56 protein-coding genes and 2 pseudogenes (1 of these 58 only partly in view) are annotated in these 56643 nt (G+C 43.4%); 33 read left to right on the forward strand and 25 right to left on the reverse strand.

Features of this window, described 5'->3' with window-relative positions; translation table 11 throughout:
• From TH606_RS11620 to TH606_RS01510, 3 genes and pseudogenes are all read left to right on the forward strand, one after another.
• Nucleotides 1-1046 (forward strand): annotated as a pseudogene (locus tag TH606_RS11620) (hypothetical protein); the annotation flags it as partial.
• Nucleotides 1047-1145: 99 nt separating this feature from the next.
• Nucleotides 1146-2510, forward strand: a complete 1365-nt coding sequence (locus tag TH606_RS01505; protein ID WP_068540930.1) for a phosphomannomutase/phosphoglucomutase — start codon at nucleotides 1146-1148, stop codon at nucleotides 2508-2510.
• Complete coding sequence (locus tag TH606_RS01510; protein WP_068540933.1) at nucleotides 2510-2989, forward strand: DUF721 domain-containing protein; 480 nt, start codon at nucleotides 2510-2512, stop codon at nucleotides 2987-2989. The genes TH606_RS01505 and TH606_RS01510 overlap by 1 nt, the downstream gene beginning before the upstream one ends.
• On the opposite strand, the gene TH606_RS01515 is transcribed toward TH606_RS01510, so the two are convergent.
• From TH606_RS01515 to ftsE, 11 genes are all read right to left on the reverse strand, one after another.
• Nucleotides 2953-3681, reverse strand: coding sequence for a tRNA1(Val) (adenine(37)-N6)-methyltransferase (locus TH606_RS01515; RefSeq protein ID WP_068540935.1), 729 nt, complete (start codon nucleotides 3679-3681; stop codon nucleotides 2953-2955). The two genes, TH606_RS01510 and TH606_RS01515, sit on opposite strands and share 37 nt — an antisense overlap.
• Nucleotides 3665-4429: an SAM hydrolase/SAM-dependent halogenase family protein gene (locus TH606_RS01520; RefSeq protein WP_068540937.1), complete on the reverse strand. Its 765-nt coding sequence runs from the start codon at nucleotides 4427-4429 to the stop codon at nucleotides 3665-3667. The genes TH606_RS01515 and TH606_RS01520 overlap by 17 nt, the downstream gene beginning before the upstream one ends.
• Before the next feature lie 206 nt (nucleotides 4430-4635).
• On the reverse strand, nucleotides 4636-5553 hold the full coding sequence (locus TH606_RS01525) for a lysylphosphatidylglycerol synthase transmembrane domain-containing protein (RefSeq protein ID WP_068540939.1): 918 nt from the start codon (nucleotides 5551-5553) through the stop codon (nucleotides 4636-4638).
• Nucleotides 5550-6506 (reverse strand): glycosyltransferase family 2 protein, encoded by a 957-nt coding sequence (locus tag TH606_RS01530; protein ID WP_068540940.1) that lies wholly within the window; start codon nucleotides 6504-6506, stop codon nucleotides 5550-5552. Before TH606_RS01530 ends, TH606_RS01525 begins: the two co-directional genes overlap by 4 nt.
• A complete protein-coding gene (cmk, locus tag TH606_RS01535; protein ID WP_068540941.1) occupies nucleotides 6493-7182 on the reverse strand; it encodes a (d)CMP kinase in 690 nt (229 codons plus the stop codon). The genes TH606_RS01530 and cmk overlap by 14 nt, the downstream gene beginning before the upstream one ends.
• Nucleotides 7172-8260, reverse strand: a complete 1089-nt coding sequence (gene hisC, locus TH606_RS01540) for a histidinol-phosphate transaminase (protein ID WP_068540942.1) — start codon at nucleotides 8258-8260, stop codon at nucleotides 7172-7174. The genes cmk and hisC overlap by 11 nt, the downstream gene beginning before the upstream one ends.
• Complete coding sequence (locus tag TH606_RS01545; RefSeq protein ID WP_068540943.1) at nucleotides 8232-9140, reverse strand: divergent polysaccharide deacetylase family protein; 909 nt, start codon at nucleotides 9138-9140, stop codon at nucleotides 8232-8234. The genes hisC and TH606_RS01545 overlap by 29 nt, the downstream gene beginning before the upstream one ends.
• Nucleotides 9141-10499: a S41 family peptidase gene (locus TH606_RS01550; protein WP_068540944.1), complete on the reverse strand. Its 1359-nt coding sequence runs from the start codon at nucleotides 10497-10499 to the stop codon at nucleotides 9141-9143. It abuts the gene before it with no gap.
• A gap of 7 nt (nucleotides 10500-10506) precedes the next feature.
• Nucleotides 10507-11709, reverse strand: a complete 1203-nt coding sequence (locus TH606_RS01555) for a murein hydrolase activator EnvC family protein (protein ID WP_157627831.1) — start codon at nucleotides 11707-11709, stop codon at nucleotides 10507-10509.
• Nucleotides 11661-12536 carry a cell division protein FtsX gene (locus TH606_RS01560; protein ID WP_068540946.1) on the reverse strand — a complete coding sequence of 292 codons (876 nt, stop codon included), beginning with the start codon at nucleotides 12534-12536 and terminating at the stop codon, nucleotides 11661-11663. The genes TH606_RS01555 and TH606_RS01560 overlap by 49 nt, the downstream gene beginning before the upstream one ends.
• Entirely contained in the window at nucleotides 12533-13198 is a 666-nt protein-coding gene (gene ftsE / locus TH606_RS01565; RefSeq protein ID WP_082863456.1) for a cell division ATP-binding protein FtsE, read from the reverse strand. Before ftsE ends, TH606_RS01560 begins: the two co-directional genes overlap by 4 nt.
• 94 nt (nucleotides 13199-13292) lie before the next feature.
• Between ftsE and TH606_RS01570 the strand changes: the two genes are divergently transcribed.
• The 10 genes from TH606_RS01570 to aroD all read left to right on the forward strand — a co-directional run bounded on the left by TH606_RS01570 (nucleotide 13293) and on the right by aroD (nucleotide 23799).
• Entirely contained in the window at nucleotides 13293-14384 is a 1092-nt protein-coding gene (locus TH606_RS01570; protein WP_068540947.1) for a type IV pilus twitching motility protein PilT, read from the forward strand.
• Complete coding sequence (locus tag TH606_RS01575) at nucleotides 14381-15556, forward strand: type IV pilus twitching motility protein PilT (protein ID WP_068540948.1); 1176 nt, start codon at nucleotides 14381-14383, stop codon at nucleotides 15554-15556. The genes TH606_RS01570 and TH606_RS01575 overlap by 4 nt, the downstream gene beginning before the upstream one ends.
• A complete protein-coding gene (locus tag TH606_RS01580; RefSeq protein WP_197460481.1) occupies nucleotides 15553-16158 on the forward strand; it encodes a hypothetical protein in 606 nt (201 codons plus the stop codon). The genes TH606_RS01575 and TH606_RS01580 overlap by 4 nt, the downstream gene beginning before the upstream one ends.
• A gap of 62 nt (nucleotides 16159-16220) precedes the next feature.
• A complete protein-coding gene (gene galU / locus TH606_RS01585; protein ID WP_068540950.1) occupies nucleotides 16221-17099 on the forward strand; it encodes a UTP--glucose-1-phosphate uridylyltransferase GalU in 879 nt (292 codons plus the stop codon).
• A 295-nt stretch (nucleotides 17100-17394) separates the two neighbouring features.
• Nucleotides 17395-19218, forward strand: a complete 1824-nt coding sequence (gene priA, locus TH606_RS01590; protein ID WP_068540951.1) for a replication restart helicase PriA — start codon at nucleotides 17395-17397, stop codon at nucleotides 19216-19218.
• 85 nt (nucleotides 19219-19303) lie between these two features.
• A complete protein-coding gene (locus tag TH606_RS01595) occupies nucleotides 19304-20959 on the forward strand; it encodes an AAA family ATPase (RefSeq protein ID WP_068540996.1) in 1656 nt (551 codons plus the stop codon).
• Complete coding sequence (locus TH606_RS01600; RefSeq protein ID WP_068540952.1) at nucleotides 20956-21339, forward strand: response regulator; 384 nt, start codon at nucleotides 20956-20958, stop codon at nucleotides 21337-21339. The genes TH606_RS01595 and TH606_RS01600 overlap by 4 nt, the downstream gene beginning before the upstream one ends.
• Nucleotides 21323-22507, forward strand: coding sequence for a 12,18-didecarboxysiroheme deacetylase (gene ahbC, locus TH606_RS01605; RefSeq protein ID WP_068540953.1), 1185 nt, complete (start codon nucleotides 21323-21325; stop codon nucleotides 22505-22507). Before TH606_RS01600 ends, ahbC begins: the two co-directional genes overlap by 17 nt.
• A 12-nt stretch (nucleotides 22508-22519) precedes the next feature.
• Nucleotides 22520-23125 (forward strand): IMP cyclohydrolase, encoded by a 606-nt coding sequence (locus tag TH606_RS01610; RefSeq protein WP_068540954.1) that lies wholly within the window; start codon nucleotides 22520-22522, stop codon nucleotides 23123-23125.
• Nucleotides 23125-23799 (forward strand): type I 3-dehydroquinate dehydratase, encoded by a 675-nt coding sequence (aroD, locus tag TH606_RS01615; protein ID WP_068540955.1) that lies wholly within the window; start codon nucleotides 23125-23127, stop codon nucleotides 23797-23799. Before TH606_RS01610 ends, aroD begins: the two co-directional genes overlap by 1 nt.
• On the opposite strand, the gene TH606_RS01620 is transcribed toward aroD, so the two are convergent.
• Nucleotides 23796-25976, reverse strand: a complete 2181-nt coding sequence (locus TH606_RS01620) for a vitamin B12-dependent ribonucleotide reductase (protein WP_068540956.1) — start codon at nucleotides 25974-25976, stop codon at nucleotides 23796-23798. The two genes, aroD and TH606_RS01620, sit on opposite strands and share 4 nt — an antisense overlap.
• A gap of 95 nt (nucleotides 25977-26071) precedes the next feature.
• Here TH606_RS01620 and TH606_RS01625 point away from each other — a divergent pair, with 95 nt between their 5' ends.
• The 5 genes from TH606_RS01625 to TH606_RS01645 all read left to right on the forward strand — a co-directional run bounded on the left by TH606_RS01625 (nucleotide 26072) and on the right by TH606_RS01645 (nucleotide 30388).
• Nucleotides 26072-26371 carry a hypothetical protein gene (locus tag TH606_RS01625; RefSeq protein ID WP_068540957.1) on the forward strand — a complete coding sequence of 100 codons (300 nt, stop codon included), beginning with the start codon at nucleotides 26072-26074 and terminating at the stop codon, nucleotides 26369-26371.
• A gap of 76 nt (nucleotides 26372-26447) precedes the next feature.
• Complete coding sequence (locus TH606_RS01630) at nucleotides 26448-26933, forward strand: Fur family transcriptional regulator (protein WP_082863457.1); 486 nt, start codon at nucleotides 26448-26450, stop codon at nucleotides 26931-26933.
• Nucleotides 26934-26941: 8 nt separating this feature from the next.
• Nucleotides 26942-27181 (forward strand): FeoA family protein, encoded by a 240-nt coding sequence (locus TH606_RS01635; RefSeq protein ID WP_068540958.1) that lies wholly within the window; start codon nucleotides 26942-26944, stop codon nucleotides 27179-27181.
• A 61-nt stretch (nucleotides 27182-27242) separates the two neighbouring features.
• Nucleotides 27243-29336: an acetate--CoA ligase alpha subunit gene (acs, locus tag TH606_RS01640; protein ID WP_068540959.1), complete on the forward strand. Its 2094-nt coding sequence runs from the start codon at nucleotides 27243-27245 to the stop codon at nucleotides 29334-29336.
• Nucleotides 29333-30388, forward strand: a complete 1056-nt coding sequence (locus TH606_RS01645) for a phosphotransacetylase family protein (RefSeq protein WP_068540960.1) — start codon at nucleotides 29333-29335, stop codon at nucleotides 30386-30388. The genes acs and TH606_RS01645 overlap by 4 nt, the downstream gene beginning before the upstream one ends.
• On the opposite strand, the gene acpS is transcribed toward TH606_RS01645, so the two are convergent.
• The 3 genes from acpS to TH606_RS01660 form a co-directional block, all read right to left on the reverse strand.
• Nucleotides 30385-30759 (reverse strand): holo-ACP synthase, encoded by a 375-nt coding sequence (acpS, locus tag TH606_RS01650; protein WP_068540961.1) that lies wholly within the window; start codon nucleotides 30757-30759, stop codon nucleotides 30385-30387. The genes TH606_RS01645 and acpS overlap by 4 nt on opposite strands.
• A gap of 434 nt (nucleotides 30760-31193) precedes the next feature.
• Complete coding sequence (locus TH606_RS01655) at nucleotides 31194-32759, reverse strand: sigma 54-interacting transcriptional regulator (RefSeq protein WP_068540998.1); 1566 nt, start codon at nucleotides 32757-32759, stop codon at nucleotides 31194-31196.
• Between the two features lie 25 nt (nucleotides 32760-32784).
• Nucleotides 32785-33960, reverse strand: a complete 1176-nt coding sequence (locus TH606_RS01660) for a LeuA family protein (RefSeq protein WP_082863458.1) — start codon at nucleotides 33958-33960, stop codon at nucleotides 32785-32787.
• A 231-nt stretch (nucleotides 33961-34191) separates the two neighbouring features.
• Between TH606_RS01660 and nifH the strand changes: the two genes are divergently transcribed.
• From nifH to TH606_RS01705, 9 genes and pseudogenes are all read left to right on the forward strand, one after another.
• Nucleotides 34192-35019, forward strand: coding sequence for a nitrogenase iron protein (gene nifH / locus TH606_RS01665; protein ID WP_068540963.1), 828 nt, complete (start codon nucleotides 34192-34194; stop codon nucleotides 35017-35019).
• Between the two features lie 26 nt (nucleotides 35020-35045).
• A complete protein-coding gene (locus TH606_RS01670) occupies nucleotides 35046-35363 on the forward strand; it encodes a P-II family nitrogen regulator (RefSeq protein WP_068540964.1) in 318 nt (105 codons plus the stop codon).
• Nucleotides 35364-35378: 15 nt separating this feature from the next.
• Nucleotides 35379-35759 carry a P-II family nitrogen regulator gene (locus TH606_RS01675; RefSeq protein WP_068540965.1) on the forward strand — a complete coding sequence of 127 codons (381 nt, stop codon included), beginning with the start codon at nucleotides 35379-35381 and terminating at the stop codon, nucleotides 35757-35759.
• Nucleotides 35760-35770: 11 nt separating this feature from the next.
• Nucleotides 35771-36598, forward strand: coding sequence for a radical SAM protein (locus tag TH606_RS01680; protein ID WP_068540966.1), 828 nt, complete (start codon nucleotides 35771-35773; stop codon nucleotides 36596-36598).
• Nucleotides 36599-36619: 21 nt separating this feature from the next.
• Complete coding sequence (locus TH606_RS01685; protein ID WP_157627832.1) at nucleotides 36620-38050, forward strand: nitrogenase component I subunit alpha; 1431 nt, start codon at nucleotides 36620-36622, stop codon at nucleotides 38048-38050.
• A 16-nt stretch (nucleotides 38051-38066) separates the two neighbouring features.
• A complete protein-coding gene (locus TH606_RS01690; RefSeq protein WP_082863461.1) occupies nucleotides 38067-39536 on the forward strand; it encodes a nitrogenase component 1 in 1470 nt (489 codons plus the stop codon).
• 158 nt (nucleotides 39537-39694) lie between these two features.
• Nucleotides 39695-39850: pseudogene (locus tag TH606_RS01695) on the forward strand (cyanase); the annotation flags it as partial.
• A 24-nt stretch (nucleotides 39851-39874) separates the two neighbouring features.
• Nucleotides 39875-41149, forward strand: a complete 1275-nt coding sequence (locus tag TH606_RS01700; RefSeq protein WP_068540967.1) for a nitrogenase component 1 — start codon at nucleotides 39875-39877, stop codon at nucleotides 41147-41149.
• A 183-nt stretch (nucleotides 41150-41332) separates the two neighbouring features.
• Entirely contained in the window at nucleotides 41333-41626 is a 294-nt protein-coding gene (locus TH606_RS01705; protein WP_068540968.1) for a DUF2250 domain-containing protein, read from the forward strand.
• Here TH606_RS01705 and TH606_RS11465 read toward each other — a convergent pair.
• The 4 genes from TH606_RS11465 to TH606_RS01720 form a co-directional block, all read right to left on the reverse strand.
• Nucleotides 41623-41760, reverse strand: coding sequence for a hypothetical protein (locus tag TH606_RS11465; RefSeq protein ID WP_157627833.1), 138 nt, complete (start codon nucleotides 41758-41760; stop codon nucleotides 41623-41625). The two genes, TH606_RS01705 and TH606_RS11465, sit on opposite strands and share 4 nt — an antisense overlap.
• Before the next feature lie 117 nt (nucleotides 41761-41877).
• The gene (locus tag TH606_RS01710) at nucleotides 41878-43014 is read right to left on the reverse strand and encodes an aminotransferase class I/II-fold pyridoxal phosphate-dependent enzyme (RefSeq protein WP_068540969.1); all 1137 of its coding nucleotides are present in this window, start codon (nucleotides 43012-43014) and stop codon (nucleotides 41878-41880) included.
• Complete coding sequence (gene bioA, locus TH606_RS01715) at nucleotides 43011-44390, reverse strand: adenosylmethionine--8-amino-7-oxononanoate transaminase (protein WP_068540970.1); 1380 nt, start codon at nucleotides 44388-44390, stop codon at nucleotides 43011-43013. The genes TH606_RS01710 and bioA overlap by 4 nt, the downstream gene beginning before the upstream one ends.
• Entirely contained in the window at nucleotides 44387-44995 is a 609-nt protein-coding gene (locus TH606_RS01720) for a hypothetical protein (protein ID WP_068540971.1), read from the reverse strand. The genes bioA and TH606_RS01720 overlap by 4 nt, the downstream gene beginning before the upstream one ends.
• Nucleotides 44996-45297: 302 nt before the next feature.
• Here TH606_RS01720 and TH606_RS01725 point away from each other — a divergent pair, with 302 nt between their 5' ends.
• Genes TH606_RS01725 through TH606_RS01735 form a run of 3 tightly spaced genes read left to right on the forward strand, consistent with a single transcriptional unit; the run spans nucleotide 45298 to nucleotide 47448 of the window.
• Nucleotides 45298-45630 carry a Rho termination factor N-terminal domain-containing protein gene (locus TH606_RS01725; protein ID WP_068540972.1) on the forward strand — a complete coding sequence of 111 codons (333 nt, stop codon included), beginning with the start codon at nucleotides 45298-45300 and terminating at the stop codon, nucleotides 45628-45630.
• Nucleotides 45630-46526, forward strand: coding sequence for a phosphoribosylaminoimidazolesuccinocarboxamide synthase (locus tag TH606_RS01730; RefSeq protein WP_068540973.1), 897 nt, complete (start codon nucleotides 45630-45632; stop codon nucleotides 46524-46526). Before TH606_RS01725 ends, TH606_RS01730 begins: the two co-directional genes overlap by 1 nt.
• Nucleotides 46477-47448, forward strand: coding sequence for a ParB/RepB/Spo0J family partition protein (locus TH606_RS01735; RefSeq protein WP_157627834.1), 972 nt, complete (start codon nucleotides 46477-46479; stop codon nucleotides 47446-47448). Before TH606_RS01730 ends, TH606_RS01735 begins: the two co-directional genes overlap by 50 nt.
• On the opposite strand, the gene holA is transcribed toward TH606_RS01735, so the two are convergent.
• Nucleotides 47420-48523 (reverse strand): DNA polymerase III subunit delta, encoded by a 1104-nt coding sequence (holA, locus tag TH606_RS01740; protein WP_068540975.1) that lies wholly within the window; start codon nucleotides 48521-48523, stop codon nucleotides 47420-47422. The genes TH606_RS01735 and holA overlap by 29 nt on opposite strands.
• A gap of 171 nt (nucleotides 48524-48694) precedes the next feature.
• Here holA and TH606_RS01745 point away from each other — a divergent pair, with 171 nt between their 5' ends.
• Both TH606_RS01745 and TH606_RS01750 read left to right on the forward strand, forming a co-directional pair.
• Entirely contained in the window at nucleotides 48695-49039 is a 345-nt protein-coding gene (locus tag TH606_RS01745; RefSeq protein ID WP_068540976.1) for a DsrE family protein, read from the forward strand.
• Nucleotides 49040-49102: 63 nt separating this feature from the next.
• Nucleotides 49103-50287, forward strand: a complete 1185-nt coding sequence (locus TH606_RS01750) for a P-loop NTPase (protein ID WP_068540977.1) — start codon at nucleotides 49103-49105, stop codon at nucleotides 50285-50287.
• A 28-nt stretch (nucleotides 50288-50315) separates the two neighbouring features.
• On the opposite strand, the gene TH606_RS01755 is transcribed toward TH606_RS01750, so the two are convergent.
• Nucleotides 50316-51587 (reverse strand): M16 family metallopeptidase, encoded by a 1272-nt coding sequence (locus TH606_RS01755; RefSeq protein WP_068540978.1) that lies wholly within the window; start codon nucleotides 51585-51587, stop codon nucleotides 50316-50318.
• A gap of 30 nt (nucleotides 51588-51617) precedes the next feature.
• Nucleotides 51618-52379 carry a sulfite exporter TauE/SafE family protein gene (locus TH606_RS01760; protein WP_068540979.1) on the reverse strand — a complete coding sequence of 254 codons (762 nt, stop codon included), beginning with the start codon at nucleotides 52377-52379 and terminating at the stop codon, nucleotides 51618-51620.
• 222 nt (nucleotides 52380-52601) lie between these two features.
• On the opposite strand from TH606_RS01760, the gene TH606_RS01765 reads away from it, so the two are divergent.
• On the forward strand, nucleotides 52602-53351 hold the full coding sequence (locus TH606_RS01765; protein ID WP_068540980.1) for a slipin family protein: 750 nt from the start codon (nucleotides 52602-52604) through the stop codon (nucleotides 53349-53351).
• Between the two features lie 192 nt (nucleotides 53352-53543).
• Here the strand turns inward: TH606_RS01765 and TH606_RS01770 are convergent, their stop codons facing one another.
• The 3 genes in view from TH606_RS01770 to TH606_RS01780 are tightly spaced (each overlapping or abutting the next) and all read right to left on the reverse strand, a layout consistent with a single transcriptional unit that may run on beyond the window.
• Nucleotides 53544-54131, reverse strand: a complete 588-nt coding sequence (locus TH606_RS01770; RefSeq protein WP_068540981.1) for a DUF4405 domain-containing protein — start codon at nucleotides 54129-54131, stop codon at nucleotides 53544-53546.
• The gene (locus TH606_RS01775; protein ID WP_068540982.1) at nucleotides 54131-55480 is read right to left on the reverse strand and encodes a sigma-54-dependent transcriptional regulator; all 1350 of its coding nucleotides are present in this window, start codon (nucleotides 55478-55480) and stop codon (nucleotides 54131-54133) included. The genes TH606_RS01770 and TH606_RS01775 overlap by 1 nt, the downstream gene beginning before the upstream one ends.
• Nucleotides 55461-56643 carry the 3' portion of a sensor histidine kinase gene (locus tag TH606_RS01780; RefSeq protein WP_068540983.1) on the reverse strand. 332 nt of this gene lie beyond the right edge of the window, so the window shows 1183 of its 1515 coding nt (coding positions 333-1515); its start codon lies off the right edge, out of view; it ends in the stop codon at nucleotides 55461-55463. Before TH606_RS01780 ends, TH606_RS01775 begins: the two co-directional genes overlap by 20 nt.

The raw sequence follows: 56643 nt of genomic DNA on the forward strand, positions 1-56643 counted from the left end.
TTTCGGACACAATTACTGAAATACTACCAGAAGAGCTTGCCAGACATGTTTATGACATAGACGTTTATCACACCGAAGAAGATAAACCTGCCTATAATAATGGCCTTTTCTGGCACACTTTCCATTACGTTGATGCTTATCGTTCCACTCATAGGTGTTATTCTCGCGATGCCGGAATAACCGGCGGAGGACCTTCCAATGAACATCTGTATTCCTCTGGACTTCTTCTTTATCACCTGCTAACAGGAGACCCACGAGCCAGAGAGGTGGTAATCAAATTTGGCGAGCATGTTATTGAGATGGATAAGCCTCTTAAAATTTTATCCTGGCTGGATAAGAGCCCAAGTGGGCTGGCCAGTCAGACCCGTGATCCCTGGTATCATGGACCTGGCCGTGGAGCAGGGAATTCTATAAATTGCTTGCTTGACGCCTATCTCTTGACTCAAGATAAGAAATTTTTGGCCAAAGCCGAAGAACTTATTCGCCGCTGTATTCACCCCAAAGACGACATTGAAGCACGAGAACTGCGAAAGCCAGAGGAAAGATGGTCATATACCGTATTTTTACAGGTTTTAGGCAAGTATCTATTTTTAAAGCAAGAATGGAATGAACTTGACCACATGTTTGCCTACAGTCGGGCCTCTTTATTGCACTATGCCCGCTGGATGGCTGAAAACGAATACATTTACCTGGATAAGCCTGAGCTTTTAGAATACCCCACTGAAACCTGGGCAGCCCAGGAAATTCGTAAGGCAGAAGTGTTTAACCTGGCCGCCTATTTCTCTTCTGACCCTGATGAAAGAGAACTTTTTCTAAAAAAAGCCCGGTTTTTTTACCAGGAAAGCCTTGCGAGATTACTTTCTTTTTCTACCTGGAGTTTCACCAGGCCTATGGCCATTATTCTACAAAGTGGGCACAGTTTTTACTGGTTTAAAGCGCAGTGTTTTCCAGACTGGCCTGAAATAGATTACGACTTCGGCGAACCAGAAAAATTTGTTCCCCAAAAACTTCGCGTCAAGAAAAAGCTGTTCTGGTGGAAAAGCTGATATAGCTTCATTAGGGAAGGCGGAGTAATAATAAATTTTTTCCTCAAAGATCTATTTTTGTGATAAAACAAAAGTATAACTAAAAGTCAGGAGGGTGGTATGCAGGTAAATCCGCTTATGTTCAGGGAATATGATATCCGCGGTCGGGTTGATAAAGATTTGACCCCAGAAGTGGCTGAAGCTATAGGCAAGGCTTACGGTACTCTGGTTAAGAGAGCCGGGGGGAATAAAGTTGTCTCTGGTAGAGATGGCCGTCTCTCTGGCCCAAAGCTCCAGGAAGCCCTTATTAGTGGCATTCTCTCAACGGGAGTAGATGTCATTAATATCGGTGTTACCCCTACACCGGTTATGTATTTTTCCCTTTTTAACCTTGAAAATGTTGACGGTGGTATTCAGGTAACGGGTTCTCATAACCCACCTGAGTTTAACGGCTTTAAGATATGTCTCGGCAGAGAAACCCTTTACGGCCCCAAAATCCAGGAAATTAGAGAATTGGTAGAAAAAGAAGACTTTGTTAATGGAAGTGGAAACCTTGAAGAATACGATATTTTGCCAAGTTATCTTAAATATCTAAAGGGAAACATCAAAGTTGACCGCCCCCTCAAAGTGGTGCTTGACTGTGGCAATGGTGTTACCGCCCTTACGGCGCCTCAAGCCTTTCGTGACCAGGGCTGTGATGTTAGTTCTCTTTACTGCGAGGTAGATGGCAGTTTTCCTAACCATTTTCCTGACCCTACGGTAGAAGAAAACATAAAAGACCTGAGACAAAAAGTACTTGAACTAGGGGCTGATTTTGGAGTGGGTTATGACGGCGATGGTGACCGCATCGGGGTAATAGACGATAAAGGCCAGATCCTCTGGGGAGACCAGCTTCTCATAATCTTTGCCCGCGAGATTTTAAAAGAACATCCTGGAGCCGTTATCATTGGTGAAGTTAAGTGTTCCCAGGTCATGTATGATGAAATTGCCCGTCTTGGTGGAAAGCCAATCATGTGGAAAACTGGCCATTCTCTCATTAAAAATAAAATGAAAGAGGAAAAGGCCCTTCTTGCCGGTGAGATGAGCGGGCATATCTTTTTTGCGGACCGGTTTTTTGGTTTTGATGACGCCGTTTACGCCTCTTTACGTCTGGCAGAGATTGTGGCCAGGTCTGATCTCCCGCTTTCTGAGATGTTAAAAGACTTACCCAGGATGGTTTCCACGCCTGAAATAAGGGTTGAGTGCCCGGATGAGAAGAAGTTTGAAATTGTGAAGCATCTTACAGGAAAGCTTAAAGCCGAAGGATTAAAGGTTATTGATATTGACGGAGCCCGGGTGATTTTTGAGGACGGTTGGGGGCTTGTCAGGGCCTCAAATACCCAGCCGGTATTGGTGCTTCGTTTTGAGGCTAGAGATGAGAGGCGTCTTGAGGAAATAAGGCGCTTTATAGAAGAAAGGCTTGAGCAGGTTAAACAGGAAGTTTAATGGAAAAAATAGCCGGAGTTATTAAAAACTTATGGGCGGCGCCGGTTTGGAGTAACAGTCTCCGGGCCGCCCGGGTCCTTGATGAATGGCAAAACATAGTTGGGCCACAGATAGCTCAAGCGGTACGCCCCCTTGGCTTCGCCCGGGGAGTGTTAACGCTGGAAGTAAGCGATAATATATGGCTTCAGCGCCTGCGCTTTGAGGAAAAGCGGCTACTTTCTCGCCTAAATGAAAGGGCAGGGGAGGGCGTTTTTAAGAAAATTCGTCTGGTTTTAAAACGCAACTATTACGAGAAAAAAACAGTCAAGCCAGCTTATAGAAAAATAAAACCATCAAAAGAACTGGTGGCCCGTCTTGAAAAAGAGCTGGCCACCATTGAAGACGAAGAAATCAGAAAGGCCTTTCTCAGGTTAAGGCTTACCCTTATGAGAAAAAAGGCCTCTCACAGGGCAAAAAGGCGTTTCATCTCTACGGTATAATCTCCGTTCCGGCTTTCATATACAAAAAGAGGGGGAAGCACTTTGAGTTCTGCCCCTCCATTTTTGACGGCCTCTAAAAGCACAAGTTTTCCTTCTGAACCTGGATAAGAATAAACCAGGCGTAAGGTTTTGGGCATAAGCCTCTTTTTCAAACACGTTTCTATAATTTCAGGCAGTCGCCTGGCCGAGTGCACCAGGTAGAAACGCCCTTTGTTTTTTAAAGTATAGGCGGCACAACTTATGAAGTCTGTAAGGGAGGCAAGGATTTCATGGCGGGCCAGTCTTTCCTGAGGATGAGGGGAAAGCCTCCCGGTGCCAGCGGAATAATAAGGCGGATTACTGAAAACCACGTCAAAAGAACCTGACTTTAAAGGCGGTGCTTTTACGTCTCCACAAAGGGGATAAATTTTTTCAGATAGTTGGTTTAATTTTACGTTATGGACGAAAAATGTAAGGAGTTCTTTCTGTATTTCAAGGCCAATAAGAAATTTAAAATTATGTTTGCGAGCAAGTATAAGAGAAATAACGCCACAGCCAGCACCAAGTTCAAGTAATTTTTCTCGGGGCTTGAGAGAGATAAATCCTGCCAGCAAAAAGACTTCAAGAGAAAAACGATATCCTTCCCTGGGTTGAAGAACTTTTAAGGCACCGTCAAGCAGGTGTTCAACAGTGTGCTCAGGCAAGTTCCACATGGACTTCGCCTTGCGTGCCAAGTTTTTCAGCGGCACTCCCTTGTGATACGGCTATTTCTAGATAACCCTCGCTGCCGATAAGTGCCAGGAGGCTTTTTGGTGGAGCCAGGGCGTATGTTTTAAGAAAGGGGATTTCAAGGCCCTGGTAAATTACTTTTTTTATTTTTCGGCCAGTCAAGTTTTTTTCGTGTATGTTGGTTATCAGGTTACCAAAGCGATCCGCATAAATTACGGCCCCTTTAAGCCTGTCTTCTTCCTTAATTATTTTTGGCCAGGGGAGTCTGGTGATATTTTTTAAAGGCGGGCCCAACTCTTTGGGAGGTACACCTCTGGCTAAATGGGCGGCCACCGGGGCAAAAATATCTCTTCCATGAAAGGTGCTACTTATCTCCGAACGAAAGTAAGCCTTGTTTTTTAGTTCCCAGGCCGAAAAGATCTCTTCTTTTTCCAGGACAAAAGAAAAAATTCCGTTATCTGGCCCTACAAAAAAGTAATCACCTGCTGAAACAAGTATTCCCTTTCTTCCCGTGCCAACTTCAGGGTCAACCACGGCCACGAAAATGCTTTTACAAGGAAAATAGTGATAAGAAACACCCAGGAGAAAGGCTCCAGCTTTTACCTCCTGCGGGGGGACCTCGTGGGTTAAGTCAATAATATCCACTTCAGGGGTAATACTTTTGATTACCCCTTTCATCACGCCAACGTAATGGTCTTTTAGACCAAAATCAGTTAAAAGGACGATAGGCATAATTAAGACCTTTATAAAATATTTTAACTAATCGCCTCTCCAGTCCCTGAGAGACCGCTTCGCCTGTCCCCGAGCGAAGCGAGGAATCTCCTCTCAGTGACAAAGTGAGCCAGTCATTGCGAGGCCCCTACCTCTTTGTCATTGCGAGCAAAGCGAAGCAATTTCTAACGCAAGGTCTCCAGATATTTTTGAAATTTAACAAAACGTCAGTACTTGTCACTTTGTTTTTGCCTTTTTGAATCTCCTCTCAGGTAAAAATAGCCACCCACTAGGCCGCCCAGGAGGGCCACACCGTAGGTTAAAAAACCAAGGGCAATGCCCATTTCTTTAGGCTCTCCCAGAAGATTTAAAAAATAGGCCAGAGTGCCTTCGCGCACCCCAAAGCCTCCCAGGCTTATAGGAAGGCTAGCTAGAATCCCCATGAGAGGAATAATCAAAAAATACTTGAGCCAGGGTATGGATATTCCCAGACTTTTTCCCAGTAAAGATACATGAATGTTATATAAAACTTGAACCGCCAGCCCCAGAGAAAAAAGTTTTAAAAAATTTCTGATTTTGAAAACTAAAGTCATAGTGTGGGCAAGGTTTTTTCCCAGGCGCTCGTGCCAGAATCTTGAGAAAATAGCCATTCCAAAGGTAATGGTTAAAACTGTTACTGAAAAATAAAAAATACTGTGCCGGGTATGGGATGGCATAAAATCTCCCTCAAGTGGTACAAAGATTATGAGCAAGAATAAAGCTCCCAGAAATCCAAAGGCCCGGTCATACGCCACACTGAAACTGGCAAGGGTTTTACTACTCCCCTCTTTTACTACATAAAAAACGCGAATCAAATCTCCTCCCAGGATGCCCGGCAAAAAAGCATTAAAAAACATCCCTATAAAGTAAACGCGGCAGATAAAAGATAAGTCCCTTTTAAAACCGAGGACTTTAAGAATCTCGTACCATCTAAAGGCACTTACCAGCTGAAATATAAAAAAAACAAAGATTGAAGCGATAAGCCATCCCGAGGAGACCTGTTTGAAGGTATGTAATAAAAGCTTAAAATCAGTTTGTCTGAAGAGATAAAAAAGAAGGGTTCCACTTACCGCCAGTTTTAGAAAAAAAGAAAGATACTTTTTCACTCAACTACCTCGCGCACGCTATAGATCCGTTTGCCAGAAGATTCGTAATAAGTCCTTATTACCAGTTCTGCCAGAAGCCCTGTCCCTAAAAGGTTGATACCCGTAAGAATTAAAAGAACACCCAAAATTAAGAGGGGCCTTTGGCCAATATCCTCGCCCATAAAAAGTTTTAAAAAGGTTAAATAAAGTTCTATGCCAAAGCCCAGCAAAAAAAGTGTGCCTCCAGTTAAACCAAAAATATGTAAAGGTTTTGTGGCAAATTTTCTAAAAAAAATCATCAATAACAGGTCAAGAAGCACCCTATATGTTCTTGAAAGGCCGTATTTACTCCTCCCGTAGCGCCGCGGATGATGAGTTACCTCAACTTCGGCAACTCGCGCCCCTGATAGCCCTACCAGGGCTGGTATAAAGCGATGGAGTTCACCGTAAATGGTGACACCCTTAATTACCTCTGCCCGGTAGGCCTTAAGCGAACAACCGTAATCGTGAAGTTTTATGCGGGTAAAACGAGAAATAAGGGCATTGGCCATTATTGAGGGCAGGCGTCTTGAAAGAAAAGGGTCTTGGCGGTCTTTACGCCACCCAGAAACCACGTCGTAACCTTCTTCTATTTTTTTTAAAAGCTTGGGGATGTCTTGGGGGTCATTTTGTAAATCTCCGTCCATGGTAACTATGACTTTGCCCCTGGCGTGGTCAATGCCGGCGGTGAAAGCTGCGCTTTGCCCAAAATTTCTTCTTAAAGCTACAATCCTTAGCCACGGATATCTGGGTTTTAGTTCTTTGAGGATTTTCAAAGAATTATCCGTTGAACCGTCATCTACAATGATGACTTCAAAACCCTTTTCAAAGTCTTTTAAGGCTTTCTCAATATTTTCCAGCAAAAGTGGGATGTTTTCTTCTTCATTAAACACCGGGATAACGATAGAAAGATAAGGCGCTTCAACTTTTTCCATCCTTTTTCACCTTTTCTATTTCTTTGAGGACCATATCCAGTACTTGCTCAGGGCTAAGTTCAGAAGTGTCTATAATGATGGCCCCTTCAGGAATAACCAGGGGAGCCACTTCGCGCTTACTGTCTCTTTCGTCTCGCTCGCGGAGATTTGTGAGCACTTCTTCAAAGGAGATGTTAAGGCCTTTTTGTTTCTGTTCTTTGTAACGTCTCCTGGCGCGGGCCTCTAAACTGGCGGTAATAAAAAACTTAATTTCTGCGTCAGGGAAGACCACGCTTCCCATGTCGCGGCCCTCAGCGATTACACCGCCTTCTTTACCTATGGCCTGCTGTCTTGTTTTGAGGGCTTCGCGTACGCCTGGAACCCTGGCCACCACCGAAGAAAGGCGGTCTATTTCCGGGGTGCGAATGGCTTGACTTACATCTTCTTCGCCAAGAAAAACGCTAACTCCGTTTTCTCGGGGAACCAGTTTAAAATCAAGTGTTTTAGCCAGCTCTCCAAGCCTTTCTTCGTCCTGAAAATCAAGGCCAAGTCTTTTAGCCGCTAAAGCCACCACTCTATACATGGCCCCGGTGTCAAGATAAAGGTAACCAAGCTTTTGGGCTAATTTTTTGGCCACGGTGCTTTTCCCTGCGCCAGCTGGCCCGTCTATGGTGATGAGAAGGCCCTTAGGCCTCATTCAAAACCTCCTTAAGCCTGGTCAGGAAAAAGTCATTCTCTTCAGGGGTGCCTATGCTTATGCGCACACAGGTAGGGAAACCATAGGCCTCGGTGTTTCTTATGATTACCCCTTTCCGCAGAAGGGCCTGATATAGTTTTTTCCCTTCCTGGCCTACTTCTACCAGAATGAAATTGGCCTGCGAAGGGTAGGGTTTAAAACCAAAACTTTTGAGAGCTTGAGTTAGGCGCTTTCTTTCTTCAAGAAAAGTATTCAAAATCTCTTTAAGATAAACTTCATCTTCAAGGGCGGCCTTGGCTGCTGCCAGGGCCAGACTGTTTACGTTAAAGGGTTGCCTTATGGCGTTTAAAACGTTGGCCAGTTCCTGGTTCATAATACCGTAGCCAACTCTTAAACCGGCAAGCCCGTAGGCCTTTGAAAAAGTCCTGAGAATGGCTACCGGCGGCTTGTTATCTTTAAAAAGAAGGCCTTTTACTATTTCAGGGTCATCGTTAAACTCAATGTAGGCCTCATCAAGCACAACTAAAATATCTGGGGGAAGGTCTTTAAGCCAGGCTTCAAACTCCTGGTGCTTGATAATGCTTCCCGTAGGGTTGTGGGGATTATCAAGAAAGATAAGACGTGTTTTTTTGTCTATAGCGCTGGCAAGAGAAGATAAATCATGCCTTAAGTTTTTAAGTGGAATTTTTTTTATGTTTCCGCCAGCAGCCTGAACGAATTTTTCGTACATGAGAAATGACGGCTCACTCATGAGGGCTGTTTCACCAGGAGAAAGCAGGGCTTTGACTAAGAGGTCAATAACTTCGTTTGAGCCGTTTCCCAGGACTATTTCTTCAGGGCTCACCCCAAGCTTGGAAGCCAGAACTCTTTTTAGTTCGTAGCCAGAAGGATCAGGGTAGCGGTGGACATCTTTAGCGGCCGTTTTTATGGCCTCTATAGCTTCAGGAGAAGGGCCAAAGGGGTTTTCATTTGAGGCCAGCTTGACAATGGGACCTCCTATTCCAAGCTCCCGTCTTAATTCTTCAATAGGTTTTCCAGGTGGGTAGGGTTTAAAATCTTTCAAGTACGGCTTTATCATATTTTTCCCTCAAAAATACACTTATTGGCACAAGGTTTACATGGGTCTTTAACTTGTTTTCATAGGCTTTTAAGGCCCTAAGGGTATTCTGATGGGGATGCCCTATGGCCAATACCGGCCTTTTTTGCGCTTCTTTTACAAATTTATCCAGGTATCTGCAAATACTTTTAAAGTCTGTGCTGTCATCAAGAAAAATATTTCTTTCAGCAAAGGGAAGTTTTAATTTTTCAGCTACCTCGGGGATTTTGGTGTAAGGAGTAGTGCGGCTGTCAACATAAAAGAGTCCCATGGCCTTTATTTCTGAGAGTAACCAGTAAACATGCGTAGCATCTTCAGTAAAAGCTGAGCCCATGTGATGATTAACTCCTATGGCGTAAGGTACTTTCTTTACCAGCAAACGCACCTGTTTTTTTAACTCATTCTCCTTCAACTTCAAGCTAAGAATGTGACTATGGTCGTAAACTTTGTGGGCTTCAAGGGGAAGGTGAACCAGGACTTCAAAACCCCTGGCGTGGGCTTCAGTGGCAAGCCTTTTGGTAAAAGGGGCATCTGGCAAAAAGGAAAAATTTAGCCTGAGGCCAAGATCAAAAAATTTTCTTTCAAGCCGTGGATTTTGCCCCATATCGTCAATGATGATACAGGCCCTGGGGAGGCTTTCTTTGGGAGATGGCTGAGCCTTTGGGGGCTTTGGAATGGCCTTTTGGGAAGGAAGAATTTTGTCAGATTTAGGAGAGACCTTTTTAGAAGCTTCTTCAGGCCCTTCTACCATAGGCCTTAGAACCCAGAGGGCCGCCAGTATAGAGGTAAGCAGTAGTAAAAATAAAAAGGCCCACCCCAGACGTGATGGAGCAGGCCTTTTTGGCTTTTTACGGCGAGGCATTTACTTGATTTTAGCCGAAGTTATAACGTGCCAGCTTTTAAGGATTCTTAGCGCTTCCTGGAATTGGCTATCGTATTTTAAGCGCTCTTCCCACTTGAAGACATCTTTGGGTGTTTTCTCTTTGTCCTTACTGGTCTCGGGTTGAGCCTTTTCTTGTTTAGGCTTGGGATTACCATTTTCAAGATGGTGGGCCAGATCCTTTTCTCTTAAGACATGGGTTTTCTTTTCGGCTTTTTTCAGGCATTCAGGATCAAGAAACGGGACTTTTATATCCGGCTCAATACCTTTGGCCTGGATAGAACGGCCACTGGGAGTGTAATATTGGGCGGTGGTAAGCCTTACTGCTGAACCATCAGGGAGAGGGATGATAGTTTGAACAGAGCCCTTTCCAAAAGTGGTATTCCCTACCAGTACGGCCCGGCGATGGTCCTGAAGGGCTCCGGCTACAATTTCTGAAGCCGAAGCACTGCCTTCGTTTACCAGAACCACGATAGGATAGGGGTGTTCTCTTTCATTAGGGGTGGCTTCAAAGCGCATGTTTTGCTGTTTGATACGGCCTTTAGTGTAAACTATAAGGCCTTTATCAATAAATTCGTCAGCCACACGCACCGCAGCACTTAAAAGCCCACCAGGATTATTTCTTAAGTCAATAATTAGGCCTTTCATGGGTTTATTTTCTTTTTCTAAAGCAGTGAGGGCTTTTACCAGCTCTTTGTGAGTTTTTTCCTGAAAATTGGTAATACGGACATAACCGTATCCGGGTTCAACGGTAAAATAGCGCACACTTTTTATGGGAATTACGTCGCGCACCAGGGTTATTTCTTTTAGTTCGTTAAAACCTTCACGGAAAATGTGAATGGTTACTTTGGTTCCCTTAGGACCTCTTAGAAGTTTAACAGCATCAATCAGGCTCATGCCCTTGGTGGGCTTGCCGTTAATCTTTATAATTTTGTCTCCAGGTTTAAGGCCTGCTTTCCAGGCAGGAGTGCCTTCAATGGGCGCTACTACGGTAAGGACTCCGTCTTTTATGGTTATCTCTATACCTATGCCGGTAAAAGAACCTTTGGTTTCTATTTGAAGCTCTTTAAAGTCTTCTGGTTTCAGAAAAGAAGAGTGGGGGTCAAGGTTGGTGAGCATTCCCTGAATGGCACCGTAAATAAGTTCTTTAGGGTCAACCTCTTTTACGTAGCTTTTTTGCACCAGATCAAGCACCTGAGAGAATAGCTTCAATTGCTGGTAAATGTCGTTTTCTTTTTTGGTAGGAGCTGAAAGGAGATTGTGCCCTAAAAAAGTCCCCAGAATAAAAAATCCCAAAACCACTACCAAAACTACAGAAGAAAAAACTTTTTTATTTTTCATATTCACCTCACGGCTTAAATTTAAGTTGATTTATATCAAGCCAATCCAAAGGATTTAACGGCTTTCCCTTATATCGTAGTTCGTAATAAACGTGCGGCCTCCCAAAAGGGACTTCTCCTACTTCACCAATTACTTCACCAGTATAAACCATGTCACCCAAATTTTTATTAACATTACCTAAACCACCGATAGCCGACAAGAAATAATAGCCATGATCAATAAAAATGACTATTCCTTCTCCCTTTATGTAGGAAATTTTTAATATTTTTCCGGCATAAGGGGCCTTAACCGGAGTGCCGGGCGGAGCAGCGATAGTTATACCCTTATTGAATTGTTTTTCGCCGGTGATGGGGTCTATTTCGGTGCCGTAAACTTTGATTACCAGGCCTGGAACCGGTGGTGGAATGAGCCCTTTTACCTCTAAAAGAGGCGGAGGCATCTTCTTCTCAGGAGTAATGTTTTCTGTAATTGGCCTTTTCTTTTTTATTTCTTCTATCTGGGTTTTGGCGCTTTTTAGTTCCTGCCTTGTTTTCTCAAGTTCTTCAGCCATCTGAGCAATAGCCGCGTAAGCAGCCTTTAACATCTTAAGGGTCTCGGCGTATAAGTTTTTATTTCTTCTTACCTCTTCCAGCAGGGCCTTTTTTTCTTGCTTAAGTCTTTCTAGAGCTTCTTTTTCTTCCTGAAATTGGTGTCTTAACCCTTCCAGGTGGGCCTTTTCTTTGAGAACAATTTCTTTTTCCTGTTCAAGTTTTGCCTTTTCTTCCTTGAGCTGTTTTGCCAGTTCTTTATCGTGCAGTAGCACCAGGTTTGCGTACTCTTGCTTACGCATAAAAGAAGAAATGTCTCCTGGAGAAAGGAGCAAGTTAAGCCAGCCTACTTTTCCCATGGTAGCAAGTACTTTTAGTCTTTCTCTGAAAATCTTTTCAAGTTCCTTAATTTTTATTTCCCGTTCTTTAATTTTTTGGGAAAGATTAAAAATGATAAGATCCCGTTCGGCTATCTGATCTTCTAAAAGATCAATTTCTTTTTGTTTTTGATTGATTTTTTGTGAGAGTTGCTCAAGCTCCTTTAGAATTTTCTTCTCTTTCAGAGAAAGTTCTTCAAGTATGGCAGACTTTTCCTTTATTTTTTCAGGGGCTGTAACCGCGGCCACCTGGCCAATTAATAGCGTAAGTAGCGCCGCGAGGCCCCATAGGAAGCTGTTACGCAAAGTAGCACCACCCCTAAAGTTAGGCTAATAAGTTGCCATTTTTCCCAGAAAAGAAGGCTTCCAGTAAACCCCGGGAAAAATCCCTTTATGGCTTTATCAAGATAGGTTTTCAAAAAATACACCAGAGTTAGAGATATTCCTGAGGCCAAAAGGCCTTGAAGGCCAGAGAGAAATATCAAGGGATTTTGGATAAAACCAGGAGTAGCCCCTACCAGAGAAAGGACTTCCAGTTCTTTTTGCCGTTGGGCCAGAGAAAGCCTTACTACCAGGCTGATAACAAAGATCGTGGCCAGGCCCACCAGGAAAAGGCCTGATACTGAAAAAATCTCAAGAAATTTTTTGATGTTAGCAAGCTTGACCAGCCAGCTCTGGGCAAACTGGACTTTTAATACCCCTTTCTTTTGTGAAAGATATTCGGAAAAGTCTTTCAACTTATTTAAAGCCAGAAAAGGGTCTTTAAAAGAGACCAGAAGAACCGGGGGCAAAAAGTCGGGCTTTATGTCTTTTACCAGTTCCTGGTCTTCAAAGAGGTGTTTTAGCTCCTCTAAAACTTTGGTGGAAGGCACAAAAGAAACTTGAGCTACCAGCTGATTTTTTTCTATTTCGTTTATGAGCTTCTGAGTGATAACAGGGTCAGTCTTTGGGGCCAGGTAAACGTTTAGCACCAGCTCCCTGGCAATCTGTTCGGTGAAATGTATAAGGTTAAAGTACATTAGCCCAAAAAAAGAAAAGACCGTTAGCCCCAGGGCGATGATCAGCGTGGCGGCTATATAAGTGCCAGGGGTGGTGCGAAATTCTTTTGCAGCCCGGCTGAAAAGTTTTCTCAAGGGTTAAGTAACCTCCCTTCATCAAGGACTAAGACCCGCCTATGACTATCCACAAAAAGAGACTGGTCATGGGTAGCTAAAATAATAGTCGTGCCCTCAGCGTTTAAATCTTCAAATATTTCCATAACTTCTTCTGTGCGGCGGGCGTCAAGATTTCCCGTAGGCTCATCGGCCAAAAGGAGCCTTGGCCTGTTTATAACAGCTCTGGCCAGAGCCACTCTTTGTTTTTCTCCACCAGAAAGCTGTCTTACCAGCTGGCTTTCTTTTCCCTCAAGCCCCAGGCGTTTTAGAATCTTTAACACCCGATATTTGATTTCTCCTTCAGGGATGTCCTGAATTTCAAGAGAAATAGCTACATTTTCAAAGACAGTCCGATTCTCAAGTAGCTTAAAGTCCTGAAAAACAAAGCCTATTTTGCGCCTTAGATAGGGGATTTCTTTGCGGGAAAAGCTGGATAAAGGCCTACCTTCAAAAAAAATTTCTCCAGAGGTAGGTTTTTCCGCTCTAAAAATTAAGTTTAACAAAGTGCTTTTCCCCGAACCACTTGGGCCGGTTATGAAAATAAATTCACCCTTGGCCACGCGGAAGGAAATGTCCTCAAGGGCCCTTATGTTTGGTTTATAAACCTTAGATACCCGTTCCAGACGGAGAATATCTTCCATTGGTCGCGATTATATCAACCTCGTTTTTCTATGCAATGTTTTCATTTAAGACTTATCGGCTTCTCTCCGATTTTATCTGAAGAAGGAGGGATATATGGCCAAGATTGACGCTTTTCTAAAATTGATGGTTGAAAGTGGGGCTTCAGACCTGCATATGGCCTCAGGTAACCCCCCGCTTATGCGAATTCACGGTGACCTTCAGCGGGTAAAGTACAAGGTTCTTGAAAATGACGAACTAAAAGCCATGCTTTACGAAATTACTCCAGAAGACCGTATCAAAGTTTTTGAAGAAACCGGTGACGTGGATTTTGGGTTTGAGCTGCCAGGGCTTGCTCGTTTTCGTGTGAACATGTTTCAACAGAAAAACGGAGTAGGGGCCGTATTCAGGCTAATTCCTTCTCAGGTAAAAACAGCCGAAGAACTTGGGCTTCCGCCCATTCTTACTAAGCTAGCCATGCTTCCGAAAGGGCTTGTGCTGGTAACCGGGCCTACAGGCTCAGGTAAGTCAACCACGCTGGCAGCCATTATTGACTATGCTAACAAAAACCGCCAGGACCACATCCTGACCATAGAAGACCCCATTGAATTCGTGCACAAGTCTTATGGTTGTCTGGTGAACCAGCGAGAAGTAGGAGTGCACACTAAGAGTTTTGCCTCGGCCCTGCGTTCTGCCCTACGTGAAGACCCGGACATCATCATGGTGGGTGAAATGAGAGACCTTGAGACCATTTCTCTGGCTATTGAAGCGGCTATGACCGGTCATCTGGTGCTGGCTACCCTGCACACTTTGAATGCCCCTAAAACCGTTGACCGTATTATTGAGATTTTTCCGCACGAGCAACAACCTCAGGTTCGTTCAACTCTTGCCGATGCTTTAAGGGCCGTGGTTTCGCAGACCATGTTTAAGCGCATAGATAAACCCGGCCGCGTGGTAGCCTTTGAGATTCTTATAGCCACCCCTGCAGCCAGGAACTTGATTCGTGAAGGCAAGACTTATCAATTGCCTTCGGTTATCCAGACCGGAAAGCGCTTCGGCATGCGAAGCCTTGATGACTCCATCATGGAATTACTCCAAAAAGGCTACATCTCTCCTGAGGAAGCCCTTAACAAGGCGGTGGATAAGGCCCGTTTCTTGCCACTGGTCAAAAACAAAGAACTAAGTGACTTTACCGAGGTGCCCTCATGATAAGGCCAGCGGAACTGGTAGAGCTTATTTCTCGCTTGGCTGAGACCAGGGAAAGAATAAGTGACCTGGTCTTTACCCCTGGGAGGCCACTTCAGGTGGCCGCTGACGGCAAGCTTTTCCCTGTTGAGCTTCCGTCGTTTTCCCTTAATAAACTCACGCCTTTTCAAACCGAAGTTTTAGCCTTAGGCCTTATAGGCAAGCAAAGGCGTCTTTTAAGAGACTTGTTGCGCACCGGTTCGGCAGACTTTTCCTATCACCTGCCAGATGGCACCCGTTTCAGGGTGAACGTTTTTTCTTCCCAGGGGGCCTATTCCATTGTGATGCGTAAGCTGGCCTCAAGGCCACCGCGCATAAAAGACCTAGGCCTTCCTCAGGCCTGTTATAAAATCGCCAAAGAAAAAGCAGGGATTGTGCTGGTAACAGGTGCCACCGGCCAGGGTAAAACCACCACCCTTGCGGCTATTCTTGAGGAGATTAACCATAAGGAGCCTCTTCACATTATAACCCTGGAAGACCCGGTGGAATATGTTCATCCCCCGGTCTTATCTACCTTTAACCAGAGGGAGCTTGGTAGAGATTTTGACACTTTTGCTAACGGTTTACGGGCGGCTCTGCGCCAGGCTCCCCACGTGATTCTCGTTGGTGAAATCCGCGACCGTGATACCATGGAAGTGGCCCTTTCAGCGGCTGAAACCGGCCACCTGGTTTTTTCCACCATGCATACCGTGGGAGCAGGAAATACTATCAACCGCATTCTTGGCTTTTTCAACATAGACGAAGAAAGGCAAGTTCGTATGCGTCTGGCTGATACCGTGCGCTGGATAGTAGGACAAAAGCTTATCCCTAAAAAAGAAGGCGGTCGGGTGGCCATCTTTGATATCCTTTATAACAATATCCGGGCCAAGGAAACTATTATCAAAGGTGAAGACGAAAACAGAACCTTCTACGATATCATGACCAAAGGCTCCCCCTACCACATGCAGACCTTTGACCAGCATCTGCTCTATTTATACGATAAGGGAATAATTAGCGAAGAAGTGGCGCTGGCATATTGTTCAAGAAGAGACGTAGTGGGCCGTGGTATTGATTTGATAAAAACCAAACGCGGTGAAAGGACCAGTGACCTTGAAGAAACCCTTGAGATTGAAATAGAAAACCGGAGGAAATGGTGAGTGAAGTAAAATGCCTTAACTGTGGTAAACGCTTCAGGCTTAAAGGGGAATCTCCCTCAAGTAACTTTTTTTCTGTCCCCTGTCCAGAGTGTGGAGGAACCCTTGAGCCTGTTTCAAGAGACTTGAGAGAAAAAGAAGATGGAGTTGAAGGCATAGAAGAGCCTACCCTTCTCATAGATAAGTCTCTGGCTCTTGTTTTCTGGGACATTACCGAGGAAAAAACTCAACTCCTTAAAGACTTAACGAAAGCGGGCTACGAGGTGCGACTTTTAAAAAAGCCATCTCTTTTGACCCAGTGGCTTCGCTTTGAAACCCCTTCCTTAATAGTTCTGGCCGCTGAAGATAAAGAAAAAATAAGGCCTTATATTGATATTTTAAATTCTTTACCCATGCCTGAAAGACGCCAGATTTTTGTAGTGTGGATAACGAGTAAAGCCCGTACGCTTGACCCTCGTCTGGCCTTTCTGGCCAGTGTAGAAATCGTGGTTAATACCAGTGATATTTCCCGTTTTTCCGATATTTTAGCCCGTGGCCAAAAAATCTGGCGAGATTTTTACTATCCATTTAAACAGGTAGAAGAGGCTCTTGCCAAAGAAATTTAACTTGCTTTTTGCCCGGTTAGGCCTTATTTATCCCATAAAAAAGCAAAGAGGGAGGAGGTTCCATGTCGCACTCTATAAGAAAGGCTGTTCTTCCAGTAGCAGGGCTTGGCACTCGTTTTTTACCGGCCACTAAGGCCATCCCCAAAGAGATGCTAACGGTGGTTGACCGTCCTACCATTCAATATATTGTAGAAGAGGCTGTTAACTCCGGGGTCAAACAAGTCATTCTGGTCACGTCCTCAGGGAAATCCGCCATTGAAAACCACTTTGACTACTCTTATGAGCTAGAATCTTACCTTGAAGCCAAAGGAAAACATAAGCTCCTTGAAGAAGTAAGAAGGGTAACAAGCCTTATTGAAGATATAGTTTCAGTGCGCCAGAAAAAGCCTTTAGGGCTTGGCCACGCGGTTTACGTAACCCGCCATGTGGTTGGGCGTGAGCCCTTTGCCGTTTTATTGGGAGACGATTTAGTTGATGCCCAAATTCCCTGTCTCAAACAGATGATAGAAGTTTTTGAAGAATTTAAAGGCCCGGTAATTGCTGTCCAGCGGGTCCCCAGAGAAGAAATATCTCGCTACGGTATAGTGGCTGGTGAAAAGGTAGGAGACGGGGTCATCAGGGTGCGAGAGATGAAGGAAAAACCTGCCCCTGGAGAGATAGATTCAGACCTTGCCATTATTGGCCGCTACATCCTGATACCTGAGATTTACGACTACCTAGCCAGGACCAAGCCAGGTGTCGGCGGTGAAATTCAGTTAACTGACGCCCTTTCCGCCTTAAAAGACGACCATCCTGTTTACGCTTATGAATTTGAAGGCACCCGCTATGATGCTGGAGATAAATTTGGCTTTATGCAAGCGGTAATTACTTTTGCCTTAAAACATCCTGAAATAGGAGAAAAGGTAAAACAATTTTTAAAAGAAAAAATAAAAGAAATTTAGACTTTTGCCCTGTATCGCTGTGAGCACAAAATAAATACCAAAGTGGGCAAACGTTGCGGGGTTTCTTCCTGTGATGTTATTAAAATTTTAACATGTCATTGTATGGTTTTTACGAGTGGAGTAATCTCTTATGAGACTGCTTCGCTCCGCTCGCAGTGACAGGGAGAGGAGTCATTGCGAGGCCCTGCAGGGGCCGAAGCAATCTCAACCCGATTTACTGAAGTTACTTCTCGCTGACAAATTAGTAGGCGGGTCTTTTTGTTAAATCTTCCATCTGGATTAAATTTAATTAAGCATGGAGAATCCTCAAAAAAGAAAAGCTGTAGATATAGTATTTCCGTATCGCCTTGAACCTTTAACTTATCTAACATATGAACCTTTAATTCCAGGGACAAGGGTTTTAGTTCCGCTTAAAAATTCTTTAAAGATAGGGTTGGTATGGGCTGAAAGTTCGTATATCCCAGAAAATGTCAGGGAAATAAAAAAAACTATAGATAAAGCCCCGGTCTTGCCTGAAAACTTACTTTCCTTCCTGAAGTGGATGGCAGGCTATTATCTTACCCCTGCTGGTGAAATAATAAAATACGCCCTTCCACCTTCTTTTTTTAGATTACCTAAAAAGAAAAAAGTAGAACCAGTGGAAGAAATAATCCTTCTTAGAGGCAAGAAAGATTACCGGGCTTTTCTCTATTTTTTTGAGAATTTTAATGAGCGTACTCAAAAGCTCAAAGACAGGTTAAAAGAGGCCTTAAAACAGGGAAGTGTAATTTTTTTAGTGCCAGATCGAGAGCTTTTAGATTTTTATGCCCACTTTTTAGCGGAACACAAACCTCATGTTTATCACGGAGATTTAACTCCCAAGAAACGCGAAAAAATCTGGCGCACTCTTTTAAAAGAAGAAAAACAGCTGATAATAGGCACAAGGCTTGCCATTTTTTTGCCTGTGCCTGACCTTTCCCTCCTCGTGGTAGAGGAAGAAGAAAACCTGGCCTACAAGCAGGAAGAGGGTTTTCGGGCCAACTTTAAGGACCTGGCCCTTATGAGGGGTAAGACAGCCGGGGCCAAAGTGCTTCTGGCCTCACCAGCCCCCAGTGTTAAAAGCTTTTACTTTGCTAGGCACAGGCGTTATTCCCTTGAGGCTGGAGAAGCAGTTTTTCCGCGAGTCAAAATTATAGACCTTAAAGAAACCAGAAGCCTATTATCCCAGCCTCTCATTAATGCCGTAAGACAGGCTTTAGCCAAAAAGAAACAGGTCCTTCTCTTCTTAAATCGCTTGGGGTATTCGCCACACCTGATTTGTGACACCTGTGGACATTTTTTTTCCTGCCCCCGTTGCCGAACTGCTCTTCGTTTTCACAAAAGGGAAGGGTACCTCAAGTGTCCTATTTGTACTTTTCGTGTACAAGGGCCTCCCCTTTGCCCTGAATGTGGGAGTGAAACGGTAAGGCCTTTAGGTATGGGGACGGAACGTTTAGAAGAAATATGCGAACGCTTTTTTAAAGGAGCCCGTATTGCCCGTTTTGAAAGCCACACTAAAGAAAGCCCTCCCGTGGAAAAAATAGATATCCTTATTGCCACGGCTCGAGTAAAACGTTTTTCACCTCTTCCAAACCTTGGTTGCGTGGCTGTAATCATGGCAGACCAACTTTTAACGTATCCCAGTTATCTGGCAGCTGAAGAAGCTTATCAACTGCTTAAAAAATTAGCCATAATTGATGATAATAGCGAAGAAAAATTGTTTTTAGTGCAAACATTTAGGCCTACTCATCATGTCTTTGAGGGATTAAAAAGTGGCTATGAAAATTTTTTCCAGAAAGAGCTTGAGTTTAGATATTTACAGAAGTTTCCTCCTTTTGGCCGCCTGGTTGAAATAATTCTGGTTGGTAGGGACGAGCCTGTAAAGCAGGCCTTGGGATTGACTGAAGGCCTTTTAGAAAGGCATGGCATATCCTTTTGGGGACCTCTTGAGAGGCACCCGCGTGGAAAAGCAAGGGCTTCTTATCTTGTTCAGACAGAAGATTTAGATCTTTTAAGAGAAAAACTGGGTATTATTAAAGCCGAGCTTGAAAATTCATTTAAACATAGACTAAGAATTGTGATAGACATGAATCCTATATAACCACTAATCTTTTCTTGCCAAGTGGCCAGGCAAAAAGTATCATGCAAGATTATAAAAACGAGCAAAATTTATTATGGGAGAAAAAATGGTAGTTCCCAGATTTGGTACCCAACAGACTCGTTCAAGGGGAGGGGCTCCGCCCCAACAGGCCTTGATTAATTTTGATTTAACCCCTGAGGATCTTGAGAGTTATCTTGACGAATACGTTATTGGCCAGCGTGAAGCCAAAGCGGTTCTATCCACCAAAATTTGCACCCATTTCCGCCGTGTGCGTTACATGTTAGAGCGCGGTGGCCGTTTCCAGGATGCCGGTTTTGTAAAAAATAACGTCATCATGATTGGGCCTACTGGAGTGGGAAAAACTTACATGGTGAAGCTCCTTGCCCAAAAACTGGGGGTTCCCTTTGTAAAAGGAGATGCCACCAAATTTAGTGAAACCGGCTATGTAGGTGGCGATGTTGAAGACTTGATTAGAGATCTGGTTCACGAAGCAGATGGTGATATTGAGCGAGCTCAATTTGGTATCGTTTACCTGGATGAAATAGACAAAATCGCCTCTTCGGGTAATTTGATAGGGCCTGATGTTTCCCGCACCGGTGTTCAGCGTGCCCTTTTAAAGCCTCTTGAAGAGACAGAAGTTGACTTAAGAGTCCCTCATGACCCAATTAGCCAGCTTGAGGCCCTTGAGCACTACAGGCGTACTGGCCAGAAAAAACGCCGCACCATCAATACCCGTTACGTGCTTTTCGTGGTTTCCGGGGCTTTCAGCGGCCTTGAAGAAATAATTAAAAAACGCCTCCATAAACAGGGCCTAGGTTTTATGGCTGAAGTTTCTTCTAAAAATGAGGCAGATGTTAATTACCTGCGCTTTGTAAAAACTGAAGACCTTATTGAATATGGATTTGAGTCAGAATTTGTGGGAAGGCTTCCGGTAATAACTGTTTTTGATCCGCTAACTGTAGATGAACTTTACGAAATACTTTGTAATCCCAATAGCTCGGTAATTGTTAATAAAAAAAGAGACTTCCGGGCTTATGGTATAAACCTTGTTTTTGAAGACGAAGCCCTAAAACTTCTGGCTATACAGGCTGAAAAAGAAAAGACCGGGGCCAGGGCTTTGGTGAGGGTAATAGAGCGAGCCCTCATTCCTTTTGAAAAAAGATTACCTTCTTTAAGGGTTCGTTTTCTGGTGGTTACCAAAGAGTTGATAGAAGACCCTCAAGGGATGCTGGCTACCTTTGAAGCCAACCCTCATGATCCTTCTTGGGAAGCACGTTACCAGAAGGCACTTGAAGAGGAGACCAAGCGCATCAAAAAATTTATCAAAGAACGCCAGAAAAAATTATGGCGTGGCAAGGGAATCAAGCTTACCCCTGAGCGCATGGAACTGGCCATAGCCCTTCACCGCCGCGATGATTTTGACCTTCATCAGGCCCTTGAAGAACTTTTTATTTTGATGCGCCAGGTCAAAAACTACGAGCGCAGTTTTGAAAGGCGCACGGGCTTTAAAGTGGCCTTTTCTGATGAAGCTATGGACTTGATACTTAAACATATCATTGAGATGGACCAGGGAGTTTACGCCTATTGCGACCGGATTTTAAATCTCCTGGAATATGGTTTAAGGCTGGTGAATGAGCGTACCGGGCAAACCCTCTTCACTATTCCTAAAGAAGCCATAGAGCAGCCTGACCAGTATTTAAACAGCCTCATTAGGCATACTTATTCTGGTAAAAAGTCATGAAAAGAAAAGTTCTTTTAGGTTTGGCAGAAGCTCTTGCTCTTGATTTTGAAAAAATATTAGCCGAGGAAGGATTAAAAGTCATTAAAGCTGGCACTGGCCAGGAGCTGCTTGATTTAGCCCATGAAGAAAGGCCAGACCTCATTATTCTTGAAAAAAAACTTCCGGTTCTTGATGGCCTTTCTGCACTTTTACTTTTAAAGAACGACGCTGATACACAGGATATCCCGGTGATAGTGGTGTGTGAATGTCGTGAGAAACAGGAAGAGGAAGCCTCTGATGCCGGTTGCGATGCCTTTCTTACACGGCCTTTAAATCGTGATAAAATAAAAGAAATTCTAAATAAATTTTATGAGGTGAAGCAAGGTGATAGGAATATCTAAACTTTATTGTGGAACGGTTGAAGCCTCTGACCCGTTACGTTATGGCCGAAGGGCCAAAGATTTGCCCTCCCACTTGCTCCAATTTTCTAAAGATAAAAAGCCGGTAGTAGTGTGGAATGTTACTAAACGTTGTAATTTACGTTGTATTCACTGTTATGCCCATGCTACCGCTAAAGCAGACCCAGACGAACTTACCACCAAAGAAGGAATGGCGTTAATTGAAGACCTGGCCAGGTTTGGCTCTCCAGTGATGCTTTTTTCAGGTGGTGAGCCCCTTATGCGGGAAGACATCTTAGATTTGATTCACAAAGCCGTCTCTCTGGGAATGAGAGCGGTTATTTCTACAAACGGTGTTCTTATAGACAGGCCCCTTGCCCGGGAATTAAAAAAGCTTGGTTTATCTTACGTGGGAATAAGCATTGACGGCCTAGAAGAAGTTCACGATAAGTTCAGAGGAGTCAAGGGAGCCTTTGCCAAGGCCATGGAAGCGGTAGAAAACTGCCAGGCTGAAGGCATAAAAGTGGGCTTGCGTTTTACCATAAATCGGCTTAACGCTCAGGAAATTCCTAAAGTATTTGACCTGGTTGAAGAGAGGAAAATTCCGCGTATATGTTTTTATCACCTGGTTTACGCTGGCCGTGGTACTAAACTCATGGAGGAGGACTTAAACCACGAAGAGACCCGCTACTGGGTAGATTACATCATTGACCGCACCAAAGAACTACACGACAAAGGCCATAAGGTAGAGGTATTGACCGTAGATAACCACGCTGATGGGCCTTATCTCTATTTACGCATGAAGCGCGAGGGGAACCCCCGGGCTGAAGAAGTTCTTGAGTTACTGCGCATGAACGGAGGCAATAACTCAGGCGTGGGGATTGGCTGTGTATCCTGGGATGGCTCTGTTCATGCAGACCAGTTCTGGCGCCATTATTCCTTTGGCAATGTGCGTGAGCGCCCCTTTAGCGAAATATGGATGGACACCAGTGACCCTCTTATGGCCAAGCTTAAAGAAAAGTGGAAGCACGTTAAAGGGCGCTGTGCCAGGTGTCGTTTTCTGGATTGTTGTGCCGGGAACTTCAGGGTAAGGGCTGAGGCGGCCACTGGCGACCTCTGGGCCCCTGACCCGGCCTGTTATCTTACTGACGAAGAAATAGGCATTGCCTAAAAAGGAGGAGTTATGGCCCCGATAAAAAGAGCCCTTATAAGTGTTACTGATAAAACAGGGGTAACTGACTTTGCCAAGGCCCTTCATGAGTTAGGGGTAGAAATCATTTCTACAGGTGGAACCGCAAGGGTGATAAGAGAGGCCGGTGTTCCGGTAATTGATGTCTCTGAGGTTACTGGTTTCCCTGAAATGCTTGACGGCCGGGTAAAAACTCTTCATCCCAAGATTCACGGTGGCATCCTGGCCATACGCTCTAATGCTCAACACATGCGCCAGTTAGAAGAGCAGGGTATAGAACCTATTGATCTGGTAGTGGTAAATCTTTACGCCTTTGAAAAAACCGTGGCCTCAGGGGCAAGCCTTGAAGAGGCCATTGAAAACATAGATATTGGTGGCCCCACTCTTTTAAGGGCTTCGGCTAAAAACTTCCGCGATGTTACCGTGGTGGTGGACCCGGCTGACTACGAACACGTGCTTAAAGAAATGCGGGAAAACAACGGTGAGACCACTCTTAAAACCAGGTTTGAACTGGCGCGCAAAGTCTTTGAAACCACCAGCAAGTATGATACCGCCATTGCCAATTATCTAAAAACTATTGCCCCGGCTTCTTTATCCTGATGATTTGTATCTCTCTGGTAGAAAGCAACCGGGATAAGGCCTTTGAGGCTTTGTCCCGGGCGCAAACATTGGCTGATTTAATAGAAATACGCCTGGACGCCTTTGTTTCCCCTGAAATAGACTTTTTTTTAAAAAGAGCAAGTAAGCCTCTTCTTTTTACCTATCGGGCTAAAGCCGAAGGTGGGCTTAAGGAAAGTCCTTTAGAAGAACGTTTAGATCACTTAAAAAAAGCAGCTGAAAAAGGGGCCTTTGCCGTTGACTTAGAATTATCCGCCGGGCACAAAGCTGTTGGTGAATTAAAAAACTCCTGTCAAAATACCAGGCTTTTACTTTCTTTTCATGATTTTAAGGGCACTCCTTCCCTGGAAGAATTGAAAGAAATTATCAGGCAGATGAAAGAAACTGGCGGCGACATTGGAAAGATTGTAACTTATGCCCACAAACCTGAAGAAGCACTGGTTCCCTTGTCTTTAATCCCCTGGGCCAGAAAAGAATTATCTTTTCCCCTTATAGCCTTTGCCATGGGAGAGGCTGGTCGTTTTTCCAGAGCTGTATGCCTCATTTTAGGTGCTCCTTGGACTTATGCCGCTTTACCTGATGCGGAGAAGGCTGCCCCTGGCCAGCTTGAGGCTGATACCTTGCGTTTTATCTTTGAAAAACTCAAAGTCTCTTAATCACACTTAGAAAAGCCACAACTGCGGCAGAGGAGACAGCCTGATTCCACCTCAAGGGGTCCGCCACAATCAGGGCAGGGGCCAAAGTTTCTCTCTTCATCAGGCTTGATTTCGTAATTTATGGCCTCTGCCAGCACTTTGGCAATGGCATCCGGGCAGGAAAGAATTGGACGGCCTTCTTCCCAGGTAGGAGATGGACAACGAATCCCGGCCAGCTGCTTGATGATAGACTCTGGCGCCACCCCTGAACGAAGGGCAAGAGAAATAAGCCTGCTGACAGCTTCTATCTGGCAGGAGGCACAGCCTCCGGCCTTGCCCATAGTGGCAAACACCTCGCATAGGCCTTTGTCATCCCAATTTACTGTTACATAAAGATGGCCGCAGCCAGTGCTAATGCGACGGGTAAATCCACGGGTAACCTTAGGCCTGGGCCGTGGGGTCATGCCTTCGCGCTTTAATTCCAGGACCTGCCTTGGACGACTACCGTAGCGGTAAACAGTAACTCCCTTAAGCCCCAGCTCATAAGCCAGCATATAAACTTTGCGGACATCCTCTTTGGTGGCGCTTTCTGGAAAATTGATAGTTTTGGAAACGGCGTTGTGTACGTGACGCTGAAAAGCGGCCTGTATTTTTAAGTGTTCTTCTGGCGTGATGTCAAAGGCTGTAACAAAAAGCCTTTTCAAGTCTTCTGGTATTTCTTCTACTTTTTGAATGCTTCCCTGCCTTAAAGTCTTGTTAAGTATTTCTTTTATTTTTTCCGCTGAAAAGCCTTTTTCTTTTAAGGCCTGCAAGAAAAGAGGATGAAGTTCTTTTAACTCTGTCCCGTCAAGAACACGGCGGGTGTAGGCCACGGCAAAAAGGGGCTCAATCCCAGAAGAACAGCCGGCAATGATAGAAATAGACCCCGTTGGGGCAATAGTGGTAGTGGTGGCGTTTCGCATAAACGGTGTATCTGGGCTATTCCAGATACTCCTTTTGTAGGCAGGGAAGTTCCCGCGCACCCTGGCCAGCTCAGCGCTCTTTTTTACCGACTCTCTGGTGATAAAAGCCATAATCTCTTCGGCTATATCTATCGCTTTATCTGAATTATATGGGATGCCAAGTTTTATCAGCATATCGGCAAAACCCATGACGCCAAGGCCAATTTTCCTGGTCTTTTTGGTCATTTCTTCTATCTGGGGAATGGGAAAACGGTTTACGTCAATAACATTGTCCAGAAAGTGCACGGCCAGATGTACCGTTTCTTTGAGTTTATCCCAGTCAACAAAATTATCTTTTACGAAAAGAGAAAGGTTGATAGAGCCGAGGTTACAGGACTCAAAGGGAAGAAGTGGCTGTTCCCCGCAGGGATTGGTGGCTTCTATTTGCCCCAGGTGAGGAGTAGGGTTTTTGGCGTTTATGGTATCAATGAAGATTACGCCAGGGTCTCCTCTAAACCAGGCGTTTTCCACCAGCAGGTCAAAAAGTTCTTCGGCTGAAACCTGGCGGACTACTTTACCGTTTCTGGGGTTTATTAGGGCAAAAGACTCTTTGTTTTTGAGGGCTTTCATAAAGTCATCAGTTATGGCCACTGAGATGTTAAAGTTGGTGAGTTTGGTAAGGTCTCGTTTCACGGTGATAAATTCTTCTATATCCGGGTGGTCTATGCGCAAAATGCCCATGTTGGCTCCGCGGCGGGTGCCTCCCTGTTTTATAGCTTCGGTGGCGGCGTCATATACCAGCATGAAAGAAACAGGCCCGCTAGAGACCCCGTGAGTGGAGCGAACTATATCTCCTTTGGGACGCAGGCGGGAAAAGGAAAAACCAGTGCCACCCCCAGATTGATGAATTAGGGCAGTATATTTCAGGGTCTCAAAAATAGAGACCAGGGAATCTTCTACGGGAAGGACAAAACAGGCAGAGAGTTGACCAAGCTCACGACCAGCGTTCATAAGGGTAGGGGAGTTGGGAAGAAAAGAAAGGCTTGTCATTAGTTGATAGAATTTTTCTTCGGTTTCTTTAATATCGGCTTGCGGGTTATAAATCAAATCAGCTGCGGCTATGGTACGGGCCACACGTCTGAACATTTCTTCAGGGGTTTCTACAGGGTTTCCTTTTTCGTCTCGTTTGAGATAGCGTTTAGCAAGGACAATAAGGGCATTTTCTGTAAGAGGGAGCTTGGTTTCAGGAAGTTCCATTCTTTCTCTCCTCTTTTTTCTAAGTTTTAACGAGACTTGAGCCAAATTACTAGAAAAATTTTAATAAACTGTTTTTGCCTTACGAGAAGTCCGAATTGATCCTATTGGAACATCACGATGGGCCGCGGGCCAGAGAAATGAGCCCAACGGGCCATTACGAAGAGCACGAGGTGCGACGAAGTGACCTACCGGGTTATTACGAGGAGGTCCAAAGGGCTGACGAAGTGGCCCTACCAGGTCATTACGAGGAGCACGAAGTGCGACGAAGTAATCTCCTGGTAGATTGGCCTGAGATTGCTTTGTCCATGGCTTCGCTCGCAAATGGCCGAAAGGAACGCTTAATGATAGTCCACCCAAATTATTATATGTTTTTTCCCGAGTTTTCCGGTTTTTGATTACATAAGCTTTTTACTTGACAAAATAGCTATAAATCTTTTACCTATTGTTAAAGTAAATCAAAAAGAGGTTTTTATGACAAAACAGGCCTTTTCATTTGAAAATAAGAATAAGAACGAAGAGATTTTTTCACCTCTTGAGGTTTTTAAGGAATATATTAGGCGTAAAGGGCTTAGATACACTCCAGAACGTGAAACCATCGTTAGAGAAATATTTTCCCTTAAAGGTCATTTTGACGTAGATGAGCTTTATCTGCGTTTACGCAACAAAGGTGAAAAACTTTCTAAGGCTTCTATTTACCGCACTATTCCCCTTCTTATTGATTGTGGCCTTCTTCAAGAGGTTTACCATGAAGATGGCCATATGCACTATGAGCCGGCTTCCTCCTATCCTCATGGTCACATAAGATGCCTTGAATGTCGAAAAGTGGAAGAATTTGAAGACGACCGCATCAAAGAAATTCAACAAGATATAGTTAAAAAATATGGCTATCGTATTACCAGTGTCCGTTTTGAAATGTTAGGCTATTGTCAGGAATGTCTTAAAAAAGTCCACCTTTAGGAAGGGCAATGTCTGAGGTAAAGCTTGACGACTTACGCACTGGCGAAGAGGGAGAAGTTTTAAAAATTTTAGGGAACGGAGCTTTCCGTATTCGTTTAATGGAACTTGGTTTTGTACCTGGTGCCAAAGTAAAAGTGATTAGATATGCTCCTTTAAAAGATCCTGTAGAATACGAAGTAAAAGGCTATCACATCACTCTTCGCCATGAAGAAGCAGCCAAAATACTGGTAAAAAAATTATCCCACTAATTTTTGCTTGACTGGTCCCTTCAAATTGCCGATCATTAATTAAAACTTTGTGAGGCGTAAATTGCTTGACTTTTTTTTCAAACCACAGGCGATTGCGGTTATCGGGGCATCGCGAGAGCCTGGAAAAGTAGGCCATGATGTCTTAAAAAACCTCCTGGATTATAAGTTTCCTGGGCCTGTTTATCCCGTAAACCCTAAAGCGCAGGAAATTTTAGGTTTAAAGGCTTACCCTTCTATAAATGAACTTCCCCAGGGGGTTGACCTGGCTGTAGTGGCGGTGAGAGCCCCTTTAGTTCCTGAAGTTATTTCTCTTTGTGGGCAAAAGGGCATAAAGGGAGCAGTAGTTCTTTCTTCAGGCTTTAAAGAAACAGGCCGTGAAGGGGCTAAGCTTGAGCTTGAGCTTATTGAAAGCGCTAGAAAACATAAGGTGCGAATTATCGGGCCTAATTGCTTGGGTATTCTTGATACTTACTCGCGTTTAAACGCTACCTTTGCCGCTTTAAAGCCTTTAAAGGGAAAAATTGGTTTCTTTTCCCAATCAGGGGCCTTGTGTCTGGCTGTGCTTGAATGGTCACGGGCGGAAAAAATAGGGCTTTCTCGCTTTGTAAGCTTGGGCAATAAAGCTGATATTTCGGAAATAGAATGTTTGCGCGCTCTTGCTGAAGATCCGCATACTGAAATTATTATGGGCTACCTTGAGGGTATAGAAGACGGACGAGCCTTCACGGAAGTGGCCTCTCAGGTTTCTCGCCAAAAGCCCGTTATAATCTTCAAAAGCGGTATCACCGCTGCTGGAGCAAGGGCGGCTTCCTCGCATACCGGCTCTTTAGCTGGTTCTCAGGAGGCCTTTTTAGCGGCAGTTAAGAGAGCCGGTATCATTCGGGCAGAGACCCTCAGAGAATTTTTTAATCTTGCCCTTTATTTTGCAGGTAATCCCCCCATGGAGGGGCCTTATCTTGGTATCCTTACCAATTCCGGAGGCCCTGGCATTATAGCTGCTGATGCCTGTGAAAAGTCTTCCCTTGAATTACCAACACTTTCAGCCGAGACCATAGAAAAGTTGCGGCAGGTTTTACCTCCTTACGCTTCATTTTATAATCCTGTTGACATTACCGGTGACGCCGATGCTGAACGATATAAAAAGGCCTTATCCCTTCTCCTTGAAGATAAAACTTTAAACGGTTTATTAGTCATTCTTTCGCGCACCGCCACGGTGGACCCAGAAGCTGTGGCAGAAACACTTTCTGATAAAAAGGGCACCAAACCCCTGGTAGCCTGTTTCATAGGGGAAGAAAGCGTTAAAAAGGCAAAAACGAAACTTTTAAAGGCCCATATCCCCCACTTTGAATATCCTGAAGAAGCAGTCAGTGTTTTTGATAAGTCCTGGAGGTATAAATTCTGGCTTAATAAGCCCAGGCCTAAAGCCAAGCGTCTCAAAGTTGATTTTAAAAGGGCAGCAGAAGTTTTGCAGTTGGTGCGTTCAGAAGGCAGGAGATATTTTCTGGACCATGAAGTCAAGCAAATTTTAGAGGCCTACGGCTTTACTTTTCCCAAAACTTTGCTGGCTCGCACCACCGATGAGGCCCTTTTAGCCGCTAAAGTTATTGGCTATCCCGTGGTTTTAAAGCTTGTTTCTCCGCAAGTGCAACATAAAACTGACATTGGCGGTGTTAAGCTTAATATTCAGAACGATGAAGAATTAGTAAAAGCCTTTCAGGAAATGCTTATCAGTGTTCGTAAACGTTTGCCAGGTGTTTCGGTTTTAGGAGTCATAGTTCAGGAGATGGTGTACAAAGGTAAAGAGGTTATTGTGGGCTTTTTGAGGGACCCACAGTTCGGCCCCATAGTGATGTTTGGTTTAGGAGGAATTTACGTAGAAGTAATGAAAGACGTTACTTTTAACTTAGCACCTTTGAGTAAAGAAGAAGCCCTTGAAATGATTAGAGAAATTAAAGCCTACCCGGTTCTAAAAGGCATAAGGGGTGAACCAGAAGTTGATATGAATGCTCTGGCCCGTTCTATAATGGCCATGGGGCAGCTTGTTTCTGATTTCCCTGAGCTTAGTGAGGGAGAAATTAATCCTTTAATAATTGGCCCCAGGGGCTTTAAAACTATAGCTGTTGATGCCCGTTTAAGTTTAGGGGGAGAAAAATGAGTATTATTTACGTTTGTTCAACATCAGGTTTTTCAGGAAAAACTTTGGCCCTTCTGGGGCTTGGTCAATTTCTAAGAAAAGAAAAGCTTGCCTTCTCTTACCGTAAGCCGATAGGTAATCGCCCTGTTTACCAAAACGGCTACATTGTTGATGACGATGCTGCTTTTCTGGCCCAGGTGTTTGAACTTGATATCCCTCTTGATAAGCTTTCAGCCATAATTCTTACGCAAGATACCGTAGTAAAAGGCTTTAAAAGAGAAATTGAACCCCTTATGCCTCAGGTCCTTAATTTTTGTGAGGAGGCCCAAAAAGACGCTGATATTTTATTACTTGGTGGTTACGGAAGCCTTTATTCAGGCAAATTTTTGGGGATTTCAGGGGTTGACCTGGCTAAAAAGCTGAAAGCACATATATGTTTGGTGGTGCGGTATGAAGGGGAGTATGTGGTGGATTACATCCTCCAGGCAGTTCAAGAATTTCCCGGGCAAAAATGCGGCGTAATTTTAAACGACCTACGCGAAGAACATCTTTATAACTACCAGGATCTCGTAAAGCCTTATTTAGAAAAAATGGGTATAGAAATTCTAGGTGAAATTCCTCATCACAATAAGTTAGCGGCTGTTTCAGTGAGGGACTTAAGAGAATATCTCGGGGCTCGTATTTTGGGTTATACTGCGGAAGACCGCCTGGTGGAAAGTTTTCTCATAGGTGGCATGCAGGTGGACAAAGCTATCCAGTATTTTCGTAAACTTTCAAATTTTGGTGTCATTGTAGGTGGAGACCGTTCTGATATTCAACTAGCTGCTATTGAGACCGGAGCCGTATGTCTCATTTTAACCGGAGGGCTTTATCCCAATGAAATAATTTTAGCGCACGCCGAAGAGAAGAAAGTGGCTATTCTGGTGGCTGAAGAAGATACCTATTCAGTGGCCAGACGCGTTGAACGTCTTCCTGCTCAGGCTCGCATACGCCACCCTGAAAAGCTAGCCTGCGCCCTGGAAGTAACAGCCCGTGCTCTCAATTATGAAAAGCTGGCTAAATTTATAGCTTAGCCTTCAATGATAACTATAGCAGTGGCATAAAGCCTTTCGTGAGATAAGGATACATGTAATCTTTTTGCTCCAAGGGTTTTAAATCTTTCTAGCGCCCGGCCATATAATCTCATAAAGGGTTTCCCTGAAGGTTCGTGTAAAAGTTCCATTTCTCGCCAGGATATCCCTCGGAGCCCGGTGCCAAGGGCCTTAGAGCAGGCTTCTTTAGTGGCAAAATAGGCGGCCACGTAAGGAGCTAAATATCTTTTGTGAGAAATGGCTTTTCTTTCTTCTGGGGTGAGAATTCTTTGTAAAAACCTCTCTCCATAAGAGGCTAAAACTTTCTCTATCCTTGGTATTTCCACTAAATCAATTCCCAGGCCTTTAATCATCCGAATATTATAACTTTATATTTTTACGTGTAATAGAAAAATCAATTTTTAGATTTTTACTGCGAACCCGCATGGGTATAAATAAAAGTAGCGAGATTACCTGGGTGTTTTACATCGCCTCGCGGTACTTTGTAATGTAATAAATTTCCTACTTAAATTCTAAACCTTTGCAATACATTTTCTGAGATTGCTTTGCCTGTCCCGAGCGAAGCGAGGGATTCCCTCGCAGTGACAGTTAGGAACATACTCGCCGTAATATTAATGAGAGCGTAAAACAGGTGGCAATTTTTGGGTTGTCATTACGAGCCACTTACCACCCCGTCATTGCGAGCCACGAAGTGGCGAAGCAATCTCTTCCTTAAAGGATAAGGTCTCTTAAATTCGTTGGTTGCATTGCTTATTCTTTTGATACTTGCTGTGCAAGGTAAAAAGGCTCACTTTCCATGATAAGCAGTTTTTGGGGGACGCCCTCTCCTTAAAGGAATTTTTTCTTCAATCCCCAGACACTGGATACGATAACGAAGTTGCCTAAAGGTTAACCCCAGTTCTTTGGCCGCACGAGCTATTATAAAATTATGTCGTTTCAGGACCTCTATTATTTCTTCTTCACTTAATTCCTGCGGAGGAATTTCTAAACTTAAAGAAGATTCCTTTTCTGGTAAAACCTTTTTAAGCAAAGAGCTAATTAATCCTTCAGTTACTGTATCGTTTTCACTGAGGATAAAAAGCCTTTCTAGAAAATTTTCAAGCTCACGCACATTGCCAGGCCAATGGTAACGACTCATTATTTCCATAGCCTTAGGGGTAAGGCGTAAGTTGCGGGCATATTCTTTGGATAAGCGGCGCAAAATAAAATTTATCAGGAGAGGCAAATCTTCTAATCGTTCCCTTAAAGGAGGAATATAAATGGGAAATACGTTTAGCCTGAAAAATAGATCTTCCCGAAATTTCCCTTCTCTTGCTAGGTTTTCTAAGTCCCTGTTGGTAGCTGCAATAATCCTTACATCAACTCTTCTAGTTTTGGTACTACCAAGGCGTTCAAATTCCCGTTCCTGAATAAACCGCAATAGTTTTGCTTGTAATTCCAGAGAAAGTTCAGATATTTCATCAAGGAATACCGTACCTTCGTGAGCCTCTTCAAGTAAGCCGGGTTTGCTTTTTATAGCCCCGGTAAAGGCCCCTTTTTCATAACCAAAAAGCTCGGCCTCAAGGAGATTTTCAGGAAGAGAAGCACAGTTTATCTTAACAAAAGGTTTACCTGCCCTGGGAGAAAGGTCATGGATTAAACGTGCCGTTAAAGTTTTGCCTGTCCCTGATTCACCTTGCAGTAGAACTGTCGCACGGGTTGGAGCAACTTGCCTTACCAGAGTAAGCACCTTTTGCATTTCCGGGCTACGGGAGCTAGCCATAAAATCGCTAAAGCGTTTTTTTAGTTCCGTGCGAAGAAGCAGGTTTTCCTGTTTCAAGTGAATTTCTCGCTTTTCTATATTGCGGCGTAATTGAACAAACTGTGCTACTAATAGAGCTACTATCTCCAGAAAGTTAATATCTTCGTGATAATCAATTCCATCTTCAAAAAGGCGATCTACAGAGAGAACGCCAATAGCTTTATCTTCAAGCATAATGGGTACAGCCAGGAATGAGATTTCTTCACGCTCAAGCTTTCTGGCACCGGTGCGGTTCAAAAATAGAGGTTCCTGTTTAACGTTTAAAACCACACACGGCTCTCCGGTTAAAAACACCTGGCCCGTAATACCCTCTCCAGGGGCATAAACTCCACGGGCCTCTTCTTCAGGGCTAAGGCCATAGGAGGCCCGGATAAATAAACGATCCGCATCCTCATCGTAAAGGGTAATACTAGCCCTTTTCATACGAAGTTTTTCAGCTAAAACATAAAGTATATCTCTTAAGGCATTATCCAGGTCAAAGGCCTTACCTATTATACGACAGGCCTCGTGTAAAACTTCAAGCTTACGGTGTTCTAACGAATTTTTATCCATTTTAACTTTTTTGTTAAAACCATCTTTACGCATTTGTCAGTTTTGTTGAAAAATTTATTTTATTAGTTTCTTCACTTTTGTTTTTCATTATAAACTGCTCGTATATTTTTTTGATTTCTTCGTCATTTAAAGGCCGGCCATATTCTTGGGCAAGCTGTCGGATTTTATTTAACAAAATTGGAAGATATTCTTCTGGAATAGTTAAATCCAATTCTTGTAATTTTCCCCTTAAAGCGCCAAGGCCTGACTTTTCTCCCAAAACGAGCTTATGTGAAAGCCCAAGAACTTCCGGTGGGAAGGGTTCGTAAAGTTTTTTATTTTTGTAAAGGCCATCTACGTGAAGGCCAGTTTCACAGGTAAAGAGGTATCTTCCCAAAACGGGCTTGAATGGAGGAATGGTTTCTCCTGCGTGCCAGGAAAGAAAGTGAGCGGCTAAAGGCAATAGTTCAAGGCGATAGTTTTTCTTGCCTCGACGAAAGCAAAGATAAACCAGAACTTCTTCAAGAGGAGTAATACCTGCCCTTTCTCCTAGCCCTAAAAGACTTACATCTACCCAGTCTGCTCCAGTTTCAAGGGCTGTTATGGCGTTTCCTGTGGCTAACCCCAGATCATTATGGAAATGAAAGGATAGCTCTAAATCTGGAAAACGTTTTTTGAATTCTTCTACAAGTTTTATAACTTTTAATGGTTGCCAGAAACTAAGGGTGTCAGAAAGGCGCAAGCGTTTAACCCCGGCGGACAAAGCTTCTTCAGCTATTTGGAAAAGCAAATTAGGAGAAGTGCGACTGGCGTCCTCTAGGCCCAGAGAAACATAAGAAAAGTATTGGCTGGCTTCCTTAACTAACTTTTTTATTCTTTTAAGTAATTCTTCGGAAGTAATTTTAAGCTTATATTTAAGATGAAGTCTGGATGCAGGAGCACTTAAATTGATTCTTTTAAGCCCTGGGAACAAATTATAGGCCAGCTCTAAATCTTTTTCGTTTAAGCGGCACCAAAAACTAAATCTGTCTTCTATCTTTTTTCTTCTGATAGACTGCCAGATATGTTCTAAATCTTTATCTCTACGAACTATACCAAACTCTATCTCTTCTATACCTATATCATAAAGCAAAAATGCCAGGCGTAACTTGACTTCTGGCTTTAGATAAACTCCGAAACGCTGTACTCCCTCTCTTAACGTGCTATCCAGTAATCTCATCATACTTTTATTAATAGCAAAATCCGTTCCAGTTTTTAAAATTGTTTTGTTTTAAACAAATAGAAAAATTACAAAACTCACAAAAACTTTTCTGCTAAAAACTTACTGTCAATTTATTTGTTAGTTTTTCAGAACCTTTTATTGCCTTAAAAGCATTTAAAACAAAAGAAAATACAGTTTGGCACATACTTTGCTCAGTATAAATAAGCAAAAAGTTAGTAGGAGGTTTAAGTTATGGCTACAAGAAAGATTGGTATTTACGGAAAAGGTGGCATAGGCAAGTCCACCACTACTCAAAATTTAGCCGCAGCTTTGGCTTATTATCACAACAAAAAAGTTATGATTCACGGTTGTGATCCGAAGGCTGACTCAACGCGCTTGATTCTCGGCGGTAAACCCCAGGAAACAGTGCTTGATGTGATGAGAGAAGAGGGAGAAGAAAATGTAACCCTGGAAAAAGTCGTAAAAGTCGGCTTTGGCGATATTAGGTGTGTGGAATCAGGTGGTCCTGAGCCTGGAGTGGGCTGTGCCGGCCGCGGTGTTATTACCGCTATAAACCTTATGGAATCTCTTGGTGGATATCCCGAGGACCTTGATTTCCTCTTCTACGACGTGTTGGGCGACGTAGTTTGTGGTGGTTTTGCCATGCCCGTGCGGGACGGTAAGGCTCAGGAAATCTACATTGTAGCCTCTGGTGAAATGATGGCTATTTACGCTGCTAACAACATCTGCCGTGGTATGGCCAAGTATGCCAGAAGAACAGGGGTGCGTCTTGGTGGAATTATCTGTAACAGCCGTAAGGTTGACCGCGAACAGGAACTCATGGAGGAATTTTGTGAACGTCTTGGCACCCAGATGATTATGTTTATCCCGCGTGACAACATTGTTCAAAAGGCTGAGTTTAATAGGCAAACGGTGGTTCAGTTTGATCCGGACCATCCCCAGGCCCATGCTTATAAAGAACTTGCCCGCAGAATCATTGAAAACAAACACTTTGTAATTCCTAAACCTCTTACTATGGACGAACTTGAAAATCTAGTGGTCAAGTACGGCATCGTCTAAAACAACATTTTTAGGAGGAGCCAAATATGAAAATGATAAAAGCTGTTATCAGACCTGAAAAGGTAGATGATGTAGTAGAGGCCCTTGAAAAGGAAGGTTTTTTAGCCTTGACGCGTATAGACGTGGTGGGGCGCGGTAAACAGGGCGGTCTAACTATGGGAGAAATTGTTTACGACGAGCTTCCCAAGTCAATGCTTCTTCTGGTGGTGGATGAAGAAGCGGTGCCCAAAGTTTGTGAAATCATCATGGAGTCAGCACGCACTGGACGCTTTGGTGACGGGAAAATTTTTGTGCTCCCGGTAAACCAGGTCTGGACCGTGCGTACAGGAGCTCCTGAACTCTAAACAAGAGGAGGCAATATGAGCAAGTTATGTGAAATTATGGCCATTGTAAGACCAAATAAGATGCTTGCCACTAAAAAGGCCCTGGCTGAAATAGGCCTGCCTTCTTTTACAGCTTTTCCCTGCTTTGGGCGGGGCAGACAGGCAGGCAGAGTGGGAGAGATTTCTTATCCTATAAGTCCTGAAGTTATAGAAAAGGCCAAAGATATGGGGCCTACTTTTATACCAAAGCGCATTATCTTGGCGGTTGTGCCTGAAGCCATGGTGGAAAAGGTAGTGCAGACCATTATTAAAGTGAATCAAACTGGTCAGCATGGTGATGGGAAAATCTTTGTCCTGCCAGTAGAGGAGAGTTACCGGGTAAGGACAGGTGAGAAAAATTTAGAAGCCCTTTTCTAAAGGAGGCCAAAATGTTGAGACATCCTTGTTTTGACCATAAAGCCCATCGGATAGTTGGGAGACTTCACCTGCCGGTGGCGCCAAAATGCAACATAAAGTGTGCCTATTGTGAACGCGAGGTAGGCTGTGTTCATGAGTCAAGGCCTGGAGTAGCCAGCAGAGTTATCAGCCCCGAGGAGGTCGGTTTTTATGTGGAAAAGGCCATTTCCTTTATCCCGCAGATAGAAGTTATCGGTGTAGCCGGCCCTGGTGATGCCCTGGCCAATGAAGAGACCTTTGAAGCCTTGAAGCAGGTTAAGGCTAAGTTCCCGGAGCTAAAGATCTGTCTTTCAACTAATGGTCTAGCTTTACCGGAAAGCCTCCCGAAAATGCTTGGAGTAGGAGTGGAATTTGTTTCGGTAACAGTGAACTTTATTTCTCCCGAAGTTGGGGCCAAGCTTCTCCGCTGGGTCAAGGCTGAACACAAACTGGAAGGTAAAGACGCCGCTTCTTTTCTTGTTAGCAAACAACTTGAAGGAATAAACCTTGCCTCTCAAGCTGGACTCAGGGTGAAGGTGAATACGGTGTTAGTGCCGGGGGTAAACGATGACGAAGTAACAGCTATTGCCAGAGAAGTGGCCAAGGCTGGAGCCAGTTTAATGAATATTATTCCTCTAATTCCTTTAGGAGAATTCAGGGGTTATCGGGCGCCTACGCGAAAAGAGCTGAATAAGGCTCGGTCTAAAGCTGCTCATTACCTACCGCAATTTTTAGCCTGTAAGCGCTGCCGAGCTGACGCTGCGGGTATCCCGGCCTTAGGAGACTTAAACGTTTTTAATTCTAAGGCCCTTTGTGCTTAAAACCCAATAAGGAGGAAGACCATGCCAGTAGTTCAACTTAAATGTAATCTATGTATTCCTGAAAGAAATCCTCACACCATTATCGTTGATGAAGATAAAAGCACACTTCCCCGTTGTAATGCTCCTACTGTCCCGGGAGACATGACGGAACGAGGGTGATCTTATGCTGGAGCCCGCGGGGTCGTGGGCGGACCAATAGTGGACATAATCCACATGGTTCATGCGCCGGTAGGCTGTGGTTATTACACCTGGGGTACCAGGCGGCACCTGGGAGATGTTTATGGCTGGGCTTTACCTGGTGTGCTTGAGAACGAAGCTAATCACCGCCGTCATTGCTACACCACCGATATGACTGAAAACGATATCGTCTTTGGCGGTATGGATAAACTTAAGCAAGCCCTGCTTGAGGCCTTTCGTATTAACCCTGGTGCTAAAGGGGCTATCATTTACCTTACCTGCTCTACCGCCCTTATCGGCGATGATATTGATAACGTGGCCAAAGAAGTAATGAAGGAGACAGGCAAACCTGTGTTTGCTTGTTCTTCTCCAGGGTTTTGTGGGGTTTCCCAATCAAAGGGACATCATGAGTTTAACTTCCAGTTTTACAAATGGCTGCTCAAATACCGAGAGGAACACCCTGAAGTGTGCTTAAAAGAGGAAGAAAAGACACTTTATGATATTAACCTCATCGGTGAGTATAACATTGACTGGGATACCATCACCATCGTACCCCTTTTTGAAAAAATGGGCATGCGAGTCCTTTCAATTTTCACAGGCAACGGTCGTTTTGAGGATCTATTTAAGATGCCAGATGCCAAGCTTAGTATTGTGCACTGTCAGCGTTCGGCTACCTACATTGCTGAGCTTATAAAGCAAGGGTTTGAAGTGCCATATATAAGAGCCAGTTTCTTTGGGCTGGAACAAACAGCCAAAGCTTTAAGGGATACAGCGGCCTGGTTTGGGGACGACAAGTTAATGAAGCGGGCTGAAGAAGTCATAGAAGAGGAAAAAGAAGCTATTAAAAAAGCCCTTGAATGGTATCGCAACAAGTTAGCTGGAAAAAGAATAGCCATATATGTAGGGGCACCACGTGTCTGGCACTGGATTAAAGCCATGGAAGAGTTGGGCATGGAAGTTGTAGCCTGTATGACTACCTTTGGCCATAAAGATGACTACGAAAAAATCGTGGCGCGTCTAAAACCAGGAGCTCTGGTTATTGATAATCCCAATGAGTTTGAAGTTGAAGAAATGATAGAGCGCTGTAAGCCAGATCTATTCCTCACTGGACTCAAAGAAAAATATCTGGTGCGTAAGTTTGGAGTGCCTACGCTTAACTCTCACTCTTACGAAAAAGGTCCTTACGCGGGTTTCAGAGGCTTTATCAACTTTGCCAGGGATATATATCAGGCCCTTTATGCTCCAGTCTGGAAAATTGCTCAAGAAGAAATTTAAAAACCAGGAGGAAGCCATGATAAATAACACAAAAGAAATACCCATCGAAGGGATAACATATAAAGAACTTAACATAGAAAAGAAGCCCCTCAGTCCAGAATATGTGCCTCCCCCAGAAGAGTTGGTGCCAGCGGCTAACCGGGCTGTTTGTATTGATCCATCTCGCACCTGTATGCCTTTTGGGGCTATGTGGGCCACTTTAGGTGTTCATCGGGCTATTCCCTTTGTACAGGGAGCTCAAGGTTGCACCACCTATGTGCGCTACACCTTTGCCCGGGTCTTCCGTGAGCCCACTCTCATTGCCAACGCCAGCTTCCACGAAGACGCAGCGGTTTTCGGCGGACGCAAAAACTTGATAAAGGGACTTAGAAACCTGGTTTGCCGTTACCAGCCAGAGTTAATTTCTATCGTTACCACCTGTTCAAGTGAAGTTATTGGTGATGACATCCAGAGTTTTTTAGACGAAGCCCTGGAAGTTATGGAAGAGGAAATGGACCCTGATATTTACGACGCCGTAAAGTTCGTCATTGTAAACACGCCAAGCTTTGCCGGCTCCCATGTTGAAGGTTACAACCGGGCAGCCCGTGAATTTTTAAAGACCCTTGCCAAAAAAACTGGCCAGAGTGAAGAGCTTTACTTTATTCCTGGCATGATGATGCCAGGAGATATCCGGGAACTCAAACACATATTTGAACTTATGGATGTGCCTTACAAGATTCTTTTTGACATAAGTGATACCCTTGATTGTCCGCTTACAGGTATGCCCCAGATGGTGCCTTATTATCCACCAGGAGGCACCAGGGTGGAAGACTTTGTGCGGGCAGGAAACGCCAAAGCCATATTTGCCCTTTCCCCTGACGCTGGTGGAGCCGGGGCTATGTGGATGGAAAAGCGTTTTAAAATGCCGGGCCTGATAATGACTATGCCCATTGGGGTTCGTAATACTGACAAGCTGGTTAAAACCGTTTCTGAAATTTCTGGCCGCGGCATTCCAGACAGCCTACGCTGGGAGAGAGGCATACTCCTTGATGCCATAGCAGATACCATTCACTACACTATGGGTAAAAGGGTAGCTATTTGTGGTGACCCAGACTTCGTGGCTGCGGCTACAGGTTTTGTCTGTGAATTGGGCATGATACCCACTTATATTTTGCCTGGAAGCAAGACCAAGACAGCAGTCCAAACAATTAAAGACGCCTGTGCCGAATACGATATTGAACCCACGGTATTTGTTGATAGCGATCAGTTTGAATGGGAATACGCCCTTAAACAAGATAAACCTGATGTTATTCTCGGGCATTCCCGATGCTTAAATATTTCAAGAGAACTTCAGGTGCCTCTGGTGCGTTTTGGTTTTCCGGTGTATGACCGGGTGGGCTACCAGCGCGAACCCATTGTAGGCTATCGGGGAGGCGAAAGGTTTTTGGCCCGGATTATAAACGCCATATTAGACCAGTACTTCCCGGACGACCGGACACAACAGTAAAAGGGGAGGTTTCCCTCCCCCTTTCATAGGAGGGAGTTATGGAATACAAGTTTTGCCCTATTGTAAGAAAACTTTTGCAGGCTAAGGAAAAAGTGGTCTCAGTTTTGAAGAGATAGGCAGGTCTATTGGACGAGATAAGGTATGGGTAAAGGGTTTAGGGACCAGCTATAAAATCGGTTATTAACGAAATGTTTGGTGATGGGATTATGAGTGCCATTGATTTTAGTATGGATATTCAAAAGCAGGAGGATCCCAAAGGAGATCGGGTGGTGATAACTCTTAACGGTAAATTTTTACCTTTTAAAAAGTGGTAGTCAGGAACTAAAAAGGAGGCCTCTATGCTTTCTATCCTAAAAACTGAAGTCCTCCCGCCAAAGTCTTGTGGACTTGCCACTGAGCCTGGATCTATGAGCCAGCGAAGCTGTGTGTACTTTGGCGCAAGGTATGTACTCGGACCTATTCGCGAAGCTATACATCTGGTTCACGGGGCGGTGGGCTGTAGCTATTACGGGAAGATGGTTCGCGGCACACCAGCCCCTGTCTGGACTACAGATATGGAAGAAGATGATGTTATTTTTGGTGGTCGGGAAAAACTAAAAAAAGCTTTAATTGAGGCCTTTCGCTTAAAACCTGAGGCTAAAGGCGCCTTTGTTTATATCACCTGTGTGTCAGGTCTTATTGGAGAAGATGTTACCACCGTGGCTGAAGAAGTAACTCAAATTACAGGAAAAACTATTAAAGTAGTTTCTTGTCCAGGGTTTTCTGGTTTTTCCCAATCAAAAGGGCATGATCTTTCTTACAACCTCATTTTTGAGCTTATAAAGCCTGTAAAAAAGCCTAAAGAACCTGTGGTTAATCTGGTAGGAGAATACAATGTAGGGGGAGAGACACAGGTTATTAAAGAGCTTCTGGAAAAGCTGGGGATAAAAGTGCATGTTTCTCTTACTGGTGAGGCTACCTGGTCTCAAATAGAAACCATGAGCAGGGCTCATCTTAACCTCATGTTTTGTGGAGCTACGGCTGAAAACTTCTGTCGTAAAATGAAGGAGTCCTTTAGCATTCCCTTCATGAAGGTTTCTTTTTATGGACTTAAATCAACTGCTGCTTCTTTAAGAAAGATAGGAGATTTTTTTGAAATACCGGAGTACAGGGTAGAAAAAGTTATTGAAGAAGGCGAAAAATGGGCTTTATCTAATATTTTCCCTTGGCGTAAGGTTTTTTACGGTAAGAAGGCCCTGATAGTACTTGGCACCTATCGCTTAGGTCCTCAGGGTAAGATGCTTAAAGAGCTTGGTTTGGAAGTTGTAGCAGCGGCTTCTATTTTTGGGCGAATAGATGACCATGTTGAGGCCTATTCTATAACGTCAAGGGTGACTGACAACCCCGGTGATTATGAAGTGGAGAAGGCTTTAACTCTCTTAAAGCCTGATATTGTGCTTACCAACGCTCGGGATCAATGGCGTCCAATTAAATTTGGTATTCCTGTTCTTTCTTTCCCTCAACCAAAGGAACGCGGCCCTTACGCTGGTTATAAAGGTATGGTCAATTTTGCCCGTGATCTTCATCGTTGTTTAAATGCTCCTGTGTGGCGACTTTTGAAATCAGAATTTTAACTTTATTATGAACAAACTTAATTTTCACTTTCGCTTCCATATAATCTTATAGCTCCATGTACAAACGTAAATCAAAGCAGGCCTTTTAAAGTGCCTGGCACAGCCACTCAGCCAGAGGGTTAAGGCTTTACGGGATTAATCACCGTTGCCTGTCCCTAAAACAAGTTATAAGCTTTTTAAATTATGAGAGCCTTACCATGGGGCCTTATAGAGGAAGAAGATTTTATAATACTAAAAGATTTATATGCCAATGCTCCAGATTGTGCCAAATTTTTATCAAGACGACTGAGACTTGACCTTGCCGAAACTATGGAAAGACTACGGAGACTTGAAAACCTTGGTTTTTTAGAAAGAGTAGAAGGGAGATTTTTAAAGAAAAAGGGCCTTAGAAAGCCCAAACACATGAACCATACCTACTATGAGCTTACCAGAACTTGCCGGTTATACCTCAGGAAAGAATTATTCCAGGATAATTAGACCATAATATTAGGTAAATCCATTTCTCCGTGTTCAAATGCCCTTACAAAAGCTTTTACTACTGCTGGGTCAAAATGTTTGCCTGCACCTGCGACGCTTTTTGTATTTTCGTTGTGAGCAATTGCTAATGACATATTGACATATTAGTAAGAACTGGTAATGATGGCCCCTTTTATCATGTGAGGAGCGCCTAAACACGACGAAGTAATCTCAAAAATCCTCGTTTCACCCGGAGCAGGTGAATCAGTTAATTAAAGTGTTTTGCAAAGGTCTCCTACAAAATCAACCAGCGGAAAAAGCGCATCTTTTTCCATCTGAGCGGTTAAGGAGACTCGCAGGCGAGCAGTACCTTGAGGGACAGTAGGGGGCCTTATGGCCGGGACAAAGAAACCTGTTTCAAATAATTTTTCTGAAGCTGCTAAAGCCCTTTCATTTTCACCCAAAATAATAGGCACAATGGGGCTATCTCCTGAAAGCCCCAGGCTCTCACGAAACCAGAAGGCAAGGGCTCTAAGTTTTTGGCGTTCATTTTCAAGCTCTGGTAAAAGTGAAACGGCCTTTAAATTAGCCGCCACAATAACGGGAGGAAGGGCAGTAGTGAAGATAAAAGAACGCGCCTTATTTATCAGCACATCTATTACTTCTTCTTCAGCTACGGCAAAGGCTCCGTAGCTTCCAAGGGCTTTACCAAAGGTACCAATGATTAAGTCAACCTCTTTTAGCAGGCTGTATTCTTCTGCAAGCCCCAGGCCTTTTTGGCCATAAACCCCTATAGCGTGAGCTTCATCAAGTATCAAAAAGGCCTCAAATTTCTTTTTTAGTTCAACAAGCTCTTTGAGAGGACATAAATCACCATCCATGCTAAAAAGGCTTTCCGTGACTATAAAAGCCCGTTTATGGTTAAAGCGATGGTCTTCTAAAAGTTTTGAAAGGGCCTTAAGGTCATTATGGGGGTAACGAAAAAACCTGGATGATGAAAGGCGTATGCCGTCTATAATACTTGCGTGGACGAGTTTGTCCGCAAAGATTATGTCTTTTCGGCCGGCTAAGGCTGAAATTATTCCTATGTTGGCATGATAACCAGAAGAAAAAATAAGGGCCTTTTTTCCGTAAAGATGCCCGAGTTTTTCTTCTAATAGCTGATAAAGCTCGTGGTTGCCAGAAAGGAGCCGCGCCGCTCCGGCTCCTGAAGGTAAATTTTCTAGGCCGTTTAAAATTTCTTTTAAAGAAAGCCTTTCACTCAATCCCATGTAATCATTTGAAGAAAGATTAAGAAGCCATCTTCCTGCTATTTTTATGTAAGGACCCCGGCGGGCTTCAATCAAAGGTAGGCGACGAAAGCGCTTTTCTTTTTTGAGCCTGGCTAGCTCTGAGGCAAAATCTATCATAAGCTGGCCAATACTTCTTCAATGGCTTCCACGCTTAGATTTAATATTTCTTCTACTTCATATTTCGTAACGCATAAGGGCAAAAACCAGTAGATAACATCTCCAAGAGGCCTTAAAACCACACCCTTTTCAAGGGATTTCATGTAAATCTGAAAACTGACTCTTAATTCTTCAGGGAAAGGCTCTTTTGTTTGCTTATCCTTCACCAGTTCAATAGCGCCTACGTAACCAAGATAGCGAATGTCGCCTACGTAGGGCTTGTCCGCAAAAGTTTTAAGCAATAGCTGGTGAAAATATTCCCGGGCTTCTCTGGTTTTGACGAGAGGATTTTCTTCGGCAAAGAGTTTAAGGTTAGCTGCTGCCACCGCACAGCAAATGGGATTAGCCGTATAGGTGTGGCCGTGGTAAAAAGTCTTTCCCTCCAGGTAATCAGCGTAAAAGGCCTGATAAATTTCTTCAGTGGTTATGGTTAAAGCCATAGGTAGGTAGCCGCCAGTTAGGCCTTTGGCCAGGCAAATAATGTCAGGAACCACTTCGGCCTGTTCAAAAGCAAACATGGTACCCGTGCGCCCAAAGCCCGTGGCCACCTCGTCAAATATAAGAAAAACTTTATAGCGCCTGGTAATTTCCCTTAACTTTTTTAAATAAGCTGCTGGATAAATGAGAATCCCCCCAGCTCCCTGCATAAGCGGCTCAACGATAACAGCACAAATTTCTCCATGGTGTTCTTTAAGGATTTCTTCCATTCCTTTTAAACACTTGAGGCTACACTGGTGAGAGGCATCAAGGGTAAAACCCTCTTTTTCCGGGCAACGATAGCAATAAGGGCTTGGGGCCTTAAAGGACTTAAAAAGCAAAGGCTTATAAAGCTCAAAAAAAAGATCAACTCCGCCAACGCTTACCGCCCCCAGGGTATCTCCGTGATAGGCATTTTCAAGACAAACAAAACGGGTTTTTTCTTTTTGCCCTTTATTTTGCCAGAATTGAAAGGCCATCTTAAGGGCCACTTCTACAGCGGTTGAGCCGTTATCTGAAAAGAAAAAGCGTGAAAGTTCAGGTGGCAGAAAGTCTTTAAGGCGCTCTACTACCTCAACGGCGTAAGGGTGGGTGTAGCCTGAGAAATTTATGTGGTCAAGAAGGTTTAACTGCTCAATTATGGCCTGATTAAGAGCCGGGTGCAGGTGACCGTGGACATTGGTCCACCAGGAAGATATGGAATCGTAAATTTCTTGGCCGTCTATGGTTTTTAGTTTTAAGCCTCTGGCAGATACTATAACCATAGGATCACGGTTTTCGTAATCTTTCATCTGGGTGTAGGGATGCCATATATGATTGCGGTCTATCTCAAGAATCTTTTTTTTGTCCCAGGTTTTCATTGGCAATTCTCCACGCAAAATTTTTCAGGGATTATGGTACCACCACAGCTTATGAAGCAATGGTCGTATATTTTCTGACAACCACAGTCTCGGCTACAGGTGGCTGTGAGCTTTTTAATTATATCTTCTAAATCTGGTTCAACTGGCTTAAGGGGATGGCTGGGTTTTTCCTGTTTAAGGCGAGATATCTTCTTTTTTAATTCCTCCTGGCGCGAACAGGCGTATTTATCCTGCTTTTCCTGGCAAATTTTTTCAAAAAAATGGTAATCGTCACTTAATTCTTTTAGTTTTTCTAGGTAAAGGGCCAGTTTTTGCTGAAAAAGATTTGTTTCATCTTGGTATATATTAAGTTCTTCACGATATTTTTTGAGTTCTTTTTCGTAAAGGCTGGTTGCTTTTTGACGGACGTCAGAAAGACAGGCGTGATATTGGGCCTCACACGCCTTTTGGCAATTTTCAAATTTTTCCTGGCAATCCTTAATACAGGGGCTGGAGCTAGTGTCTGCAGGCAGAATATAGTGGTTTTTTATTATATATTCAGGGCCGCCGCAGGCACTAAGCAAAAATAACCCCAATAATCCTAAAAATAAACCTTTACGCAACATGTTAAGAAAATTACACCCTTGTGCCAGGGCTTACAAGTTAGGGCAAGATTTAGAGCGCCGTATCATGAGGGCACATCATACGGGAGCATGCGGGACGGGAGGCTAAAGCCCCCCTATACGCATCTGTAACTCATTCTAGCCCTCCCCTGCGAGAGGAGGGAATTGTTCCCCCATATAGGAAGGTTTTAGAGGGATGTCATAACCATTTTTATGTTTTTGCTTATGCTCTTAGAGAAATAAACCGTTGATTAAAATAAATTTTTTGTTACATTAGCCATGACTTTTAAGAAGGGAGGTCAAATATGTCCGAATTACCTAAATTAGAAAAGAAACTTGAAAAAATGACCGTTAAAGAACTTCGTGAAATTGCCCTTCAGATTCCAGAGATTCAGGGCGTTCACGGCATGAATAAAGAAGAGCTTATTTCGGCGCTCAAAAAGGTTTACGGTATTAAAGAAGAGCCCCGCAAAGTAGGTGGAAGCATGCGGGAACTCAAGGCCAAGGTGGCTAAGTTTAAAGAACTTGCGGCCAAGGCCAAAGAGGCTGGTGATCTGAAAAAGTATGAGCGTTACCGCAAGCTAGCTTCTCGTTTTAAGAAGCGTACCCGTAAACTGGCGAAAAAGGCGGCGGCCTAGTGAAAGTCCTTTACCAAACTAATCTCCCGGGTCTTAACCTGCTGAAGAGAGGGAAAGTGCGCGATATTTATGACCTGGGAGATAAGCTTCTTCTGGTAGCTACTGACCGCATCTCTGCTTTTGACGTAATTATGCCTAATCCGATTCCAGGAAAGGGCATAATTCTTACTCAAATTTCGCTTTTTTGGTTTGATTTTTTAGCAGATCTCCTTCCTAATCATCTTATCACCGCCAAGGTTGAAGAGTTTCCAGAAGAATGCCAGCCTTACGCTGAAGAACTCCGTGGCCGTTCCATGCTGGTCAAAAAGACAAAGCCCCTGCCGGTGGAATGTATCGTTAGAGGGTACTTAACGGGTTCAGGTCTTAAAGAATACTTAAAAACAGGCCAGGTATGCGGGATAAAGCTCCCCCCAGGCCTAAGGGAAGCAGATAAATTGCCTGAACCTATTTTTACTCCTTCCACCAAGGCTGAAGAGGGGCACGATGTAAACATAACTTTTGAGCAATGCGCAGAACTAATAGGCAAGGACCTGGCCGAAAAGGTAAAGGGGCTTTCTCTTGCCATATACCAAAAAGCTGCACCTTATGCCGAGGAAAAAGGAATTATTATTGCTGATACCAAATTTGAATTTGGCCTTTTAAATGGAGAACTTCTTCTTATAGATGAAGTGTTGACCCCTGATTCTTCTCGCTTCTGGCCTAAAGAAGATTATCAGCCTGGTCGGCCCCAGAAAAGTTTTGATAAACAATTTTTACGGGACTGGCTTGAAAAAATTGGCTGGAATAAAGAACCTCCGGCTCCTGAACTTCCTCCTGATATAATCAAAAAAACCCAGGAACGTTATCTTGAAGCCTACCGTAGAATTACTGGAAAGGAACTGGTCTTTGACGCCTGAATGTAAACTGATCTACATAGAAAAGATTAACTTTGAAGATAAAACTTACTTTATTTCATATCCTTCCCGGGCTACCCATCTAAAAGAGTCTGTAAAACGCGTAGGCGTTATTGTTCCTCCCCTTTTAAAATTATGTTCAAAGGGTTTTCAGATTATCTCTGGTTGGGGGCGTCTTGAAGCGGCCAGGGAACTAAATTTTGAAAAAATCATCTGCCATCTTCTTCCGCCAGAGGCCGACGAATTATTTTGTTTGAACTTAGTTGTAGAAGAAAACCTGACCTCCCGCGGCCTTAACCTGGTAGAAAAGGCCCTAGCGGTTGAAAAATATCGGAACTATATAAGCGATGAAGAAATTATAAAAGAAATACTCCCGCGCCTTGGTTTACCTCCCCATTACTACCACTTTGAAACTTTGAGAGCCATAAGTTCTCTGGGAGAAGAAACCTGGGAACTTGTGGTAGCTGAAAAATTAAACCCAAAAGTAGCTACCAGGCTGGCCAAGCTTGATGAAAGAAGCCGAAAGAGATTCCTGCTGCTTTTAAAAGAGCTTAAACTTTCAATTAGCCGCCAGCGCTTGTTGTGGGAAATGCTGGAAGATTTAAGCCGTAAATCAGGGAAAAGCTTTGAACTAATACTTGAAGAAGATTTTATAACTTCTCTTTTAAACGAAAAGAATATTTCATTTCAACAAAAAACCGAAAAATTATTTAAATGGCTAGCCCATAAGCTCAGACCTGTAATTGCTGCCAGGGAAGAAAAGGCAAAAGTTCTTTCCAGGAGTTTGCATAAATTGGGAGCTAAGATAGAAATTGACCCTTCTGGTGAAAAAGATTTAATGCGTCTTGAGATAGCCTTTAAGTCTCTAGAAGAATTAGAAAAAAAATGGTTTCAGATTAAAGAGACCCTTGCGAAACAGCTTTAGCTTTATTTTTAGGTGGTTTAACTTTATGCTGTATTTTCAGAAAAAAAGAATAAAAAATCTCCTCTGGTGGGGAGCCGGTCTTTAGGGCCATATCAATTTTGGCCAGTTCGGCAAAGATGAAAGGAAAGTCTTCCAGAGAAAAGACTTTGGCCTGCTTTAAAGCTACAAAAATACCATAAGGATGGCCTTTAAGTTCTTTGGGCTCTTTATCGGGAAAAAGTTCTTTAAAGATTTTTTTATATCTTTCCTGGAAAAGTTGATATTTTTTTATAGAAGCCAAATCAGGGTAAGTGTTTAAAACTTCTCTCAAAAGGTAAAGTTTTTTAAAAAAATTTACCAAAGTGGCCAGTATTACCAGGGGATGAATCCCTTGAACTATGAGATTTTTTAAAATTTTAAGGGCTGCTTCGGGCCCTGACTGAAATAAGGCCTGGGATAAAAGATAAGAAGCCTGTTCAGGAGGAGGAGAGACTACCTCTTTTACGTCTGCTACGGTAATAATCGGTTTTTCCCCAGTATAAAGAGCCAGCTTTTCAAGTTCCTTGGTAAGGAGATTTAAGTCTTCTCCTACCAGAAGTAAAAGGGCTTCGGCTGCCTGGCGTTCCATTTTTTTGCCAAAAGAGGCCAAAAGTTCGGGAATCTCATAAGAAAGGAGGTCTTTAGCTTTTTTACGGGGAAGAGGAATTATCACCGCCCTTTCTAGGGCATATTTATAAAGAGGGTGTTTTTCTTCAAGAGATTCTAAGAAAAAAATAAGGCTTAACCGGGATTTGTTTTCTTCTATTTTGGAGAGGGTTTCCTGGTCAAAGAGGCTTAAGGCCTTAGCTGCTTCTTCTAGATAAACTACCTTTCGTCCGAAAAGAAAGGGGCTAAAAACTTTTTCTTTGAGCTGGTCTATTTCTGCTATTTTGACTTTTTCCGTATGATGGCCCTGTTTTTTCAAAAAATTGAATAAGCGAAGGGAGAGCTCTTCAGCAATTTTGGGATTGCCCAGGAAAAGATAAATCGGAGCAATACGGCCTTCTTGCGCCAGTTTGAGTAACCTTTCAAAGTGTTGGCGTTTAAATATAGGCATGGTTGCTAAATTAACCCAACTTTTTGTCTATGAAAATCACTGGTATTTTATCAGGCAAATCAAACAGATGTATTGCAGCGAAAAAGCTTGGGGCTAAGTGCTACCGTGTGGTGGCGATCTAAATCTTGCCACTATATCGCTGGCGATAAAACCAAAAGAGGAGGAATATTTATGGCCTTGAAACTGGTAATCCATGTTCCCGATTCGACCCGATACAAAATAGCTTTAAAGATGGGTATAAATTTCTTAAAAACTAAAGCCGAAGGGGAGGAACTTCTCGCCCGCATCCTGGTAAACGCTCAGGGTATCATGGTGCTTCTTGAGCTTGATGAAGAAAGTCAGAAACTTATGGAAGAATTTATCTCTTTCGGAGGAGAGGTTCACTTCTGTCGTAACGCCATGAAGGCCTTTAACGTGCCCGAAGAAAAAGTTCCGCCTAAGTGCCAGGTGGTTCCAGCAGGAATCAGGGCACTGGTGGAATGGCAGGATGAAGGTTTTCGTTACGTAAGGGCTTAATTAAATTTGCTTAAGTAAGCCATTCCTGTTAGTTTTAGCGGAAAGTTTTCAGGAGGAAGCAATATGGAAAATGTAGCCAAAGGTATGCCTGGAATGAATAAAAGTGCCATTATTGAACAGCAAGATCGCCGCGTCAAAGAGCAGCTTACCAAAATTCGCCATAAGATAATGGTCATGTCTGGCAAAGGCGGGGTGGGGAAAAGCTCTGTGGCTGTTAACCTAGCTGTAGGGCTTTCTTTACAGGACTTTATGGTGGGGCTCTTAGATGTTGATCTTCACGGTCCAAACGTCCCTAAAATGCTTGGATTAAGACGGGCCCATCTCCCTCGCCGTCCTGACGGCCGTATCGGCCCGGTGGTTTATTCACCAAATCTCAAGTTTCTATCTATTGAACCCTTGCTTCCAGAAGAAGATTCCGCCATCATCTGGCGCGGGCCTCTTAAGATTTCAGCCATCAAACAATTCATCGGCGATATTGACTGGGGAAAGCTTGATTACCTGGTGATAGACGCCCCTCCTGGCACAGGTGATGAACCCATGACCATTGCCCAGACCATCCCTGACGCCTACGCCCTTTTAGTAACTACACCCCAGGAAGTTTCTCTCATTGACGTGAAAAAGTCTTATAACTTCTGCAAAAAGGTGAAGATGCGTATCCTCGGGCTGGTGGAAAACATGAGTGGTTTTATTTGCCCTCACTGTGGCAAAGAGGTAGATCTTTTTAAACGCGGTGGTGGTGAACGTTTGGCTGAAGAGCTTGGTATCAAATTTTTAGGGCGCATTCCTGTGGACCCCAGGGTGGTGGCTGCTGGTGACTCGGGCAAACCCTTGATTGCCGCCTTTCCAGAGTCAAAAACAGCGGAAGCCTTTGAAGAGCTCGTGAGAAACGTGGTAGCAGCCACCGAAGAGCTCTTGAAAGATATTGAAGAAGGCCGCTTTATGCGGGTGGCTATTCCAGTTGAAGGTCCCCTGGTTATGGAAAAAGCCGATGAGGCCTCCATGTTTGCCATCTACGACGTGGAAAAGGGCGCTGTTAAGGTGAAAGACGTAGTCCCCAAACCTGGTGATGCCCCCATGGACCTCTGGCTTAAAGAACAGGTTATTACCCACCTTTTAACCCCTCAGATTTCTAAAAAATTAAAAGAAAGTCTTACCAGTATGGGTGTCCATGTAATTGAAAATATTCCGCCCAAGATGAAGTCTGACATGGCCGTGCAGGACTTGATAGCCGGCGTGATTAAGAAATAACAAGTAAGGCCCCCAAATCTCTGGGGGCTTACTTTTCCTCAAAAAGTTCCTGGTAAAGAGAAAGGCCTTCTTCTTCACTTATTGGCCCTAAAAGGGCAAGGGTTGGTTTTACCGCAAAAACTTCTCGGGCAAGGGTGGTAATATCTTGAGGGGTAAGGGTCTTTATTTTTTGGACGGTTTCTTCGTAGGGAATGTAACGGCCAAAGATAAATTCATTCCTGGCCAGGCGGGTCATTCGACTGTCAGGACTATCGGCTGAAAGAAGAAGGGCGCTTTTCAGGTTGTCAAAGGCGGCTTCAAACTCTTCGGTACTAATTTTATCTTCCATGAGAGAATTAAGTTCGTCTTTGATGACCAATAAAGTCTCTTTTAGCTTTTCTTTTTCCACAGCAACATAAATGCCAAGCTGGCCTACGTCTTCATAAAGAGAGAGATACGAATAGATGGCATAAGCCAGGCCACGTTTTTCACGCACTTCCTGAAAAAGACGCGAACTCATGTTGCCACCTAAAAGGGTATTCAAAAAAAGAAGACCGTAGCGCCTTTCGTCTTTTGTCCCAGGAGTGGCCATTCCCAGAGCCAGATGCACCTGCTCAAGGTTTCGGTGCTGAACTCCACAGGTGGAAAAGGGTTTAGGTGAGGTGCGTTTTTGGGGTTCCCCGGCTATAAGTTTGTCAAAGTAATTTTGGACAAGGGTTAGCAGTTCTTCGTGTTCTACCTTTCCCGCGGCGGCTATTACGAGATTAGAAGCCTTATAGTGTTTTTTATAAAATGAAATAACGTCTTCACTTGAGACACGAGAAATAACTTCCCATTCGCCAAGAATAGGTCGGGCCAGAGGGTGCTCTCCCCAGAGAAGGGAGCTGAACAGTTCATGTACCAGTTCCTCTGGAGAATCTTCAAGCATTTTTATTTCCTGAAGAATAATTTGTTTTTCGCGCTCAATGTCTTCAGGGGAGAAAAGAGGGTTTAAAAAGATGTCTGCCAAAATATCTAAAAAGCGTGGTAAATCTTCAGGCAATACTTTTCCGTGAAGGCAGGTATATTCCTTAGAAGTGAAAGCGTTGGAATAACCTCCCAGGCGGTCTAGCTCTTTGGCAATTTCTATAGCCGTGCGCCTATGAGTTCCCTTAAAAAACAGGTGTTCTATAAAGTGAGCCAGGCCATTTTGAGAATGGGTTTCGTCCCGGCTACCAACATTTAACCACAGGCCTAAAGAAACAGTGGGAAAGTCCGTTATATTTTCAGTTACCAGCCTCAAACCAGAGGGAAAGACCTCTTTTTTGATTTCTATACCCATGGCGCTAAAGCATAAACTAATGATGTGGAATTACAACAGGCCTAAGGCCCTTGAAATAAGTTTTAAAGCTACAGCAATAAGAAGCACTCCAAAAAGACGCTTTATCCATCTAGGTTTCATTTTGTGGCGCATAAAGCGAGCTCCTAGTTGAGCCCCTAGAATTACAGCCACCGTGCTAGTTAAAAGGAGCTTGGGATCAAACCTCCCCTCGGCCACATGCCCTAAAAACCCGGCAAATGACGAGAAAACCACAATAAAAGAACAGGTAGCAGCGGCCTTTTTAGTAGGGAAACCCACGGCTATTAATAGGGGTACAAAGAGAAACCCTCCCCCAATGCCTAAAAGACCAGCAATTAAACCAATAAAAAAACTGGCTATAGCGGTGATAAAGGCCCTTTGAGGAAAGGGCATAAGGTAAGTAGATTCAACCTGGTTGCTAGTAGAGAGCATACGCAAACCAGCCATTATCATAGCTATGGAAAAAAGGATTATTAATACCTGGGTGTCAATAAAACCAGTAAAATAAGCCCCTATAGGTGCTCCTATAAGAGAAGCTACCACCATGGGAAGGCTCCCTCGTATATCAACAAGTCCTGCCCTGAGGTAATATATGGAGGCCGAAAGGGCGGTTATCCCGTTTAAAAAAAGTCCAGTAGGAATAGCTACACTTTTAAAGTCAAAACCGAACCATTTAAATATTGGTATATAGAGTAGGGCCCCTCCTAAACCCAACATAGAGAAAATAAAAGCGATAAAAAATACTGCCATAGATACTAAAAGATAAAGGGACATATTTCTTTTCCCCTATTTTTGAAATTTCTAGATGATAATACTCCTTTATCGATGTGATCCAACCTCCACACCTCTGCGAGGCAACACAGGCATCTTGGCGATCTCAATCTATATCTGGACTTTGGAGGCCTTTATTTTATTGTCAGCGATTTTTTATATTAGCTTTTGTTAGTGGAACAGGGTATAAAATAAGTTCAAAATCCAGACAACTTGGAGGGTAGCATGAATATCCCGATTTCATTTGTAGTAATTTTTGCCATTTTATTTTTGGCCTCAGCGGTAAAAGTTTTAAAGGAATATGAAAGGGCTGTTGTCTTTCGTCTGGGTCGTTTAATTGGTGTTAAAGGGCCGGGTATCATTATCCTGATTCCCTTCATTGATAAGATGGTAAAGGTTGATTTGCGGACTGTAACCCTTGATGTGCCTCCACAGGAAGTAATTACCAGAGATAACGTCTCAGTTTCGGTAAGTGCAGTGGTGTATTTTCGGGTGGTTGATGCCGCCAAGGCTGTAGTTCAGGTTGAAAACTATTATTTTGCCACCAGCCAGCTTGCCCAGACTACCCTTCGTAGCATTTGTGGCCAGGCTGAACTAGATGAACTTCTGGCAGAGCGTGAAAAGCTTAACCTGAAGATACAGGAAATTCTTGATGCTGATACCGAACCCTGGGGAGTCAAAGTTTCTAAAGTGGAGATAAAAGAAATAGACCTTCCTGATGAGATGAAGCGGGCTATGGCAAAACAGGCCGAGGCTGAACGAGAAAGGCGCTCCAAGATTATTAACGCTGAAGGTGAACTTCAGGCTGCGGAAAAGCTGCTTCAGGCCGCTAAGATGATGGAAGAATCTCCCATTACTATTCAGCTACGCTACCTGCAGACATTAAGAGAAGTAGCAGCGGAAAATAATTCGGTAACCCTTTTTCCTATTCCCATAGATTTTTTTAAGGCCTTTTTGAAGAAACATAGCGATTAATTTGATATGAAAGATTGCTTCGCCTGAGATTACTTCGGGGTTTGCCCCTCACAATAATTAGGAAAAAAAACGAGTGCCTGACAATGACAGAAAAGAAAGTCAGGCCCTCGCATTTATAGTAATTAAAAATGTAAGGGGACTTTTGTGTGTCCCCTTTTTTTATTTTAGTTCTTACTAAGCACTACTTTTACTCTACTTTTGAGCTGCTTGAATCAGTATTTGATATACTTCCGAAGGTCTTTTGCCGTTAAGTTTGGCCACTTCTTTTAATGTTATTTGGCCAGAAGGTACTTCTAATCCCTGTTTTCTAAGAAGCTCTACGGCGTCGCGAGGGCGCATCCCCAGACGCATAGCAATGTCTCTTAGGGGCATGAGCTCAGCGTGTGGTACAGGCGGTGGAGTGGAAGATTTAACCCAGGAGTTTTTAATTTTTTCCTGAAATTCTAGGAGATAGTTTATAGGTGGTATATACTTTACAGCCATTACCAATAATATCAAAGAAATAAGGGTAGTAATTGCCGCTGGGCTTGTGATAGAAAGCTTTTCTTGCAGATATCTAACAAAAGGACGCCAGTTTAAATAGAGATGCCAGAAGCCAAAGATTAACATCAATATGCCAAAAACAAGGTGTAAAGATTGCCATTGGTCTTTGTCAAAGCCAAGCAAAGTCCAGCCTGTCCAGTAGGCTACCCGACCATGAGGCATGATAAAAAGCACCACCCCAGTTACCAACATTGCTATCAGTGACCAGAACAAAAATAAGCTTACGTATTTACGCATTACTTTTCTCCTCCTTTAGAAGGTTTCTTAAGGCCATGTTTGGCCATTTTATAACGCAGGACCCGTTCACTTATTCCCAGAAACTCCGCTGCTTTGGTTTGAACCCAGTTGGCTTTTTTTAAGGCTTCAAGGATCATTTCCTTTTCTATCTGGGCCAGACGCTCTTCAAGGGGGCCCAGCTTGGTAGTTTTAAAGCGCTTAACTTCTTCAGGAAGGTCTTCAGGAGTCACCAGAGAACCGCGCGCCAAGGTAACCGTGCGCTGGATAATGTGTTCAAGTTCTCTAACGTTTCCGGGGTAGGGATACTTTATCAATATGTCTAAGGCTTCAGCTGAAAACTTAACCGGTCTAAAAGCGTATTTTTTCACAAAGAAATCAATCAAGGCCGGTATGTCTTCTTTTCTGTGACGAAGGGGTGGGATCTTTATTTCAAAGACATTGAGGCGATAATATAGATCTTCTCTGAAACGACCTTCTTCACACATGGCTTTTAAATCCCGGTTGGTGGCAGCAATGACCCTCACATCCACTTCTTTTTCTCGTTCACTTCCTAAGCGCATTATTTTTGATTCTTGGAGCACCCTTAAGAGCTTAGGTTGAATGGAAAGGGGCATTTCGCCTATTTCGTCAAGGAATATGCTTCCCTTGTGAGCCAGTTCAAAGCGCCCTCGTTTTGATTGTATAGCTCCGGTAAAGGCCCCTTTTTCATGTCCAAAAAGTTCGGATTCAAATAAAGTTTCGGGAATAGCTGCACAGTTTACTTCTATGAAAGGCCCTTGAGCCCTGTCACTTAGCAGGTGTATCAAACGAGCAATGAGTTCTTTGCCTGTCCCTGTTTCTCCAGAAATGAGAACAGGCCACGGAGTTCTCGCCACCCTGGCTACCATGGAAAGGACTTCCTTCATCTGTTTGCTTTCAGCAATAATCTTGAGGGGAAGTTCTTTTTTTTCTTCTAATTTTTGGATAACTTCTTCAGCTTCCTGTTGGGTAAAAGTCTCCTGTTCCAGGCGCTTTATACGAGATAGCAGGTCATCTAAATTGATAGGTTTTTCAAGGAAATCGTCAGCTCCAAGCTTCATTACCTTGACAGCCGTATCTACTGCTCCGTAGGCGGTTATCATTATAGCCCTTACTTTAGGATTAATGCCTTTAAGCCTGGCCAGGAGTTCATCTCCGGACATTTCAGGCATTTTTTGGTCAACTAAAACCAGCCAGATGAGTTCTTTTTCAAATATTTCAATAGCTTCTTTGGGCCTGGTGGTATAACTGACTTCGTAACCCTCTTTTTCCAGAAAGCCTTTTAAAAGCTCACATTGAATTTCTTCGTCATCAACTATGAGTATTTTCATTTTTAAGCCTCGGTAAACGAATTTCTATTTTAAAAAGATTGTCATTGGTGATTTCAGCGTAAACTTCTCCATTATGAGCTTCTATAATTTTTTTCACCAGGGCAAGCCCCAGCCCGGTTCCTTTTGTTTTAAAGGTGACGTAAGGATTAAATATTTCCTCAAGTTTATCCTTAGGTGGCAGTTCTCCTGAGTTCTTAATAGTCAGAACTGCATATTTACCTTGTTTTTTAAGAGAAATTGCCAGAGTGCCATTTTCTTTTGAGGCTTCCAGGGCGTTTAAAATCAGATTTTCCAGAGCCTGTAATAAAAGTTCTCTATTTCCAATGATAAACAATTTTTCTAATTCTGTAGAAACATTTATTTTTTTGTCTTTCAATAAGAGTTGATAGCGTTCAAGCATTTCTAAAACAATGGATGATAGTTCTACTTTTTCTTTATTAAAATTTTTTCCGATTCGTACGTAGTTTAACAAAGAATCTATAGTTTTAGTTGATTGTAATAGTGATTTATTTAATAATTCCAGCAATTTAAGCTCCTCTTGAGACAAACTTTTAGCCTCTTTGATTAATCTTTGTAAGGCTAAAGATATATTGTTAATTGGATTTTTAATTTCATGAGCGATAGTTGCTGCTGCCCTTCCAAGAGCTACTTCTTCTTTTTGTTGAGCGAGACTTCTTTCATAATTTCTAATATTTTCCAAGTATTTTTTTTGGAAAAAATAGAAAATAACAGTCAATATCAAACCAATCAAGGAAAGACTAGAAGATAAGATTAAGTAGCGCTCTTTGAGTTTTTTTTCTAAAAGTTCTAAATTTTTAGCCTTTAAGTAAACAATTAGAGTCTTGTTTTGAAAAGGCATTTCTATCTTAAAGTTTTTATTGAAAAGAGAAACTTTTGGTTGTTTTATTTTTTGTGGAACTATTTCCACTGAACGTACATTAGGAAGTTTAGAAATACGGTTGATAATGCTTTCAATTGATATTTTTTCATAAAATGGTTTAATATTTTCAACTCTTGAGCCTATTATAACTTTCTTTAGAAAGGTTAAGTTTTCCCTGCAAAATACAAATAGGTTGTATTCTTTGATATAAGTTAAACTATTCTGGCAAATATCAATTTCTGGCAACCATCCTTCAGGTACAGAAATAATTTCTCCGTTTGAC

The organism is Thermodesulfatator autotrophicus (genome assembly GCF_001642325.1).
Classification (GTDB): domain Bacteria; phylum Desulfobacterota; class Thermodesulfobacteria; order Thermodesulfobacteriales; family Thermodesulfatatoraceae; genus Thermodesulfatator; species Thermodesulfatator autotrophicus.

Bases quoted from the DNA above. Each gene is read 5' to 3' on its own strand.
- TH606_RS01510 (WP_068540933.1), top strand. From the start codon at position 2,510: ATGGAAAAAATAGCCGGAGTTATTAAAAACTTATGGGCGGCGCCGGTT.
- acpS (WP_068540961.1), bottom strand. From the start codon at position 30,759: ATGATTAAAGGCCTGGGAATTGATTTAGTGGAAATACCAAGGATAGAG.
- TH606_RS01635 (WP_068540958.1), top strand. From the start codon at position 26,942: ATGTCTGAGGTAAAGCTTGACGACTTACGCACTGGCGAAGAGGGAGAA.
- TH606_RS01690 (WP_082863461.1), top strand. From the start codon at position 38,067: ATGATAAATAACACAAAAGAAATACCCATCGAAGGGATAACATATAAA.
- TH606_RS01750 (WP_068540977.1), top strand. From the start codon at position 49,103: ATGGAAAATGTAGCCAAAGGTATGCCTGGAATGAATAAAAGTGCCATT.
- TH606_RS01660 (WP_082863458.1), bottom strand. From the start codon at position 33,960: ATGATGAGATTACTGGATAGCACGTTAAGAGAGGGAGTACAGCGTTTC.
- cmk (WP_068540941.1), bottom strand. From the start codon at position 7,182: ATGAGGCCTAAGGGCCTTCTCATCACCATAGACGGGCCAGCTGGCGCA.
- TH606_RS01630 (WP_082863457.1), top strand. From the start codon at position 26,448: ATGACAAAACAGGCCTTTTCATTTGAAAATAAGAATAAGAACGAAGAG.
- TH606_RS01710 (WP_068540969.1), bottom strand. From the start codon at position 43,014: ATGATAGATTTTGCCTCAGAGCTAGCCAGGCTCAAAAAAGAAAAGCGC.
- TH606_RS01595 (WP_068540996.1), top strand. From the start codon at position 19,304: ATGGTAGTTCCCAGATTTGGTACCCAACAGACTCGTTCAAGGGGAGGG.
- TH606_RS01505 (WP_068540930.1), top strand. From the start codon at position 1,146: ATGCAGGTAAATCCGCTTATGTTCAGGGAATATGATATCCGCGGTCGG.
- TH606_RS01755 (WP_068540978.1), bottom strand. From the start codon at position 51,587: ATGGGTATAGAAATCAAAAAAGAGGTCTTTCCCTCTGGTTTGAGGCTG.
- TH606_RS01600 (WP_068540952.1), top strand. From the start codon at position 20,956: ATGAAAAGAAAAGTTCTTTTAGGTTTGGCAGAAGCTCTTGCTCTTGAT.
- bioA (WP_068540970.1), bottom strand. From the start codon at position 44,390: ATGAAAACCTGGGACAAAAAAAAGATTCTTGAGATAGACCGCAATCAT.
- TH606_RS01775 (WP_068540982.1), bottom strand. From the start codon at position 55,480: ATGAAAATACTCATAGTTGATGACGAAGAAATTCAATGTGAGCTTTTA.
- TH606_RS01760 (WP_068540979.1), bottom strand. From the start codon at position 52,379: ATGTCCCTTTATCTTTTAGTATCTATGGCAGTATTTTTTATCGCTTTT.
- TH606_RS01680 (WP_068540966.1), top strand. From the start codon at position 35,771: ATGTTGAGACATCCTTGTTTTGACCATAAAGCCCATCGGATAGTTGGG.
- TH606_RS01655 (WP_068540998.1), bottom strand. From the start codon at position 32,759: ATGGATAAAAATTCGTTAGAACACCGTAAGCTTGAAGTTTTACACGAG.
- TH606_RS01550 (WP_068540944.1), bottom strand. From the start codon at position 10,499: ATGAAAAATAAAAAAGTTTTTTCTTCTGTAGTTTTGGTAGTGGTTTTG.
- TH606_RS01765 (WP_068540980.1), top strand. From the start codon at position 52,602: ATGAATATCCCGATTTCATTTGTAGTAATTTTTGCCATTTTATTTTTG.
- TH606_RS01725 (WP_068540972.1), top strand. From the start codon at position 45,298: ATGTCCGAATTACCTAAATTAGAAAAGAAACTTGAAAAAATGACCGTT.
- TH606_RS01620 (WP_068540956.1), bottom strand. From the start codon at position 25,976: ATGGAACTTCCTGAAACCAAGCTCCCTCTTACAGAAAATGCCCTTATT.
- hisC (WP_068540942.1), bottom strand. From the start codon at position 8,260: ATGATAAAGCCGTACTTGAAAGATTTTAAACCCTACCCACCTGGAAAA.
- TH606_RS01570 (WP_068540947.1), top strand. From the start codon at position 13,293: ATGGCCAAGATTGACGCTTTTCTAAAATTGATGGTTGAAAGTGGGGCT.
- nifH (WP_068540963.1), top strand. From the start codon at position 34,192: ATGGCTACAAGAAAGATTGGTATTTACGGAAAAGGTGGCATAGGCAAG.
- TH606_RS01575 (WP_068540948.1), top strand. From the start codon at position 14,381: ATGATAAGGCCAGCGGAACTGGTAGAGCTTATTTCTCGCTTGGCTGAG.
- TH606_RS01745 (WP_068540976.1), top strand. From the start codon at position 48,695: ATGGCCTTGAAACTGGTAATCCATGTTCCCGATTCGACCCGATACAAA.
- holA (WP_068540975.1), bottom strand. From the start codon at position 48,523: ATGCCTATATTTAAACGCCAACACTTTGAAAGGTTACTCAAACTGGCG.
- TH606_RS01645 (WP_068540960.1), top strand. From the start codon at position 29,333: ATGAGTATTATTTACGTTTGTTCAACATCAGGTTTTTCAGGAAAAACT.
- TH606_RS01520 (WP_068540937.1), bottom strand. From the start codon at position 4,429: ATGCCTATCGTCCTTTTAACTGATTTTGGTCTAAAAGACCATTACGTT.
- TH606_RS01545 (WP_068540943.1), bottom strand. From the start codon at position 9,140: ATGCCTCGCCGTAAAAAGCCAAAAAGGCCTGCTCCATCACGTCTGGGG.
- TH606_RS01675 (WP_068540965.1), top strand. From the start codon at position 35,379: ATGAGCAAGTTATGTGAAATTATGGCCATTGTAAGACCAAATAAGATG.
- TH606_RS01670 (WP_068540964.1), top strand. From the start codon at position 35,046: ATGAAAATGATAAAAGCTGTTATCAGACCTGAAAAGGTAGATGATGTA.
- priA (WP_068540951.1), top strand. From the start codon at position 17,395: ATGGAGAATCCTCAAAAAAGAAAAGCTGTAGATATAGTATTTCCGTAT.
- ftsE (WP_082863456.1), bottom strand. From the start codon at position 13,198: ATGGAAGATATTCTCCGTCTGGAACGGGTATCTAAGGTTTATAAACCA.
- TH606_RS01700 (WP_068540967.1), top strand. From the start codon at position 39,875: ATGCTTTCTATCCTAAAAACTGAAGTCCTCCCGCCAAAGTCTTGTGGA.
- TH606_RS01610 (WP_068540954.1), top strand. From the start codon at position 22,520: ATGGCCCCGATAAAAAGAGCCCTTATAAGTGTTACTGATAAAACAGGG.
- TH606_RS01530 (WP_068540940.1), bottom strand. From the start codon at position 6,506: ATGGAAAAAGTTGAAGCGCCTTATCTTTCTATCGTTATCCCGGTGTTT.
- galU (WP_068540950.1), top strand. From the start codon at position 16,221: ATGTCGCACTCTATAAGAAAGGCTGTTCTTCCAGTAGCAGGGCTTGGC.
- TH606_RS11465 (WP_157627833.1), bottom strand. From the start codon at position 41,760: ATGTCATTAGCAATTGCTCACAACGAAAATACAAAAAGCGTCGCAGGT.
- TH606_RS01770 (WP_068540981.1), bottom strand. From the start codon at position 54,131: ATGCGTAAATACGTAAGCTTATTTTTGTTCTGGTCACTGATAGCAATG.
- aroD (WP_068540955.1), top strand. From the start codon at position 23,125: ATGATTTGTATCTCTCTGGTAGAAAGCAACCGGGATAAGGCCTTTGAG.
- TH606_RS01705 (WP_068540968.1), top strand. From the start codon at position 41,333: ATGAGAGCCTTACCATGGGGCCTTATAGAGGAAGAAGATTTTATAATA.
- TH606_RS01720 (WP_068540971.1), bottom strand. From the start codon at position 44,995: ATGTTGCGTAAAGGTTTATTTTTAGGATTATTGGGGTTATTTTTGCTT.
- TH606_RS01515 (WP_068540935.1), bottom strand. From the start codon at position 3,681: ATGTGGAACTTGCCTGAGCACACTGTTGAACACCTGCTTGACGGTGCC.